52 protein-coding genes, 1 rRNA gene and 2 pseudogenes (1 of these 55 cut by a window edge) are annotated in these 56,224 nt (G+C 71.4%); 16 read left to right on the top strand and 39 right to left on the bottom strand.

All coding sequences use genetic code 11. The annotated features are described in order from the left end of the window. Positions 1-1,341 carry the 5' portion of an MFS transporter gene (locus ACFPQ9_RS18385; protein ID WP_380854060.1) on the bottom strand. It extends 261 nt beyond the left edge of the window, so only the first 1,341 of its 1,602 coding nucleotides appear in the window; its start codon is at positions 1,339-1,341; the stop codon falls past the left edge of the window. 434 nt (positions 1,342-1,775) lie between these two features. On the opposite strand from ACFPQ9_RS18385, the gene ACFPQ9_RS18380 reads away from it, so the two are divergent. Continuing rightward, on the top strand, positions 1,776-2,798 hold the full coding sequence (locus tag ACFPQ9_RS18380) for a phosphatase PAP2 family protein (protein ID WP_380854058.1): 1,023 nt from the start codon (positions 1,776-1,778) through the stop codon (positions 2,796-2,798). Between the two features lie 92 nt (positions 2,799-2,890). On the opposite strand, the gene ACFPQ9_RS18375 is transcribed toward ACFPQ9_RS18380, so the two are convergent. Further along, positions 2,891-3,106 (bottom strand): I78 family peptidase inhibitor, encoded by a 216-nt coding sequence (locus ACFPQ9_RS18375; RefSeq protein WP_380854056.1) that lies wholly within the window; start codon positions 3,104-3,106, stop codon positions 2,891-2,893. A 321-nt stretch (positions 3,107-3,427) separates the two neighbouring features. Here ACFPQ9_RS18375 and ctaD point away from each other — a divergent pair. Further along, positions 3,428-5,140: pseudogene (gene ctaD, locus ACFPQ9_RS18370) on the top strand (aa3-type cytochrome oxidase subunit I); the annotation flags it as partial. Here ctaD and ACFPQ9_RS18365 read toward each other — a convergent pair. The 4 genes from ACFPQ9_RS18365 to ACFPQ9_RS18350 all read right to left on the bottom strand — a co-directional run bounded on the left by ACFPQ9_RS18365 (position 5,139) and on the right by ACFPQ9_RS18350 (position 8,511). Further along, complete coding sequence (locus ACFPQ9_RS18365; RefSeq protein ID WP_380854054.1) at positions 5,139-6,179, bottom strand: helix-turn-helix transcriptional regulator; 1,041 nt, start codon at positions 6,177-6,179, stop codon at positions 5,139-5,141. The pseudogene ctaD and the gene ACFPQ9_RS18365 overlap by 2 nt on opposite strands. A gap of 42 nt (positions 6,180-6,221) precedes the next feature. After that, positions 6,222-6,620: a hypothetical protein gene (locus ACFPQ9_RS18360; protein WP_380854052.1), complete on the bottom strand. Its 399-nt coding sequence runs from the start codon at positions 6,618-6,620 to the stop codon at positions 6,222-6,224. Positions 6,621-6,689: 69 nt separating this feature from the next. Next, complete coding sequence (locus ACFPQ9_RS18355; RefSeq protein ID WP_380854050.1) at positions 6,690-7,985, bottom strand: ABC transporter substrate-binding protein; 1,296 nt, start codon at positions 7,983-7,985, stop codon at positions 6,690-6,692. After that, positions 7,960-8,511, bottom strand: a complete 552-nt coding sequence (locus tag ACFPQ9_RS18350; RefSeq protein ID WP_380854048.1) for an MTB12 C-terminal domain-containing protein — start codon at positions 8,509-8,511, stop codon at positions 7,960-7,962. The genes ACFPQ9_RS18355 and ACFPQ9_RS18350 overlap by 26 nt, the downstream gene beginning before the upstream one ends. A gap of 156 nt (positions 8,512-8,667) precedes the next feature. Between ACFPQ9_RS18350 and ACFPQ9_RS18345 the strand changes: the two genes are divergently transcribed. Genes ACFPQ9_RS18345 through ACFPQ9_RS18335 form a run of 3 tightly spaced genes read left to right on the top strand, consistent with a single transcriptional unit; the run spans position 8,668 to position 12,707 of the window. Continuing rightward, positions 8,668-9,144, top strand: coding sequence for a hypothetical protein (locus ACFPQ9_RS18345; protein WP_380854046.1), 477 nt, complete (start codon positions 8,668-8,670; stop codon positions 9,142-9,144). A 12-nt stretch (positions 9,145-9,156) separates the two neighbouring features. Further along, a complete protein-coding gene (locus ACFPQ9_RS18340) occupies positions 9,157-12,051 on the top strand; it encodes an ABC transporter permease subunit (RefSeq protein ID WP_380854044.1) in 2,895 nt (964 codons plus the stop codon). A gap of 5 nt (positions 12,052-12,056) precedes the next feature. Then, positions 12,057-12,707, top strand: a complete 651-nt coding sequence (locus ACFPQ9_RS18335; RefSeq protein WP_380854477.1) for an ATP-binding cassette domain-containing protein — start codon at positions 12,057-12,059, stop codon at positions 12,705-12,707. Here the strand turns inward: ACFPQ9_RS18335 and ACFPQ9_RS18330 are convergent. After that, positions 12,667-13,200, bottom strand: coding sequence for a transglycosylase family protein (locus tag ACFPQ9_RS18330; protein WP_380854042.1), 534 nt, complete (start codon positions 13,198-13,200; stop codon positions 12,667-12,669). The two genes, ACFPQ9_RS18335 and ACFPQ9_RS18330, sit on opposite strands and share 41 nt — an antisense overlap. A gap of 104 nt (positions 13,201-13,304) precedes the next feature. Further along, entirely contained in the window at positions 13,305-13,991 is a 687-nt protein-coding gene (locus ACFPQ9_RS18325; RefSeq protein WP_380854040.1) for a LysM peptidoglycan-binding domain-containing protein, read from the bottom strand. A gap of 539 nt (positions 13,992-14,530) precedes the next feature. Between ACFPQ9_RS18325 and ACFPQ9_RS18320 the strand changes: the two genes are divergently transcribed. Continuing rightward, positions 14,531-15,313, top strand: coding sequence for a hypothetical protein (locus ACFPQ9_RS18320; RefSeq protein WP_380854038.1), 783 nt, complete (start codon positions 14,531-14,533; stop codon positions 15,311-15,313). A gap of 134 nt (positions 15,314-15,447) precedes the next feature. After that, entirely contained in the window at positions 15,448-15,798 is a 351-nt protein-coding gene (locus ACFPQ9_RS18315; protein WP_380854036.1) for a hypothetical protein, read from the top strand. Between the two features lie 66 nt (positions 15,799-15,864). Here the strand turns inward: ACFPQ9_RS18315 and der are convergent, their stop codons facing one another. From der to aroH, 5 genes are all read right to left on the bottom strand, one after another. Next, entirely contained in the window at positions 15,865-17,343 is a 1,479-nt protein-coding gene (der, locus tag ACFPQ9_RS18310) for a ribosome biogenesis GTPase Der (RefSeq protein ID WP_380854034.1), read from the bottom strand. A gap of 80 nt (positions 17,344-17,423) precedes the next feature. Then, the gene (locus tag ACFPQ9_RS18305) at positions 17,424-18,011 is read right to left on the bottom strand and encodes a lysophospholipid acyltransferase family protein (protein ID WP_380854475.1); all 588 of its coding nucleotides are present in this window, start codon (positions 18,009-18,011) and stop codon (positions 17,424-17,426) included. A 53-nt stretch (positions 18,012-18,064) separates the two neighbouring features. After that, positions 18,065-18,751, bottom strand: a complete 687-nt coding sequence (gene cmk, locus ACFPQ9_RS18300) for a (d)CMP kinase (RefSeq protein ID WP_380854032.1) — start codon at positions 18,749-18,751, stop codon at positions 18,065-18,067. A gap of 109 nt (positions 18,752-18,860) precedes the next feature. Then, positions 18,861-19,946, bottom strand: coding sequence for a prephenate dehydrogenase (locus tag ACFPQ9_RS18295; RefSeq protein ID WP_380854030.1), 1,086 nt, complete (start codon positions 19,944-19,946; stop codon positions 18,861-18,863). Next, on the bottom strand, positions 19,943-20,311 hold the full coding sequence (gene aroH, locus ACFPQ9_RS18290) for a chorismate mutase (RefSeq protein ID WP_380854028.1): 369 nt from the start codon (positions 20,309-20,311) through the stop codon (positions 19,943-19,945). The genes ACFPQ9_RS18295 and aroH overlap by 4 nt, the downstream gene beginning before the upstream one ends. A 103-nt stretch (positions 20,312-20,414) precedes the next feature. Here aroH and ACFPQ9_RS18285 point away from each other — a divergent pair. From ACFPQ9_RS18285 to ACFPQ9_RS18275, 3 genes and pseudogenes are all read left to right on the top strand, one after another. Continuing rightward, positions 20,415-20,629, top strand: a pseudogene (locus ACFPQ9_RS18285) (DUF6529 family protein); the annotation flags it as partial. Then, positions 20,626-21,060 carry a Rieske (2Fe-2S) protein gene (locus ACFPQ9_RS18280; protein ID WP_380854026.1) on the top strand — a complete coding sequence of 145 codons (435 nt, stop codon included), beginning with the start codon at positions 20,626-20,628 and terminating at the stop codon, positions 21,058-21,060. The pseudogene ACFPQ9_RS18285 and the gene ACFPQ9_RS18280, both read left to right, overlap by 4 nt. Before the next feature lie 22 nt (positions 21,061-21,082). Further along, positions 21,083-21,826: a nucleotidyltransferase domain-containing protein gene (locus ACFPQ9_RS18275; protein ID WP_380854024.1), complete on the top strand. Its 744-nt coding sequence runs from the start codon at positions 21,083-21,085 to the stop codon at positions 21,824-21,826. On the opposite strand, the gene ACFPQ9_RS18270 is transcribed toward ACFPQ9_RS18275, so the two are convergent. From ACFPQ9_RS18270 to ACFPQ9_RS18205, 14 genes are all read right to left on the bottom strand, one after another. Continuing rightward, on the bottom strand, positions 21,752-22,501 hold the full coding sequence (locus tag ACFPQ9_RS18270) for a nucleotidyltransferase domain-containing protein (RefSeq protein WP_380854022.1): 750 nt from the start codon (positions 22,499-22,501) through the stop codon (positions 21,752-21,754). The two genes, ACFPQ9_RS18275 and ACFPQ9_RS18270, sit on opposite strands and share 75 nt — an antisense overlap. Before the next feature lie 3 nt (positions 22,502-22,504). Next, entirely contained in the window at positions 22,505-23,527 is a 1,023-nt protein-coding gene (locus ACFPQ9_RS18265; RefSeq protein WP_380854020.1) for an ADP-ribosylglycohydrolase family protein, read from the bottom strand. Beyond that, the gene (locus ACFPQ9_RS18260) at positions 23,524-24,243 is read right to left on the bottom strand and encodes an NUDIX hydrolase (RefSeq protein WP_380854018.1); all 720 of its coding nucleotides are present in this window, start codon (positions 24,241-24,243) and stop codon (positions 23,524-23,526) included. The genes ACFPQ9_RS18265 and ACFPQ9_RS18260 overlap by 4 nt, the downstream gene beginning before the upstream one ends. A 73-nt stretch (positions 24,244-24,316) precedes the next feature. Continuing rightward, a complete protein-coding gene (locus ACFPQ9_RS18255; RefSeq protein ID WP_380854016.1) occupies positions 24,317-24,865 on the bottom strand; it encodes a TIGR03086 family metal-binding protein in 549 nt (182 codons plus the stop codon). Next, positions 24,862-25,122 (bottom strand): sigma-70 family RNA polymerase sigma factor family protein, encoded by a 261-nt coding sequence (locus tag ACFPQ9_RS18250; RefSeq protein ID WP_380854014.1) that lies wholly within the window; start codon positions 25,120-25,122, stop codon positions 24,862-24,864. The genes ACFPQ9_RS18255 and ACFPQ9_RS18250 overlap by 4 nt, the downstream gene beginning before the upstream one ends. 120 nt (positions 25,123-25,242) lie before the next feature. Beyond that, positions 25,243-26,322 carry a pseudouridine synthase gene (locus tag ACFPQ9_RS18245; protein ID WP_380854012.1) on the bottom strand — a complete coding sequence of 360 codons (1,080 nt, stop codon included), beginning with the start codon at positions 26,320-26,322 and terminating at the stop codon, positions 25,243-25,245. Beyond that, positions 26,322-27,005: an SMC-Scp complex subunit ScpB gene (scpB, locus tag ACFPQ9_RS18240; RefSeq protein ID WP_380854010.1), complete on the bottom strand. Its 684-nt coding sequence runs from the start codon at positions 27,003-27,005 to the stop codon at positions 26,322-26,324. The genes ACFPQ9_RS18245 and scpB overlap by 1 nt, the downstream gene beginning before the upstream one ends. Beyond that, entirely contained in the window at positions 27,002-28,183 is a 1,182-nt protein-coding gene (locus ACFPQ9_RS18235) for a segregation and condensation protein A (protein WP_380854008.1), read from the bottom strand. Before ACFPQ9_RS18235 ends, scpB begins: the two co-directional genes overlap by 4 nt. A gap of 18 nt (positions 28,184-28,201) precedes the next feature. Next, a complete protein-coding gene (locus ACFPQ9_RS18230; protein WP_380854006.1) occupies positions 28,202-28,816 on the bottom strand; it encodes a hypothetical protein in 615 nt (204 codons plus the stop codon). Next, entirely contained in the window at positions 28,801-29,937 is a 1,137-nt protein-coding gene (locus ACFPQ9_RS18225) for a ParA family protein (protein ID WP_380854004.1), read from the bottom strand. Before ACFPQ9_RS18225 ends, ACFPQ9_RS18230 begins: the two co-directional genes overlap by 16 nt. Positions 29,938-30,336: 399 nt before the next feature. After that, the gene (ald, locus tag ACFPQ9_RS18220; protein ID WP_380854002.1) at positions 30,337-31,461 is read right to left on the bottom strand and encodes an alanine dehydrogenase; all 1,125 of its coding nucleotides are present in this window, start codon (positions 31,459-31,461) and stop codon (positions 30,337-30,339) included. Positions 31,462-31,596: 135 nt separating this feature from the next. Further along, positions 31,597-33,684 carry a tetratricopeptide repeat protein gene (locus tag ACFPQ9_RS18215; RefSeq protein WP_380854000.1) on the bottom strand — a complete coding sequence of 696 codons (2,088 nt, stop codon included), beginning with the start codon at positions 33,682-33,684 and terminating at the stop codon, positions 31,597-31,599. Between the two features lie 260 nt (positions 33,685-33,944). After that, positions 33,945-34,571: an NUDIX domain-containing protein gene (locus tag ACFPQ9_RS18210; RefSeq protein ID WP_380853998.1), complete on the bottom strand. Its 627-nt coding sequence runs from the start codon at positions 34,569-34,571 to the stop codon at positions 33,945-33,947. A gap of 96 nt (positions 34,572-34,667) precedes the next feature. Continuing rightward, a complete protein-coding gene (locus tag ACFPQ9_RS18205) occupies positions 34,668-36,314 on the bottom strand; it encodes a CTP synthase (protein ID WP_380853996.1) in 1,647 nt (548 codons plus the stop codon). 496 nt (positions 36,315-36,810) lie between these two features. Between ACFPQ9_RS18205 and ACFPQ9_RS18200 the strand changes: the two genes are divergently transcribed. The 3 genes from ACFPQ9_RS18200 (at position 36,811) to ACFPQ9_RS18190 (ending at position 41,793) form a co-directional block, all read left to right on the top strand. Next, on the top strand, positions 36,811-38,613 hold the full coding sequence (locus ACFPQ9_RS18200; RefSeq protein WP_380854473.1) for a glycoside hydrolase family 15 protein: 1,803 nt from the start codon (positions 36,811-36,813) through the stop codon (positions 38,611-38,613). A gap of 68 nt (positions 38,614-38,681) precedes the next feature. Further along, positions 38,682-40,061, top strand: coding sequence for an FAD-binding oxidoreductase (locus tag ACFPQ9_RS18195; RefSeq protein WP_380853994.1), 1,380 nt, complete (start codon positions 38,682-38,684; stop codon positions 40,059-40,061). Between the two features lie 88 nt (positions 40,062-40,149). Then, positions 40,150-41,793: a PucR family transcriptional regulator gene (locus tag ACFPQ9_RS18190; RefSeq protein ID WP_380853992.1), complete on the top strand. Its 1,644-nt coding sequence runs from the start codon at positions 40,150-40,152 to the stop codon at positions 41,791-41,793. A 7-nt stretch (positions 41,794-41,800) separates the two neighbouring features. Here the strand turns inward: ACFPQ9_RS18190 and ACFPQ9_RS18185 are convergent, their stop codons facing one another. The 6 genes from ACFPQ9_RS18185 to ACFPQ9_RS18160 all read right to left on the bottom strand — a co-directional run bounded on the left by ACFPQ9_RS18185 (position 41,801) and on the right by ACFPQ9_RS18160 (position 48,106). Next, entirely contained in the window at positions 41,801-42,937 is a 1,137-nt protein-coding gene (locus ACFPQ9_RS18185; RefSeq protein WP_380853990.1) for a glycosyltransferase family 4 protein, read from the bottom strand. 286 nt (positions 42,938-43,223) lie between these two features. Further along, positions 43,224-44,027 carry a hypothetical protein gene (locus tag ACFPQ9_RS18180; protein WP_380853988.1) on the bottom strand — a complete coding sequence of 268 codons (804 nt, stop codon included), beginning with the start codon at positions 44,025-44,027 and terminating at the stop codon, positions 43,224-43,226. A gap of 30 nt (positions 44,028-44,057) precedes the next feature. Continuing rightward, a complete protein-coding gene (gene recN / locus ACFPQ9_RS18175; RefSeq protein WP_380854471.1) occupies positions 44,058-45,776 on the bottom strand; it encodes a DNA repair protein RecN in 1,719 nt (572 codons plus the stop codon). Between the two features lie 212 nt (positions 45,777-45,988). After that, the gene (locus ACFPQ9_RS18170; RefSeq protein WP_380853986.1) at positions 45,989-46,894 is read right to left on the bottom strand and encodes an NAD kinase; all 906 of its coding nucleotides are present in this window, start codon (positions 46,892-46,894) and stop codon (positions 45,989-45,991) included. Next, positions 46,891-47,706, bottom strand: a complete 816-nt coding sequence (locus ACFPQ9_RS18165; protein WP_380853984.1) for a TlyA family RNA methyltransferase — start codon at positions 47,704-47,706, stop codon at positions 46,891-46,893. The genes ACFPQ9_RS18170 and ACFPQ9_RS18165 overlap by 4 nt, the downstream gene beginning before the upstream one ends. A 7-nt stretch (positions 47,707-47,713) precedes the next feature. Continuing rightward, positions 47,714-48,106, bottom strand: coding sequence for a hypothetical protein (locus ACFPQ9_RS18160; RefSeq protein ID WP_380853982.1), 393 nt, complete (start codon positions 48,104-48,106; stop codon positions 47,714-47,716). Between the two features lie 42 nt (positions 48,107-48,148). On the opposite strand from ACFPQ9_RS18160, the gene ACFPQ9_RS18155 reads away from it, so the two are divergent. Next, positions 48,149-48,496: an SCP2 sterol-binding domain-containing protein gene (locus tag ACFPQ9_RS18155; protein WP_380853980.1), complete on the top strand. Its 348-nt coding sequence runs from the start codon at positions 48,149-48,151 to the stop codon at positions 48,494-48,496. Here ACFPQ9_RS18155 and ACFPQ9_RS18150 read toward each other — a convergent pair. The 4 genes from ACFPQ9_RS18150 to ACFPQ9_RS18135 all read right to left on the bottom strand — a co-directional run bounded on the left by ACFPQ9_RS18150 (position 48,480) and on the right by ACFPQ9_RS18135 (position 52,651). Continuing rightward, positions 48,480-49,316, bottom strand: coding sequence for an ABC transporter ATP-binding protein (locus ACFPQ9_RS18150; RefSeq protein ID WP_380853978.1), 837 nt, complete (start codon positions 49,314-49,316; stop codon positions 48,480-48,482). The two genes, ACFPQ9_RS18155 and ACFPQ9_RS18150, sit on opposite strands and share 17 nt — an antisense overlap. A gap of 73 nt (positions 49,317-49,389) precedes the next feature. Continuing rightward, the gene (locus tag ACFPQ9_RS18145) at positions 49,390-50,451 is read right to left on the bottom strand and encodes a FecCD family ABC transporter permease (RefSeq protein WP_380854469.1); all 1,062 of its coding nucleotides are present in this window, start codon (positions 50,449-50,451) and stop codon (positions 49,390-49,392) included. Positions 50,452-50,480: 29 nt separating this feature from the next. Next, positions 50,481-51,524, bottom strand: coding sequence for a FecCD family ABC transporter permease (locus ACFPQ9_RS18140; protein WP_380853976.1), 1,044 nt, complete (start codon positions 51,522-51,524; stop codon positions 50,481-50,483). Between the two features lie 98 nt (positions 51,525-51,622). Beyond that, positions 51,623-52,651 (bottom strand): HAD hydrolase-like protein, encoded by a 1,029-nt coding sequence (locus tag ACFPQ9_RS18135; RefSeq protein WP_380853974.1) that lies wholly within the window; start codon positions 52,649-52,651, stop codon positions 51,623-51,625. 72 nt (positions 52,652-52,723) lie between these two features. On the opposite strand from ACFPQ9_RS18135, the gene ACFPQ9_RS18130 reads away from it, so the two are divergent. Further along, complete coding sequence (locus ACFPQ9_RS18130) at positions 52,724-54,016, top strand: DUF1015 domain-containing protein (protein ID WP_380853972.1); 1,293 nt, start codon at positions 52,724-52,726, stop codon at positions 54,014-54,016. Positions 54,017-54,070: 54 nt separating this feature from the next. On the opposite strand, the gene ACFPQ9_RS18125 is transcribed toward ACFPQ9_RS18130, so the two are convergent. After that, positions 54,071-54,820 (bottom strand): tetratricopeptide repeat protein, encoded by a 750-nt coding sequence (locus tag ACFPQ9_RS18125; protein WP_380854467.1) that lies wholly within the window; start codon positions 54,818-54,820, stop codon positions 54,071-54,073. 282 nt (positions 54,821-55,102) lie between these two features. Between ACFPQ9_RS18125 and ACFPQ9_RS18120 the strand changes: the two genes are divergently transcribed. Further along, on the top strand, positions 55,103-55,879 hold the full coding sequence (locus ACFPQ9_RS18120; RefSeq protein WP_380854495.1) for a hypothetical protein: 777 nt from the start codon (positions 55,103-55,105) through the stop codon (positions 55,877-55,879). An 87-nt stretch (positions 55,880-55,966) separates the two neighbouring features. Here the strand turns inward: ACFPQ9_RS18120 and rrf are convergent. Then, positions 55,967-56,083, bottom strand: a 5S ribosomal RNA gene (rrf, locus tag ACFPQ9_RS18115). Positions 56,084-56,224 lie beyond the last annotated feature (141 nt).

The following is a 56,224-nucleotide window of genomic DNA, read 5'->3' as shown; positions in this document are numbered from 1 at the left end:
CGACGTCGGCACACCCGACACGCCCGACAGCCCGGGGGCGTACGCCGCGTTCATCACGCTGCCCAGCAGCGCGATGCCGATACCGGCGCCGAGCTGGTACGACGTCTCCCCGATCGCCGCCGCCCCGCCGGCCTGCTCCTGCGGAGCCTCGCTCAGCATCGACTCGTACGCCCCGAAGAGCGTCGTCTCCAGGCCGAAGCCCAGCAGCACGAACCCGAACAGCAGCAGCCCGGGGTTGTCCTCGCCGCCCATGGCGGTCAGCACGACCACCGCGAGGGCCGTCAGACAGAACCCGGCACACACCATCCGCCGCGGCCCGAACCGCCGCAGCATGCGCGCACCCGCGAGCCCGGACGCCATCGCCGCGAAGGTCAGCGGCAGCAGCCGCAGGCCGGTCTCCAGCGGTGACAGACCGAGCACGAGCTGCAGATACTGCGCCGCGATCAGCTCGAGGCCGACCAGCGCGAGCATCGCCAGCACGATGCACCCGACGGACGTACTGAACGCGGGGCGCGCGAACATCTTGAGGTCCACCAGGGGGTACGCCCGACGCTTCTGCCGGCGTACGAACAGGACCAGCATCACCGCGCCGGCCACCAGCGGCACCAAGGTGAACAGGCTGGCCACCGGCTCCCCGCCGCCGAGCCGCTTCACGCCGAGGACAACGCCGAACAGACCGGCCGCCGCGAGCAGCGCGCCGACCACGTCCCAGGGGCCCTTGCGGTCGCCCTTCGACTCGGGCAGCAGCAGCCGGCCCACCGGAAGGCTGACCAGCATCAGCGGGATGTTGACGAGGAAGACCGAGCCCCACCAGAAGTGCTCGAGGAGGAAGCCGCCGAGCAGCGGTCCGACGGCCGCGCCGACCGCGGCCACCGCGCTCCAGATGCCGATGGCGAGGGCCCGCTCGCGCCGGTCGGGGAAGACCTGGCGCAGGATCGACAGGGTCGCGGGCATGATCATCGCGCCGCCGACGCCGAGCAGGGCGCGGGCCAGGATCAGCACCTGTGGGTCGTGCGCGAGGGCCGCGAGACCGGAGGCGAGGCCGAAGAGGCCGTACCCGAGGAGCAGGACGCGTCTGCGGCCCACCCGGTCACCGAGCGTGCCGAAGAGGATCAGCAGCGAGGCGCAGACCAGCGGATAGATGTCGACGATCCAGAGCAGTTCTATCGCGCCGGGGCGAAGATCCTCGGTGACGGCCGGCACGGCCACGTGCAGCACGGTCGCGTCGACGGCGACGAGCAGCAGGCTGACGCAGAGGACGACGAGGACGACCCAGCGGTTGGCACCGGCCCCGGCCGCCCGACGGCGCAGCGCAGCGGCAGCCGTGGTCGTCCCGGACATGTACGTACCTCCCAGATGTTCCCTCGCCCTCGGCGGGCACACGGGGTGGGGACTCCCCGCGACTCGGCCGGAGAGGAGCGGTGGTCTCCGGCCCGCGCAACAAGGGCGAGTGACTCGTCAGGGTACGCGAGTCCGGGTCCGCACCGAGTGGTGGACCTCTCAGACTGCACACGATCGCATGTGGCGTACGCCACACCCACCGGCTCCCGACCGGTGAGCCCCGGGAGAATTCCACCCAAGGATTCGGTGAACGAATTCATAAGCGGTGAAAAACGAACCAACAGAATGATCAAAGGAATTGAAGGATGTAGCTCCCGACGATTACGGATTCCTTGGAAATAAACCTCCCCCTGAGAGGAATCCCACATCACATCGTCATCACAAAGCCGTGGAATCGCCCTTGAACTGCGCTCACTCGCTGTAACGTCGATTGGGTGCGTACCGAACGAAAGCTGACCCGTCTGGACCGGGTCTTCGCCAGGCTGGACCGGGAACCGGAACGTCCGGCCCACATCGATGTGCCGCGGATGACCCGGCACAGGATCGTGCTCTTCTCCGCGACCCTGGCCTTCTACGGGGCCATCGTGTGGGCCGTAGTCATCACTTCGTGGCTCGTCCGGCTCGACTGGCAGGTCATGTTCTTCCGCCCCTACCAGCAGTGGGCGGAGATCCACGCGTTCGTCGACTACTACGTGGTGCTCGGCCAGCGCGGCCCGACCGCCGTGATGGTCGCGGCCTGGCTGGGCTGGCGCTCGTGGCGGCAGCACACCCTGCGGCCGCTGCTCGCGCTCGGCGTCTCGCTGCTGTTGCTGAACGTCACCGTCGGCGCCGCCAAGCTCGGCATGGGCCGCCTCGGACCGCACTACGCGACGACCGTCGGCTCCAACGAGATGTGGCTCGGCGGCGATATATTTCCCAGCGGCCACACCGCCAACGCCGTGGTGACCTGGGGAATCCTGGCCTATCTGGCTTCGACCCCGAGAGCACGCCGCTGGCTGTCGGCCCTGTCGGCGGTGACTTCGCTGGGCGTGGGTCTGTCCACCGTCTACCTCGGTACGCACTGGTTGAGCGACGTGCTGCTCGGCTGGGCCGCGGGCCTGCTGATCCTGCTCGCCCTGCCCTGGTTCGAGCCGCTGATCGCCCGCAGCGAGACCTGGCTGTTCGACCTGCGCGACCGCTGGCGCGCCCGCCGGGCCGGCGCCCTTCCCGTGCCCGCCCCGGTCGAGGCTCCGGTACTGCTCAAGCCGCGTCCCACGGCCGTCGACGACGAGGCCGCGGCGCGCGAGGCGTCGCCTCCGGCCCGGTCCCCGCGGGCGCCCGTGTACCTGGCGCCCGGCCCGCACACGGCCCGTGGCGAGCGCACGCCGGTCACCCCGGCCGGCAGCCGCCGCCCGCCGCACACGGACCGTATCGGCAGAGGCGGGGCCCCGACGGCACGTCCCCTCACGGGCGGCTGACCCGCCCCGTACGGCACGGGTTCGGTACGCACGACCGACCCGCACGGCGACGGCCCCGGTTCCCGCTCGGGAACCGGGGCCGTCGCCGTCTGTCAGCCCTTCCAGGCCCGCGCCACCTGGCCGTCCTTCACCTCGAAGTTCAGGCGACCGCTCCGGTATTCCATGGTGATGATGGCCCCCGGCGGCAGCGCGCGCACCGTGGTCCACCCGCGTTCGCGGGCGAGCCGCTCGGCCCCGTCGGCGTCGAGTCCGACATAGGCGTCGGGGTTGTCCTGGGGATCCGCTGGGGGTTTCGGAATGGGTGCCATGCGGTCAACGCTAGGGCCTCGCCGAGGGATCGGGCCAGTGCGGACGGTGAACCTTTGTTGCGGGCATCCGAGGTCACACATCCCTCTGGGGTCACGCTTTTGTCACAGAATCACGACACGCGTTTCGGCCCCTTCGACATCGACGGACCGTCACACGGACGAGCGATTTTCTGGGCCTTCCGCAGGCATTCGATCGTAATTCCAGCGTGTCGCACGGACCGGTCCGACAGCGCGGCGGAAAAGTTCCCGAAGAACTGCCCCGGGACTCCTTTTCCCCTGATTCCGCGCGGGCCACGGGAGCCGGCACCGCACAGAAAGTACATGGTTCCACCACAGGACCTCCGTACGCCCCCTGTCGAAGCGCCGTCGCCGCGAGCATCATGGCGTGAGCTCGCGTCGGCGCGTGCGACGCGGGCTTCGGCGGGCCCGGGACGCGACGAGCGAAGGGGCGAGCGAGCGATGGGGACGCAGACCGTACAGGCGACGGCACGACCCATGCGAAGCAGGCCACCGGGCGGCCGTGTGGTGGTCGACTGGCTGACCACCACCGACCACAAGAAGATCGGCCACCTCTACCTGATCACGTCGTTCGTGTTCTTTCTGGCCGGCGGTGCCATGGCCCTGGTGATGCGGGCCGAACTGGCCCGGCCGGGGATGCAGGTCGTGAGCAACGAGCAGTTCAACCAGCTGTTCACCATGCACGGCACGATCATGCTGCTGCTCTTCGCGACCCCGACCTTCGCGGGCTTCGCCAATGAGCTGATGCCGCTCCAGATCGGCTCGCCGGACGTCGCCTTCCCGCGGCTGAACATGTTCTCGTACTGGCTGTTCCTGTTCGGCGGCCTGATCGTGATGGGCTCGCTGATCGTGCCGGACGGGCCGGCCTCCTACGGCTGGTTCGCCTACGCGCCGCTCAACAGCCTGGAGCGCTCCCCCGGCATCGGCCCCGATCTGTGGATCATGGGCCTGGCGCTGGCGGGCTTCGGCACGATCCTCGGCGCGGTCAACTTCATCACCACCATCATCGGGATGCGCGCCCCCGGCATGACGATGTTCCGGATGCCGATCTTCGTGTGGAACACCCTGTTCACGTCGATCCTGATCCTGATGGCGTTCCCGGTCCTTGCGGCGGCCCTGCTGGTGCTGGAGGCGGACCGCCGGTTCGGCTCGGTGGTGTTCGAGGCGGCCAACGGCGGGGCGCTGCTGTGGCAGCACCTGTTCTGGTTCTTCGGGCATCCCGAGGTGTACATCATCGCGCTGCCGTTCTTCGGCATCATCACGGAGATCATCCCGGTCTTCAGCCGCAAGCCGATCTTCGGCTATCTGACGCTGGTCGGGGCGACGATGGCGATCACCGGTCTGTCGATCGTGGTGTGGGCGCACCACATGTTCGTCACCGGCGCGGTATTGCTGCCGTTCTTCTCCTTCATGAGCTTCCTGATCGCCGTGCCGACGGGTGTGAAGTTCTTCAACTGGTCCGGGACCATGATCAAGGGCTCACTGTCCTTCGAGACACCGATGCTGTGGGCGACGGGCTTCCTGGTGACGTTCCTCTTCGGCGGTCTGACCGGGGTGATCCTCGCGTCCCCGCCGATGGACTTCCACGTCTCCGACTCGTACTTCGTGGTCGCCCACTTCCACTACGTCGTCTTCGGCACGGTCGTCTTCGCGATCTTCGCCGGGTTCCACTTCTGGTGGCCCAAGTTCACCGGGAAGATGCTCGACGAACGGCTCGGCAAGATGCACTTCTGGACGCTGTTCGTCGGCTTCCACACCACGTTCCTGGTGCAGCACTGGCTGGGCGCGGAGGGCATGCCGCGCCGGTACGCCGACTATCTCGCGGCCGACGGCTTCACCACGCTGAACACGATCTCCACGATCGGCGCGTTCCTGCTCGGCCTGTCGACGCTGCCGTTCCTCTACAACGTCTGGAGGACCGCCAAGTACGGCAAGAAGGTCGAGGTCGACGACCCCTGGGGCTACGGCCGCTCCCTGGAGTGGGCGACTTCCTGCCCGCCCCCGCGGCACAACTTCACGACGCTGCCGAAGATCCGCTCGGAGTCCCCGGCGTTCGATCTGCACCACCCGGAGCACGCGCTGGAGGCTCCGCAGCCCGAGCCAGAGAGCGAGCAAGCCGGCCCTGAGCGGTCCTGATCGTCTCGACCAGCTCGGCCGGCTCCACGACCTCGAACTCGAAGCCCATCAGCATCACATGGATCACCATGACGTCGAGGCTCCCGGCGCCGGTGCGCAGCAGGCAGCTGCCGGGTCCCTCCGCCTCCAGCTGCCCTGCCGTGGGCGAGATGGTCTCGGCCGCCTCCTCCAGGGGCACCAGCAGCCGGACGACGGCCTGTGAGGCGTACGCGCGCGTGGAGACGCCCCGGGAGACGTACGCGGCGAGGTCCTCGGCGGGCGGGGTGCGCGGGGCGAAGCGCGGGCCGTGCGGCGGCTTCGGGGTGACGCGGTCGACGCGGAACGTACGCCAGTCCTCGCGGTCGGTGTCCCAGGCGACGAGGTACCAGCGGCGGTCGCTGCACACCAGGCGGTGCGGTTCGACGGTGCGGCGGGTGGCGGCGCCCTCGTGGTCGCGGTACTCGAACCGGAGCCGCTCCGAGTCCCGGCAGAGGTTGGCCAGTTCGGTGAGCACTGCCGGGTCGACGGCGGATGGCTGGGGGCCGCGCAGCATCGGCACGGTGAAGGCGTTCAGGGCGCTCACACGGCGGCGCAGCCGGTTCGGCAGGACCTGTTCCAGCTTGGCGAGGGCGCGTACGGACGTCTCGCCGATGCCCTCGATGCCCTGTCCTGCGGCGGTGCGCAGGCCGACAGCGACGGCGACCGCCTCGTCGTCGTCCAGCAGCAGGGGCGGCAGCTCGGCGCCGGCGCCGAGCTGGTAGCCGCCGCCGGTGCCGGGGGTGGCGTTGACGGGGTAGCCCAGCTCGCGCAGGCGGTCGACGTCGCGGCGGACGGTGCGCGCGGTGACGCCGAGGCGGTCGGCCAGGTCGGCGCCGGACCACTCGCGGTGGGCCTGGAGGAGGGAGAGCAGCCGCAGCAACCGGGCGGATGTGTCCAACATGATCCGAGTCTGCCAGTCGCCTGGAGGGCAGCCCCTGGTCGCCTAGAGGGCAGCCCCTAAGGGCGTCGGCCTGAAGGGTGCTTCCTCGTGACGGCATTCGACGCTGAGGTTGCCGCCGCGGGTCTCGTACGGGACCCGGGACGCGGACGGATGCACCTCCATCGCGCCCGGCACGAGCCGGTCGGGGTGCTCGTCGCGGACGCTGGCGTAGGCGTCCCAGTGGCCTTCCGGCAGCGGGACGCTGCTGGGGAGGGCGGCGCGCAGGCGGCCGGTCGTGGCCGGGGACAGGGGCAGGGTGATCTCCTCGTCGCCCTCGCGGTGGCGCAGCACGAGATGGGCCTCCATGGCCGGCCCGACGGCCGTGACGTCGAACGTCAGTCCGCCGGCCGAGTCCGCGATGCAGTCGGCGCGCAGTGGTGCGGCCTGCGGCAGGGGCGTCATGCGCTGCGGTTCCTCCCTCGGCTCCGGGCTCTGTCGGTTGGACCGGCGATATGGCCTTTTGGTTGCCCGTCAGGGCCGGTAGGGCAGCTGCGGGACGTCGAAGCACGTGTCGTTCATGTCTCCCTGGGACACCCATCCCCTGCCGTCCGCCCAGCGGGCCACCGACAGACAGGTCCGGCGGCTCTTCGGCGGCTCGGGCAGCCGCTCGAACCGGACCGGGATCAGCAGGCCGTCGGCGGTGTACCCCTGGCTGTGGTTCATGCGGTCGTCGACGCACGCGCGTGTGACGCCCTGCGGGGCGCACGCCTTCGCCGCGTCCGTGAACCACTTCGCCGCCGCCCAGCCCTCCAGCTGCCACTGGGAGTGGCTGTCCAGGCCCTTGGTGGCGTCGCGGAACTCGCGTACGGCGTCCTGGCCCGTGTCCTCGAAGTTGCGGGACGACCCGGTCGCCCACAGGGCGTTGCGGCAGCGCGGTGCGTCCTTGTAGTCCTCGGCGACGGTGGACGTCCAGTTCTGTACGTTCGTCACCTTGGCGGTCACCTCGGCGCCGACGTCGTCCATCGCCTCACACAGCCGGGCGTTGCCGTGGGTGTCGATGGCGTCGAAGACGAGGTCGGCGCCCTGCTCCTTCAGGTCGGCCGCCGCCGCGCGGAAGTTGGGCAGCGCGAAGTCGACCTGTTCGGTGACGACCTTGTAGCCCTCGGCCCTCAGTCCCCGTTCGACGAGCCGGGCGTAGGCGGCCGACGCGGGCTGGTTGTAGGAGACGACGGCGGCGGTACGGGCGCCGTGCTCGCGTTTGAAGTAGCGGTAGACCTCCGTTCCGCCGTACTGCACGCCGTCCCAGCCGGTCGTGCCGGCGCGGGGCGCGAGGCTGCCGTAGATGCCGTACAGGTGCGGCCAGGTGTCGTAGGCGGCCCCGATGGGCTGGCCGCCGATGTCGGGCACGCGTGCGCGTGAGACGCGCGAGGCGCCCGCGTAGTCCAGGGCGGTGGTGGCGACCAGGGCGACGACCTTGTCCTCGTCGATCAGTTCGTGCACGCACTCGTTGTTGCCGACGCCGCTGCCGCCGTCGTCGCACAGGCGCACCTCCACGCGACGGCCGTCGATGCCGCCGCGCGTGTTGAGGCGGTCGAAGAACGCCTTGGCGCCGTCGCGCGGGCCGGTGAAGGCGTTGCCGCCGACGGGACTGGTGGCGCTGGTGATGACGCCCACGCGGATCGGGCCGCGGTCCGGGGCCGGCTCCGAGGGAGTGCCCCGGTCCCGGTGCTCGAAGTCGCTTTCCGGCAGCCGGCTGCCGCACGCCGTACTCAGAGTCAGCAGCAGCACGAAGATCGCCGCCTCAGCACCCCGGGATCGGTGACCCATTGCCGCTCATCTGGACCAGCGCGCACAGGGTCTTGGCGGACACCTTCCAGGTGCCGTCCTGTTCGACCGCGGTTCCGGCGGCGTTCGGCAGGGCGGTGGCGCCCTTCAGGGTCAGGTCGTAGGTCACGTTCGCCTCGGTCGGCGAGGTGAACTCGACCTTGGAGACCTTCGCCTGGACCTGGCCACCGCGCTCGTCACCGCTGAACGCCTGGAGGACCGGCGCCATCTGCTCGCCGTTCTCCAGGACGGTCTGCTTGTCCTCCGACGAGGTCTTGGGGTCGAAGAACTTCTGCCAGTTCTGCTTGATCTCGGTCTCGGCCGCCGCGGTGTCGGCGGGGGCGGAGGCGGCCGGCGACTGCTCGGTCCGCTCGACGGTCGGTGTCGGCGGGGTCTCGTTGCCGCCGCCCCCGTCGTCGTCGCTGCACGCCGCGAGGGCCGGAGCGAGGAAGAGAAGCAGGGCGGCCGCCAGTGCCGTACCCCGTCCCTTGTGCGCGTCGCGCCGCCTGAGGTCGCTCCCGAGAACCATCTGGCTCACCACCGGGTGTCGATCCGGGCCGTGTGCGCCCGGTGCTTTCAGGGTCAGCTTGCAGGAGGCATAGTGCAAGCCATTGGCTGACATGGACAGGCACATGCGCGGAAACCCCGTGTGCATGCGCACGAACCCGACGTGTGGGAGCCGGCGATGCGGACAGCGCGACTGCGGACCGTGCACCCCGCCCTGTGGGCCGGCTGGGCCGCGCTCGCGGCCGGCGCGGTGCTGTGCGTCATCGGCTGGTACGGCGTCTCCGGCGAGCGGTTCGCCGAGCGTCAGCTGCCGTATCTCGCGTCCTGCACGGTGCCCGGCGCCGCGCTGATCGTCGCCGGGGCGGTGCTGCTGACCCATGGCCGGGGCGCCCTCGCCGCCGCGCGTGTGGAGGAGCTGTACGGCCTTCTGGTGGCCGCGGAGCCCGCCGACGCCGGGGAGTCCGGGCAGGGCGCCGCGGCGCCTCTGGCGGTCAGCGCAGACCTCCTCATGGTCCCCGGCGGCACGCTCTGGCACCGGGCGGACTGTCCGCTGGTCGCCGGGAAGGTCGAGGCCGTCCCCGTCGATGCGAAGCTGGTGAGGAGCGGCGAACTGGGCCCGTGCCCGATCTGTGAGCCCGCCGAAGCGGACGACTGAGGCGGACGGCTGATGTCCTCCCTGACGTACGACCTCACCCTGGCCGGTCTGTCGGTCGGCAGCGCCGCGGCGCTCACCGGGATCGGCCTGGTCGTGACGTATCGCTCGACCGGTGTGCTGAACTTCGCGCACGGGGCGATCGCGATGGTGTGCGCGTATGTGCTGCGTCAGTGCGTGGTGGAGTGGGGCTGGCCGCTGTGGGCGGGCGCGACGGTGACGCTGCTGGTCCTGGCGCCCGGTATCGGGATGCTGCTGGAACGGTTCGTCTTCCGGCCGCTGTCCGTCCTGGGCGGTGACCCGGCGCAGACACTGGTGGCGTCCATCGGGGTGTTCGTGCTGCTGGTGGGCGGGGCGGCGCTGCTGTGGGGTCAGGGCGCGCGGGAGGACACGCCGGAGCTGGTGTCGGCGGACCCCTGGGGGCAGCTCGCGGTGGCGCTGCTGCTGGCGGCCGGGGTCGGCGCGGTGATCCGCTGGACCCGTTTCGGGCGGGAGCTGCGCGCGGTGGTCGACGACCGGCAGCTGGCCGTCCTCGGGGGCATCGACGCCGACCGGGTCGCGGCGGCGGGCTGGGCGTTCGGCTCGTTCACGGCGGGCCTGACGGGCGTCCTGCTGGCCCCGTATGTGCGCCTCGACCCGTACGGCCTGCCGCTGCTGGTCATGGAGGTCGTGGCGGTTGCGGTGGTCGCGAGGATGCGCAGCCTTCCGGTGGCCGTCGTGACGGTACTGGCCATCGGCGTGGCCCAGAGCCAGCTGACGCGCCTGCATCCGTCGGGCTGGGGTGCTCCCCTGCTCCAGGCGGTCAGCACGAACCTCTTCGTGGTGGCCCTGCTGATCGCGGCCCTGGCCCTGCCGAGCGTGGGCACGCGCGACGCGCTCCCACGCACGGCCACCGCGCGCGTGCCGACGCCTACGGGCGCCTGGATCGTGGCGGTCGTCCTCTTCCTGCTCCCGCTCGGCTTCGCGGGTTCGGACCTGCACACGTCGGTACAGGTGCCGGCCCTGGCGGTAGTACTGCTCTCTCTGGTGGTCGTCACGGGCCGCGGCGGCCAGATCTCGCTCGGTCAGGCGGCCTACGCGGGCCTGGGCGCCCTGTTCACGGCCCTGCTGGCGGCCGGCCGCTTCCCGGGCCTGCCCCGGCTGCCGGAGCTCGCCGCGCTGGCCCTGGCGGTCGTCCTGGTGGCCCCGCTGGGTCTGCTGACGGGCTGGCCGGCGATCAGCCGCCGCGGCCTCGCGCTGGCCCTGGCCACGTTCGCGGTCGGCGTCGGGGTGAGCCGCTTCGTCTTCGCCCAGCCGTACGCGATCGCGGGCCTGTCGCTCGGCCGCCCGGCGGGCTTCGACGGCGACCGCGCGTACTACGTCCTGGAACTCGTCCTCCTCGCGGCGGCCCTGCTGGCGACCTGGCTGCTGCGCCGGGGCCGCACGGGCCGGGCCCTGGCGGCGATGCGGGACCACGAGTCCGGGGCGTCGGCGGCGGGCGTCCAGGTGCCCTCCCTCAAGCTCCTGGCCTTCGTCTCGGGCGCCGCCCTGGCCGCCCTCGGCGGCGGCATGCTCGGCATGGGCCTGCGCGCGTTCGACCCCGCCGCCTACGACCCGGTCCGCGGCCTGCTCTGGTTCGCCGCGGTGGTGGTCCTCGGCGCCGACAGCACCCTGGGTGCCCTGGTTGCCGCGGCCCTCCTGGTCGGCCTGGACGCGGGCGCCCGCGGCGGGGTGGCGGCGGCCCTGATCGGCGTACTGGCGGTGCTGGTGGGCCGCTTCCCCGGGGGCCCGCACGAGGCACTCCGCACGGCCACGACCCGCCTGCGCCGCCACCGGGAACCACGTCTGACATCACGGGGGACACGGGTACGGCACCGACTGCACCCACCACCTCCCGAACCCACTCCAAGCCCAACCCTGACGGGCCTGACAGCGTCGGGCACCGGAGCGCGGGGGCTGGAGGAGCGGACGGCGGCCGGGGAATCACGAGGGCCGGCGAGTGGTGGGCAGGGGCAGACGGCAGCCGGGGAACCGCGCCGGGCGGCGGCAGACGAGCGTACGTGGCGGTCGAGGGGCCGTGCTCGCCCCGCTGAGGACGCCGACGGCGATCACGCCCCGCTGGGGCCACCCGCACCCGGCGACGAGAGCGGCACGGGTGATGCGGGTGGGAACACGATGGCGGCCGAAGGCCGCCTGTCGACACGCCCACGCGCACACCCACCGGCCCCCGCCCTCACCACCCACAACCTCCAGGCCCGCTACGGCACCTTCACCGCCCTCGAGGACATCACCCTCACCGTCCCACCCACCCACATCACCGCCGTCGTCGGCCCCAACGGCGCCGGAAAGACGACCCTGTTCCACTGCCTGGCCGGCACCCACCGCCCCGCCCACGGCCAAGTCCGCCTCGGTGCCAGGAACATCACCCACCTGCCCGCCCACGCCCGCACCCGCCTCGGCATCGCCCGCACCTTCCAGCAACTGTCCGTCTTCCCCTCGCTGACCGTCGCCGAGAACGTCCGCGTGGGCGCCGAACAGGGCCGGCTCCAGGACCCGTCCGCGGTGGAGAGATCCCTCCGGCTCCTCGGCCTGGACGGCCCCGTACGCTCCCTGCCCGCCGCCGGCCTCCCCACCGGCGCCCTCCGGCGGGTCGAGTTGGCCCGAGCCCTCGCGGGCGGCCCACGCATCCTGCTGCTCGACGAACCCGCCGCCGGCCTGGACACGGCGGAAGTCACCGCGCTCGCCCGCATCCTGAAGGCCCTCGCCGCGGACGGCATGGCCCTGCTCGTCGTCGAACACGACCTCGACCTGGTCGCCGACCTCGCCGACACCGTGCACGTCATGACGGCGGGCCGCATCGTCGCCTCCGGCCCACCCGACCGCGTACTCGACGTGCTCGACGCGGCGGACACCCGGGAGGCCCCCGCATGACCACCATGACCACCGTCTCGCTGCGCCACGCACGCGTGCGCTACGGCCCCTTGGAGGCCCTGCACGGCGTCACGCTCGCCGCCGCAGGCCCCGGCCTCACCGTCCTGCTGGGCCGCAACGGATCCGGGCGTACGACGGCCCTGCGCGCGCTGGCCGGAACGGTGCGGCTGTCCGGCGGCGCGGTGGTGTGGGACGGCGTCGACGTGACCCGGACGCCGGCCCACGAGCGGGCCCGCCGCGGACTGTGCCTGGTCCCCGAGCGGCAGGCGGTCTTCGGCTCCCTGACCGTGCGCGAGAACCTCGAACTGGCGTCCCCGTCGTACGACATCGCCCTGGACGCCTACCCGCCGCTGGAACCCCTGCTCGCGCGCCGCGCCGGCACGCTGTCCGGCGGCGAGCAGCGCATGCTGGCGCTCTCCCGCGCCCTGCTGGCACGCGCGCGTGTCGTCCTCGTGGACGAGCCGGCGCAGGGCATGTCACCCATGGTCGCCGCCCGTACGTACGAGTTGCTGAGCGACCTCGACGCGTGCGTGGTCGTCGCCGAGCAACGACTGCCGCCCGTCCTGCGGGGCCGGGCGGCACTCGTTCACGAACTGCGGCGGGGCGCTGTCGTGTTCAGTGGAGAGGCGGGCGAGTATGAGCGCCGGGCAGGGTAGCGCCCAGCCTCGCGCCCCTCGGCATGAGCAGCAGGACGGAGCTGAGCCGGTGCTTGACGACGTCGGCGCGGGGCTTCTCCAGTTTCATACGGCCCTTGAGCCCGTACCGCCGGGAGCAGTGCGGCCACGCCCCCCAGCCCTGTACCGCCACGACCTTGCGGGCGATGTCGATCTGCTCCTTGCGGCTGGCGAGGTCCGCGCGCGGGGCGTACTTCAGCCCGCCGAAGCCCTTCCAGGTCGACTGCGAGAACTGAAGCCCGCCGTAGTGGCCGTTGCCGGTGTTGATGTGCCAATCGCCGCCGCTCTCGCACTTGGCGACACAGCCCCAGGGCCAATGACTCTTGGCACAGGCCAGGGACGCGGGTTTGGGAGGGGGGCCGGAAGCCGGTAGTGGAGACGCCACCTGCGGGGCGTACGTGGCGTGCGACGTGCCCGGGGCGACGGCGGTCAACAGTGCGGTGGCCAGGGCGATCGTGAGCGGTGCGTATTTCATATCAGCACGCTAGGCAGCTTATTGCCGACCATCCGTGCGGCGCGTCCGACGGCCGCGGGTGCCCCACCCGGTCGGCGGACCGGGCGGGGCCCCGAGGGCGGCGCTCAGAGTTCGAGTCGCTGCCCGGGCATGATCAGGTGGGGATCACCGCCGATGACGGACTTGTTGGCGGCGTAGAGCTCCCGCCAGGTGGTCCCGTGCCGGGCGGCGATGCCGCTCAGCGTGTCGCCCTCGCGGACGGTGTAGTCGCCGCGGGACGCGTCGCGGGTCTGGTGCCCCGAAGAGCGCTCCGGCGCCCGTGACGGAGCGGCCGGGGCCGACTTGGCCGTCGACGGGGCCGTCTTGCCGGCGGAGGACGACGCTCCGCCCGCGGAAGCCGCGGGTGCGCTCCCGGAGGCTCCGGCCCGGGCCGAGCAGGTCGGCCAGGCACCCCATCCCTGTGCACGCTGGACCTTGGTCGCCACAGCGATCTGCTGGGCCTTGGTGGCCTGGTCCGCCGTCGGCGCATAGGCCGTACCGCCGTACGCGCGCCAGGTGGAGGCGGAGAACTGAAGTCCGCCGTAGTAGCCGTTGCCGGTGTTGATGTGCCAGTTGCCGCCGCTCTCGCACTGTGCGATGCGGTCCCACACTCCACTGTCCGCCGCTGCGGCGTTGCCTGTCGCGGCCAGCAGTCCGAGCGGGGCGAGCAGTGCCGCCCCGGCGAGGACCGCCGTCGTACGCGCCCGGCTCCCGTTCGAAGCCTTCGGCGCCTTCCGAGCGTTGTCGTGAGTGTTATCGGCACATTCGGACATGTAGGTCCCTCTCGAAGGACCCGGGCTCCCCCGGAGCTGACCACCACTCGCCACGCCATGGGGCGGGTGAGTCGCGTTCGCCCCGTCCGCCTGAAGGTCGTTCTGTGAAGCCTGCTGGTGCGTTCGGCGGACGTACCCGAGCGGTGCTCGCTGCACACGGCGGAGGAATGTAGGGACATCGACCGGCCGGGATCAACCAACTCCTTGTCGGTCCAGGCCAGTTCGCCGTTACCTCGGGTATCAGCGATTTTCAGCCACCCACTTCATTCCCTGATTTCCGGATTTGTCGACCCCCGGCCCCGACGATCTGTGACACACCCCACGCAACCAACTTGCTTGCATTTCCCAGGACTTGACGGAGAGTGGGCAATTCCGCACCCAAGGTGACCCTGTGCGTCGGATGGTTCGATTCCGTTCGCTGTCGTGCGTGACTCCCGCCACAGATCGCCCGTTGTCTTCTTCATGAGCCCGGGACCCGCCCGGTTCACGGGCCGGGAGCCACCCGGCCCCGCCACGCACCACATCCCGAGGAGCCACCCGTGCCGCGCATGCTCGATGTCAGCGACGAGGTACGTGCCGAGATCGGCGACGAGGAAGCCGACCGGCTGCTCGCCGGGGACAACGCCCCCGGCAGTTACGACTGCACGTCCTGCCGCACCCCGGGCGACTCCGAACAGGAGCGCACCAGCACCGTCCTGTTCATCGGGGACGAGACCGCCGTCCTCGCCTTCGCCCACGCCACCTGTCTGCCGTCGCAGGTCGTGCAGGTCACCGAGGAGCAGTTGCGGGGCGCCGTGAAGTCCATCACCGGTGACCGGGTCGACCTGGAGCCGGAGACGATCGTGCCCGAGCAGGCCGTACTCGGCGTGACCAGCGGACTCGTGCTGATCGCCGGGGAGTTGCACCCGGCGCTGGTCGTCGAGCCGACCGGGCCCATCGTCCGCCCCGGGGCGGTCGGCGCGGGTGACGACTTCCTGCCGCTGCTCATCGAACAGGGGTTCATGCCGGCGACCGAGCTGGCCGATGTGCCACCGGTGCTGCACGGGTGGTCGGTGCTGCTGGCCATGGGACAGCTGCACGCGGTGCTCCAGCCGGGCACGAACGGCGGGCAGCCGGTCGCGTGGTGGCAGGCGCACCAGCCGCTGCTGGTGACGGACGGCTGGCGGGCCGCCGCGAACAAGCACCAGCAGGTGCTGATGTTCGCCGCGCCGGTGGGGTCCATCGGGCGTCAGCCCCGCGAGGACCTGCTCCGGGACGCGCTGGACAAGGCGGCGGCGAACGGGAAGTTGGTCGCGGCGGCGCTGCCGCTGGCCGGCACCTGAGAACCGCCTGTTCAGCGGGGGCTACGCGACGTTCGGCGGCTGCGGGCCTCGGATGGCCGGTCGCGCAGTTCCCCGCGCCCCTTTAGGGCGCTGCCCAGCCGCATCCCTTCCGGTGCCGGGTCGTTTGGACATACGTGCATGCATACGACGTTCCCCGCCATCAGGGCGGCCCCTCGCCCACGCCTATCTACGACGCGCTCTACGCCGAGTACGTCAAGTCCTTCCGTTCGCTGCCGGGTGACCGCAGTGGCGAGGAGGATCTGGGGTTCATCGCCTTCGGGAACATCCAGCGCGGTACGGGGCCGTACGGCGGCCACCGCCCGGGGTCGTTCAGCAGCTCGTACAGCGCCTACAGCGCGGGGGCGCACAGCGCCCGCCACGGCAGCGGCCAGCAGCCGCAGTGGCAGCGCGTCGGGCACATCGGCCCGCAGGGTACGGGGATGCAGCACGTCCCGGCAGCGCTGCCGCCGGCCCGCCGAGGCTGAGCACGCCTGAAGGGCGGCCCCCGGCGGGGGCCGCCCTTCAGCCGTGTCCGTTACTTCTTCTGGCCGCTACTTCTTCTTGCCGCGCTTCTCGCGCACCCGCACCGAGATATGGATCGGTGTCCCCTCGAAGCCGAACTCCTCGCGCAGCCGGCGCTCGATGAAGCGGCGGTAGCCCGCCTCGATGAAGCCGGAGGCGAAGAGCACGAACCGCGGGGGCTTGGTGCCCGCCTGGGTGCCGAACAGGATGCGAGGCTGCTTGCCGCCGCGGATCGGGTGGGGGTGGGCGGCGACCAGCTCACCGAGGAAGGCGTTCAGCCTGCCGGTCGGGACCCGGGTCTCCCAGCCCGCGAGGGCCGTCTCGATCGCCGGGACCAGCTTCTCCATGTGCCGCCCGGTGCGCGCCGAGACATTCACCCGGGGCGCCCACGCGACCTGGCCGAACTCGGTCTCGATCTCCCGCTCCAGGTAGTAGCGGCGCTCCTCGTCGAGGGTGTCCCACTTGTTGTAGGCGATCACCATCGCCCGGCCCGCCTCCACGGCCATGGTGACGATGCGCTGGTCCTGCACCGAGATGGAGTCGGAGGCGTCGATGAGGACGACGGCGACCTCGGCCTTCTCGACGGCGGCGGCGGTGCGCAGCGAGGCGTAGTAGTCGGCGCCCTGCTGGAGGTGGACGCGCTTGCGGATGCCCGCCGTGTCGACGAACTTCCAGGTCACGCCGCCCAGTTCGATGAGCTCGTCGACCGGGTCACGGGTGGTGCCGGCCAGCTCGTTGACGACGACGCGCTCCTCGTTCGCCACCTTGTTCAGCAGGGAGGACTTGCCGACGTTCGGGCGGCCGATGAGCGCGATCCGGCGGGGGCCGCCGATCCCGGCGCCACCGAAGGTCTGCTGGGGTGCCTCCGGCAGCGCTTCCAGGACGGCGTCCAGCATGTCGCCGGTGCCACGGCCGTGCAGGGCCGAGACCGGGTGCGGCTCGCCGAGGCCGAGGGACCACAGGTAGGCGGCGTCCGCCTCGCCGCTGGGGCCGTCGACCTTGTTGGCGCACAGCACCACGGGCTTGCCGGCCTTGCGCAGCAGTCGTACGACCGCCTCGTCGGTGTCGGTGGCGCCCACCTTGGCGTCGACGACGAACACGACGGCGTCGGCGGCCTCGATCGCGAACTCGGCCTGCGCGGCGACGGAGGCGTCGATGCCGAAGACGTCCTGCTCCCAGCCGCCGGTGTCGACGACCTTGAAGCGGCGGCCCGCCCACTCGGCCTCGTAGGTCACCCGGTCGCGGGTGACGCCGGGCTTGTCCTCGACGACGGCCTCGCGGCGCCCGATGATGCGGTTGACCAGGGTCGACTTGCCGACGTTCGGGCGTCCGACGACGGCGAGGACGGGCAGCGGGCCGTGCCCTGCCGCCTCGATGGCGCCCTCGACGTCCTCGAGGTCGAAGCCCTCTTCCGCGGCGAGCTCCATGAACTCCGCGTACTCGGCGTCGCCAAGCTCTCCGTGGTCGTGCTCCCCGCCCGAGCCCTCGGAGTGGATGTGGTCGTTCATGAAAGTCCGTACCTCGTCGTTCATCGTGGTGATCGGTGGAACGCCCGGTTTCGCCCGGCTGATCCACTACTCAGTGTCGCCTAGCGGCCGGTCAGCCGCCTGGCGTTTTCCAGGTGCTCGGTGAGCTGCTTCTGGATGCGCTCGGTCGCCTCGTCCAGCGCCCTGCGGGTGCGCCGCCCGCTGCCGTCCCCCGCCTCGAAGGGCTCGCCGAAGACGACGTCGACCCGGTGCCGCAGCGGAGGCAGCCCCTTGACCAACCGTCCGCGCTTCTCGGAACTTCCCATGACCGCGACCGGGACGATCGGGGCGTCGCCGCGCACGGCGAAGTAGGCGAGTCCGGCGCGCAGCGAGGCGAAGTCGCCCTCGCCCCGGGTGCCCTCGGGAAATATGCCGAGGACGCCGCCGTTCTTCAGGACGTCGAGGGCCTGGGTGATGGCCGTGCGGTCGGCGGCGTGCCGGTCCACCTTCAGCTGGCCGATGCCGGTCAGGAAGGGGTCGAGCGGGCCGACGAACGCTTCCTTCTTGATCAGGAAGTGCACGGGCCGGGGCGCCACGCCCATCACCATCGGCCCGTCGATGTTGTGGCTGTGGTTGACCGCGAGGATCACCGGCCCGGTCGCGGGCACCTTCCAGGCACCCAGGACCCGCGGCCACCACAGCCCGTACATCAGGCCGACGCCGATGCGCCGACCGACGTCGGCACCCCGCTCTGACGGAAGGCTCACTTCGCGGCTCGCTTCTCCTCGACGAGCGTGACGACGCACTCGATGACCTGCGGCAGCGTGAGCGCGGTGGTGTCCACCTCGACCGCGTCGCCTGCCTTGGCGAGCGGCGAGGTCTTGCGGCTGGAGTCGGCCGCGTCACGCTTGATCAGGGCCTCACGGGTGGCGTTGACGTCGGCGCCCTTGAGCTCACCGCTGCGGCGGGCGGCACGGGCCTCCGGGGAGGCGGTGAGGAAGATCTTCAGGTCGGCGTCGGGCAGCACGGTCGTACCGATGTCGCGGCCCTCGACGACGATGCCGTACTCGGCGGAGGTCGCCAGGGTGCGCTGGAGCTCGGTGATCCGGGCCCGGACCTCGGGCACCGCGCTGACCGCGCTGACCTTGGAGGTGACCTCCTGCGTGCGGATCGGACCGGCCACGTCGGTGCCGTCGACGCTGATCGTGGGGTTGGCCGGGTCGGTGCCGGAGATGATCTCGGGCTTCGCGGCGACGGCCGCGATCGCGGTCGGGTCCTCGATGTCGATGCCGTTGCTCACCATCCACCAGGTGATCGCCCGGTACTGGGCGCCGGTGTCGAGGTAGCTCAGCCCGAGCTGCGCGGCGACGGCCTTCGAGGTGCTCGACTTGCCCGTGCCGGAGGGGCCGTCGATGGCGACAATCACGGGCTTGGCGGCACCGTTTTCCACGGGGGGACACCTTCCTGGTGCGGTGTGGCGGGAGTGTGGGGGCGCGAGGGCGCCCCGCACAAGGTTACCGGGCTCCCGTCACTCGTCCGGCCGCGCGCTGCTCAGGGCCCTACTGGCGGATCGCCCAGCCCCGCTCCCGCAGCGAGGCGCTCAGCACCGGTGCCGCCTTGGGCTCCACCATCAGCTGGACCAGACCGGCCTGCTGCCCCGTGGCGTGCTCGATCCGCACGTCCTCGATGTTGACCCCGGCCAGGCCGGCGTCCGCGAAGATCCGCGCCAGCTGTCCCGGCTGGTCGTCGATGAGCACGGCGACGACCTCGTAGACCCGCGGCGCCGCCCCGTGCTTGCCGGGCACCCGCACCTGCCCCGCGTTCCCGCGGCGCAGCACGTCCTTGATCCCTGCCGTGCCCTCGGTGCGCTTGGACTCGTCGGACGACTGCAGCGCGCGCAGCGCCCGCACCGTCTCCTCCAGGTCGGCGGCGACGTCAGTGAGGAGATCGGCGACCGGTCCCGGGTTCGCGGAGAGGATGTCGATCCACATCCGGGGGTCGGAGCCGGCGATCCGGGTCACATCGCGAATGCCCTGGCCGCAGAGGCGTACGGCCGCCTCCTCGGCGCTCTCCAGACGCGCGGCGACCATGCTGGACACCAGGTGGGGCATGTGGGACACCAGGGCGACCGCGCGGTCGTGGGCGTCGGCGTCCATGACCACCGGTACGGCACGGCAGTGCGAGACCAGTTCCAGGGCGAGGTTCAGCACCTCGGTGTCGGTGTCGCGGGTGGGCGTCAGCACCCAGGGCCGGCCCTCGAAGAGGTCGCCGCTCGCGGCCAGCGGGCCGGACTTCTCGCGGCCGGACATGGGATGTGTGCCGATGTACGACGTCAGGTCGAGGCCGAGTGCCTCCAGTTCGCGGCGTGGTCCGCCCTTGACGCTGGCCACGTCGAGGTAGCCGCGGGCCGCGCCTCGGCGCATGGCGTCTGCGAGCACCCGTGCCACATGCGCGGGCGGGGCGGCGATGATCGCGAGGTCGACGGGCCCCTCGGGCGCCTCGTCGGTGCCGGCGCCGAGCGCCGCCGCCGTGCGGGCCTGCTCGGGGTCGTGGTCGGCGAGATGGACGACGACTCCCCGCTGGGACAGGGCGAGCGCGGCGGACGTACCGATGAGGCCGGTGCCGATGACGAGTGCGGTTCTCACTGGGCGATGTCCTTGCGCAGGGCGGCCGCGGCACCGAGGTAGACGTGCGCGATGTCGGCTCGGGGCCGGTCGGACTCGATGTGCGCGAGGACGCGTACGACCCGGGGCATGGCGCCCTCGATGTCCAGTTCCTGGGCGCAGATCAGCGGTATGTCGGCGAAGCCGGCGCCGAGCTTGCGGGCCGCGGCGGCCGGGAAGTCGCTGTGCAGATCGGGCGTGGCCGTGAACCAGACGCTGATCAGGTCGTCCGCGGCGAGGTCGTTCCGCTCCAGGATCGCGGTGAGCAGGGCCCCGACCTGCTCGTCCATGTGGCCGGCGTCGTCCCGTTCCAGTTGGACGGCCCCCCGGACCGCTCGTACCGCCACGGCGATGCTCCTTGCTCGGTTACGGATCGGCTCTTCGGGAGTCCAGCCTAGTCAGCCCGCGCACGGCTCACGGCTTTCGCCCGCCCGCTGAGACGCCCGGCGGCTGGGCTACCAGACGTACGATTCGCCCGTTTCCCCACACTCTGTCCTGGGTTGCTTTTTCTTCGACGCTTTCAGTGCAAAGATGCTGCTGCTCCGCTCGGAGCGACTTCCGGGCCGGCTGCCGCCGATCGCGGGCGGGCCGGTCCTGGCCGCTCTGACGGTCGTCCGGCTGACTTCCGCCCTCTGGTTCTTCCGCACTTCGGAGTGACGACATGACCAACCGTCCGGCGCGGCGCACGATTCTCATCGCCACGGGTGCGACGGGCGCGGCGGCGCTCGTCGCCGCCTGCGGTGACTCCGGCGACTCCGGCGACTCGACCCCGACCTCGACCACCGCTCCCGGCCAGGACGAGCAGGAGGGTGAGCAACTGGCCACCACCTCCGAGATCCCGGTGGGCGGCGGCAAGATCTTCAAGGACCAGCATGTGGTGGTGACCCAGCCGGAGGGCGGCCGGTTCAAGGCCTTCAGCAGTACCTGTACGCACCAGCAGTGCACGGTCTCCACCGTCTCCGACGGAACGATCAACTGTCCCTGCCACGGGAGCAAGTTCAACATCACGGACGGCTCGGTGGCGCACCCTCCGGCGACGCAGCCGCTGCCGGAGAAGAAGATCACCGTGGACGGAAATTCGATCCGCCTGGCGTGAACCGCCGCGTACGCTCCCGGCCATGCACCCCGAGACCCTGGTACGCGACCACACGATCTACGCCTGTGTGATGGGTTCGCGCGCCTTCGGTCTGGCGACGGACGGCAGCGACACCGACCGCCGGGGCGTGTTCCTCGCCCCCACGCCGCTCTTCTGGCGCTTCGAGAAACCGCCCACGCATGTCGAAGGACCGCTGAAGGAGCAGTTCAGCTGGGAGCTGGAGCGATTCTGCGAGCTGGCCCTGCGCGCCAACCCGAACATCCTGGAGTGCCTCCACTCCCCGCTCGTGGAGTACGCCGACGGCACGGGCCGCGAGCTGCTGGCCCTGCGTGAGGCGTTCCTGTCCCGCCAGGCGTACGAGACGTTCACGCGCTACGCGCTCGGTCAGCGCAAGAAGCTGGAGGCCGACATCCGCGGGCACGGCGCCCCGCGCTGGAAGCACGCGATGCACCTCCTGCGCCTCCTCGCGAGCGCCCGCGACCTGCTGCGCACCGGGCATCTGACGATCGACGTCGGTGACCGGCGCGAGCAACTGCTGGAGGTCAAGCGCGGCGAGTTGCCCTGGCCGGAGGTGGAGTCCCGGATGACCCGCCTGGCGGGCGAGGCGGAGGAGGCCGTGCACGCGAGCCCGCTGCCGGCCGAGCCGGACCGCCGTCGGGTGGAGGACTTCCTGGTCCGGGTCCGGCTCGCCTCAGCCCTCCAGCCGGGTCCGTACGACGAAGGCGTGCAGGGCGTCGTGGACACCGGGGGCGTCGGGCAGGGCTGAGGCCGCCTGCGCCTCGTCCAGCACACCGTGCAGCCGCTCCACGTCGGCCGCCACCCGCGCGTGGTCGACGTCGGCGGCCGCGTGCTCCCGCGCCGCCTTGGCCGCGATCAGCTCCGGCAGATAGCCGGGCGCCTCGACCTCGCCGATCAGCGTGGGCAGATGTGCCTGCACCTCACCGCTGCGCATCAGATGCACGCCGGTGAGCAGCGCCCGGAAGGTGTAGAGCAGCGGCTTGAGCTCGCCGGTCTTCTCGAACAGCCGCCACTGCGTACCGGCGAACCCCCGGTAGTGATGCGCGTGGTGGCTGGTGAGCACGCCGGGTGCGAGGGCGGCCAGCTCCCGGTGGGCGTCGCTGGTGTGCACGACGAGCGGCGAGAGCAGCTGCTCCAGGACATAGCCGTTGCGGCGCAGCATCAGCCGTACGAACTTGCGCAGGTCGTGGGTGACCAGGTCCATCTCGACGCCGTCCCGCAGCCACATCCGCGACCGTGTCTCCTCCGGCGCCCGCAGCCCGACGAGGGCGGCGGTCGGCAGCAGATGCACTCCGCGCAGGTCGACGTCCGAGTCGCGCGACGGGAAGCCGTACAGATGCGCGCCGGAGACGGTCGCGAACAGCACCGGGTCGGGCTGTTCGGCGACGACGGGCGCGAGGTCGATGTCCAGGTCGTCGATCATCGTTCAAGCGTCCCAGAGCGCCCCGAGGGTCAGCAGATCACCCCGGTACTCGATCCGGTCCGCCCACTCGGCCGGCCAGACGTCCGCGCCGAGCCAGGCGCCCGCGAACGCCCCGGTCAGGCAGGCGATCGAGTCAGAGTCCCCGGATGTGCAGGCGGCCCGGCGCAGGGCCGTCAGAGGCTCGTCGACGAACCACAGGAAGCACAGCAGCCCGCTCGCCATGGCCTCCTCCGCGATCCAGCCCTCGCCGGTCGCCAGGCACGGGTCGGTCTCGGGCGAGACGGTGCGCACGGCCTGCTGGAGGCGGTCCAGGACGCCGAGGCACTCGTCCCAGCCCCGCGCGATGAAGTGCTCGGGATCGGGGTCCTGGCTGCGCGTCCACAGATCGCCGAGCCAGCGCTCGTGGTATCGGGTGCGGTTCTCGTAGGCGTACGACCGCAGCAGCCCGACCAGCCCGGTCGGCTCGGCACCCTGTGCGAGGAGCCGTACGGCGTGGGCGGTCAGGTCGGACGCGGCGAGTGCCGTCGGATGGCCGTGGGTGAGCGCCGACTGCAACTGGGCGGCGCCGGCGCGCTGTTCGTCGCTGAGGCCGGGGACGAGCCCGATCGGTGCGACGCGCATGTTGGCGCCGCAGCCCTTGGAGCCGATCTGGGAGGCGTCCTGCCAGGGCCGGTTCTCGTTCTTCAGCAGATTGCAGGCGACCAGACAGGTCCGGCCCGGCGCGCGGTTGTTCTCCGGCGACTGGTACCAGTCCACGAACTCCTCGCGCACCGGCCGCTCCAGCCGCTTCGGCCCGAGCACACCCCGGTCCATCGCCGTCCGCAGCCCCTTCCCGAGCGCCAGCGTCATCTGGGTGTCGTCGGTGACGATGGCCGGCGTCGGCAGCTCCATCTCGCGCCACGGGCCGCACTTGGCGAGGATCGACGGCACGTCGTTGAACTCGGTCGGGAAGCCGAGCGCGTCCCCGAGGGCGAGGCCGAGCAGGGAGCCGGTGGCGGCGCGCTTGCGGACGGTGGTCGTGGTCATGCGGGGCGTCCTTCCGAAGTGGGCCGCAGCAGGGGCGGATGGAGGGTGGTGGCGGTGCCGGCGCGGTACAGCGCGGCCGGTTTGCCGCGGCCGCCGGTGAGCCGGGCGGCGCCGGGAACGGGGTCGACGAAGCCCGGCGTGGCGAGCACCTTGCGGCGGAAGTTCGGCCGGTCGAGGGCGGTGCCCCACACCACCTCGTAGACGTGCTGCAGCTCGCCGAGCGTGAACTCGGGCGGGCAGAAGGCGGTGGCCAGACTGGAGTACTCCAGCTTCGCGCCGACGCGTTCATGGGCGTCGGCCAGGATCCGGTCGTGGTCGAAGGCGAGTGGCCCCGCCTTGTCGTACGGCACCCAGCGGGCCTGCGCGGCGTCGCTGCCGCCGTGCGGTTCGGGAGGGTGGGGCAGCAGCGCGGTGAAGGCGACGGTCACGACCCGCATCCGGGGGTCGCGGTCGGGTTCGCTGTAGGTCCGCAGCTGCTCCAGGTGCAGCCCGGAGACGTCCGACAGGCCGGTCTCCTCGGCGAGTTCACGCCGGGCTGCCGTCTCCGCGGACTCGTCCGGCTGCACGAAGCCGCCGGGCAGCGCCCAGCGCCCCTGGTACGGCTGCTGCCCGCGCTCGACTAGCAGGACGTGCAGGACGCCGTCGAGGATCGTGAGCACGGCGAGGTCGGCGGTGACGGCGAAGGGCTCATGGGCGTACTTGTCGTAGCCGTCCATGCGAACCCACCCCCTTAATAGTCAGTACGACTATAAAGAGGCCGGGTCGGTCACGGCAACCCCCTGCCCACGCTCACCCGGGAAAGGAATCGCGTCGGCCCAGGAAGGCCAGCAGCCGCACATCGGCACGCGCGCGTGGCGCCACCTCGACCGGCGCGCCGAAACGCACGCCCCGGTCCTCCTCCGCGACCACACAGCGGGCGACGCTCAGCAGTTCGGCCGCCAGGGAGGGCGGGATGGGTCTGGACCGGCCGCACGCCTGGGCGACGTCCCAACCGTGCACGGCGATCTCGACGGCACCCACGGCACCCATCACCCGTACGTCCAGCGGCCGTTCACCGACCTGCACACGCCGTTCGGCGGGCCCGGCGGCCCAGGCGCCGAGCACCGCGCACGCGCGCGTACGCAGGCCGCAGACCCGGTCGGTACGCGGGAACAGCCCGATCCGCCCGCCCGTCAGCCCCTCGTATAGCGCGTCCAGCGAGTCGTCGATGTGGGCCAGCAGTTCCCCGAGGTCCCACTCGGCGCAGGGTGTCCCCCGCCCCGGACTCACGGACCCGACCTCGGCGACGCTGCCCAGCGTGTAGGCGAGCGAACGCTCCAGCAGCTCCCCGGAGTTCACGACAGCCTCCGCGGCCGGAGCCACCGGGCGTCCGCCACAGACGCCGTCAGCGGCCCCTCAGGCGCCTCTGCGGGCCCCAGGGGCAGCGGACGTCGCGTGCGGCTCTCCGAGGCCGTCAGAAACGTGCTGGTGGCGATCCGGCGCCGCCAGGCTCGCAGATACGTCTCCCGGAGATATGTCTCCTGCAGGTACGTCTCCCGCCGGTACGGGTAGGTCGGCCGGACGTTCTCGTCACGGTCCGCAGTGGTCGCACTCATCCCCGCTCCCTCCGTCACCAGTACAGACCGGCGCGGAGGCGAAAACACATCGGCCGGCCCCGGAGCTGTTCCGGGACCGGCCGACACAGGAGGCTTCTGTCGGGCTGCCTGTCGGGCTTCCTAGAGGTCGACTTCCTTCATCAGCATCCCGACCTCGGTGTTCGAGAGGCGTCGCAGCCAGCCCGACTTCTGGTCGCCGAGGGTGATCGGCCCGAAGGCGGTACGCACCAGCTTCTCCACCGGGAAGCCGGCCTCGGCGAGCATCCGGCGCACGATGTGCTTGCGGCCCTCGTGCAGGGTGACCTCGACCAGGTAGTTCTTGCCGGTCTGCTCGACGACGCGGAAGTGGTCCGCGCGGGCGTAACCGTCCTCCAGCTGGATGCCGTCCTTGAGCTTCTTGCCCAGGTCACGCGGGATCGGGCCGACGATGGCGGCGAGGTAGGTCTTCTTCACGCCGTACTTGGGGTGGGTGAGACGGTGGGCCAGCTCGCCGTGGTTGGTGAGCAGGATGACGCCCTCGGTCTCGGTGTCGAGCCGTCCGACGTGGAAGAGCCGGGTCTCGCGGTTGGTGACGTAGTCGCCGAGGCACTGCCGGCCCTCGGGGTCCTCCATCGTCGAGACGACACCGGCGGGCTTGTTCAGCGAGAAGAACTGGTACGACTGCGTGGCGACCGTCAGGCCGTCCACCTTGATCTCGTCCTTCTCCGGGTCGACGCGCAGGCCCTGCTCGACGACGATCTCGCCGTTGACCTCGACCCGCGCCTCCTCGATCAGCTCCTCGCAGGCGCGCCGGGAGCCGTAGCCGGCGCGCGCGAGCACCTTCTGCAGCCGCTCGCCCTCCTGCTCGGCGCCGGGGAACGTCTTGGGCAGCTTGACGTCCTTCTTGCCGGCGTAGCGCTCGCGGTTGCGCTCCTCGGCCCGCGCGTCGTACTCGCGGGACGTCGCCGGCGCCGAACGGCCCCGGCCGGTGCCGCGCTGCTGGCCCTGCTTGGGCCCGCCCTTGGCGCCGCCGCGCGCGGAGGCACCGCGCCCGGACTTCGGGCCGTCCTGCGTCGCCCCGGGGCCCACGTCGTAGCGGCGCTCCTCGGGACGGGGCTTGCGGGGGCGGCCCTGGCCCTGCCCCTGCTTCTGGTCCCTGCTGTTGCCGGCACCGCGGTAGTTACCGCGCCCGCCGCTCTTGCCGCTGCCGCTGCTTCGCATCAAAGTTCCGTCTGGTCGTCTACGTCGTCGGTGCCCCGTGGTGCCGGGGCGCCCGGACCGTCATCGGGAGCGTCCGGGTCGAACGACGGCACACCTTCCTGGGTCTCGGCCTCGATCGCCTCCGCCTCCGGGAGGAAGGGCGCGAGCTCCGGGAGCTCGTCCAGACCGCGCAGGCCCATCCGCTCCAGAAAGTAGTTCGTCGTCCTGTACAGGATCGCACCTGTTTCGGGTTCCGCGCCCGCCTCCTCGACCAGCCCGCGCTGGAGGAGGGTGCGCATCACACCGTCGCAGTTGACTCCGCGCACCGCCGAGACCCGGCTGCGGCTGACCGGCTGGCGGTAGGCGACGACGGCGAGGGTCTCCAGTGCGGCCTGGGTCAGCCGGGCGGTCTGCCCGTCCAGGACGAGACGCTCGACGGCCGGGGCGTACTCGGCACGCGTGTAGTAGCGCCAGCCGCCCGCGACGAACCGCAGCTCGAAGCCACGGCCCTGGATGACGTACTCGTCGGCGAGCTCCCTGAGCGCCCCGGCGATCTGCCGCTTGGGCCGCTCCAGGAGCTTCGCGAGGTGCTCCTCGGTCGCGGGCTCGTCCACGACCATGAGCATCGCCTCCAGGGCGGGCTTGAGGTCGAGGTCCGCGACGGTGCGCAGCCCGGCCGGCAGCTCGGTGGTCTCCTCACTCACGCCTTCTTCTCCTCCTGCTTGGGCGGCTCGGGCGGCCGGTCGAACTCGTCGGTCACCATCGGCGCCTCGTCGCCGTCCCCGCCGGTCCAGCGCACGAGGAGCTCGCCGAGCGCGGTCTCCTGGTCGAGGGCGACGGCCTTCTCCCGGTACAGCTCCAGCAGGGCCAGGAAGCGCGCCACGACCGTGAGCGTGTCGTCGGTGTCCTCGATGAGGGACCGGAAGCTGACCTCGCCGAGTTCCTTCAGCCGCGCGACGACGATCCCGGCCTGCTCCTGCACGCTGACCAGCGGCGCGTGGATGTGATCGACGTAGACCTGCGGTTTGGGCTTGGGCTGCATCGCCTTGACCGCGAGTTTGGCGAATCCTTCCGCCCCGATACTGATGACGACCTCGGGCAGCAGCTCGGCATGGTGCGGTTCGAGGCCGACGGTACGCGGATAGCGCCGCGCCTCCTCGTCGAGGCGACGGTTGAAGATGTCGGCGATCTGCTTGTACGCCCGGTACTGGAGCAGCCGCGCGAACAGCAGGTCCCGGGCCTCGAGGAGAGCGAGGTCGGCCTCGTCCTCCACCTCGGCGGAGGGCAGCAGCCGGGCCGCCTTGAGGTCGAGCAGGGTCGCGGCGACCACGAGGAACTCGGTCGTCTCGTCGAGGTCCCAGTCCGGTCCCATGGCCCGGATGTGCGCCATGAACTCGTCGGTCACCTTGGACAGCGCTACCTCGGTGACGTCCATCTTGTGCTTGGAGATCAGCTGGAGAAGCAGGTCGAAGGGGCCCTCGAAGTTGGCGAGCCGGACCTTGAAGACACCGCCGTCGCCTTCCTGTGCGTCGGAAGGGGCCTCCGCGGGCTGCGCGGCCGGCGGCTCCTCCTGATCGCCGCCGCCGTCGTGGGCAGGCGTTCCGCTGGGGGTCCTCCCAGGCTCTTCAGACGCTGGGGTAGGAACGGGCGGGTGCCACGGCCCACCGTCGGATGCCGATGTCTCCACGGCATTCGACGTCTCTACCGCATCCGACGACTCCACCGCATCCGACGTCACCACCGCATCCGACGACTCGCGCTCCGCCTCCGCGTGAGGCGACAGGACCGGCTCGAGCCGCGGAGCGCCCGGCCCCCGCCCCAGCGCACGCCGACGGCCGCCGGAGGCACCGGCACCGCGGGCGGGAACGTCGTTCGAGGTCATGGCCCCCGCAGGCTACCGCTACCGCCCGCGAAGCCGTCGTACGAGGATGCTTGCGTCTCCGCGGCTCTCCAGGTCGGCGAGGACCACGGCCACCGCCTCGCGGACGATCCGCCCGCGGTCGACGGCCAGCCCGTGCTCACCGCGGAGCACCAGCCGGGCGTGCTCCAGATCCATGAGCTCCTCGGCGGAGACGTACACGGTGATCTTCTCGTCGTGCCGCTCACGGCCACTGGGCCGGCGCGAGGCGGAGCGACCACGCTTGCGCGGCGCGGCGGCGGGGGCACCAGGGGCGGCGGAGCCACCGGCGGCGCTCACGGGCGCCCCGGCAGAACCTTCCTGCGCCTGCTGACGACGCGAGGAACGTTCCGCGGCGGCGGAGCGGCTGCGCGACTCGCCGGCGTCGGCCGACTCGGCGTCGGCCGCCACATGTTCCGCGCCGTCGCCGTCACCGCCCTGTGCGGGCACCGACTGCGGCGCGTCCTCCACGGCCGCGGCCGAGTCGCTCTCCCCCGCGGGAGCCGGCACCCGGGCCTCGCCGTTGGCGGGACGCCGGGGAGTGGACGGCTGGAGCGCCATACCCCCTGTCGTACGGAACAGTTCGTCGGCCCCCGGCAGACTCACTCGGCGTGACACCGGGCGAGCACCTCCCTGGCGAGCTGGCGATAGGCGGCGGCACCGACGGAGTTGGAGGCGTAGGTGGTGATCGGCTCACCGGCGACCGTGGTCTCCGGGAAGCGGACCGTGCGCCCGATGACCGTGTGGTAGACGTGGTCGTCGAACGCCTCGACCACGCGCGCGAGCACCTCACGGCTGTGCACCGTGCGCGAGTCGTACATCGTGGCGAGGATTCCGTCGAGCTCCAGCTCCGGGTTGAGCCGCTCCTGGACCTTCTCGATGGTCTCGGTCAGCAGCGCCACACCACGCAGCGCGAAGAACTCGCACTCCAGGGGCACGATCACCTTGTGAGCGGCCGTCAGCGCGTTGACCGTGAGCAGGCCGAGCGAGGGCTGACAGTCGATCACGATGAAGTCGTAGTCGGGCAGCAGCGGCTTAAGGGCGCGCTGGAGCGTCGACTCGCGCGCGACCTCGCTGACCAGTTGGACCTCTGCGGCCGAGAGGTCGATGTTGCTCGGCAGCAGGTCCATGTTGGGGACCGCCGTCTTCAGGAGCACCTCGTCGGCCGACATGCCCCGCTCCATGAGCAGGTTGTAGACGGTGAGGTCGAGCTCCATCGGGTTGACGCCGAGGCCGACCGAGAGCGCGCCCTGTGGGTCGAAGTCGACGAGCAGGACCCGGCGTCCGTATTCCGCGAGCGCGGCACCCAGGTTGATGGTCGACGTCGTCTTGCCGACGCCGCCCTTCTGGTTGCACATCGCGATGATCTTCGCGGGGCCGTGGTCGGTCAGCGGACCCGGGATCGGGAAGTACGGCAGCGGGCGCCCGGTCGGGCCGACGCGCTCACGGCGCTGGCGGGCAGCGTCGGGCGCGAGCGTGGCCGCGTACTCGGGGTCGGGCTCGTACTCCGCGTCGGGGTCGTAGAAGTGCCCCTCGGGCAGTTCGTCGTAGTCGGCGAAGTGGTTGTGGGGCGCGCCACTTCCGTCGCCGGCCATGGCGTTCACGTGATGGCCATCCATGCTCGGGTGTGCTGGCTGAGTCACCACTGACTTCGGGTGACCCTGGTGGGCTGCGAAGGTGCGCACAGCTACGGAGCCGACAGCCTCGAATCCCGCGGGACCCTGGCCCCGTACCGGCATTCCTGGTTGACCACCCCCGGGAGAAAATGTCGACTCATTCACAAGTCGTCTTACCTCCTTGGTGACCAGGAAACTTCTAGACAGGTCAGCGTGGCACCATGCCGACAGCTGGCGACTCTATGGCGTGTCGGGCGTCCGCAGCAACACAATCCGCCGGACCGGGCAGATGTGTCGACAATGAAACATCCCGCTGTCAAGGGCGTACGGCCGTCGCACGGCAGGTTTCACCGGTGTGCGAATCGGTCGAAGGGTTGCGTTCGAGGCGAGTTGACCGAGAGCCGCAAAGTGACCATACACACATCCGGCCGGACCTTTTCGGGCAAGGTCCGGCCGGGTGCGTACGGTTGACGAACGAAGTTGACGTATCGCCTTTATCAGAAAGTGACTTAGGCGATCGCCTCAGCCGAGCAGTGTTTCGAGCTCCACGTGCTCCAGGCCGTGCGCCTCCGCGACCTCGCGGTAAACCACCTTGCCGTCATGCGTGTTGAGGCCCTTGGCCAGTGCGGCGTCACGGCGCAGCGCCTCGACCCAGCCGCGGTTGGCCAGTTCGACGATGTACGGCAGCGTCGCGTTGGTGAGCGCGTAGGTGGAGGTGTTGGGCACCGCGCCCGGCATGTTGGCGACGCAGTAGAAGACCGACTCGTGGACCGGGAAGGTCGGCTCGGCGTGCGTGGTGGGACGCGAGTCCTCGAAGCAACCGCCCTGGTCGATCGCGATGTCGACAAGAACACTTCCCGGCTTCATGCGCGACACGAGCTCGTTGGTGACCAGCTTCGGGGCCTTGGCGCCCGGGATGAGAACGGCGCCGATGACGAGGTCGGCCTCCAGGCAGGCCTTCTCCAGCTCCAGGGTGTTGGAGACGACGGTCTGGATCTTCGTACCGAAGATCTTGTCCGCCTCCTTGAGCTTGTTGATGTCCTTGTCGAGCAGGGTCACGTGGAAGCCCATGCCGATGGCGATCTGCGCGGCGTTCCAGCCGGAGACACCGCCGCCGATGACGACGGCGCGACCGGCGAGCACGCCGGGGACGCCGCCGGGCAGCACACCGCGGCCGCCGTTGGCGCGCATCAGGTGGTAGGCGCCGACCTGCGGGGCCAGCCGGCCCGCGACCTCGGACATCGGGGCGAGCAGCGGCAGGGCCCGGGAGGGCAGCTCGACCGTCTCGTAGGCGATGGCCGTGGTACCGGACTCGATCAGGGCGTCCGTGCACTCCTTGGACGCGGCCAGGTGCAGGTAGGTGAAGAGCGTCTGGTCCTTGCGGAGGCGGTGGTACTCCTCGGCGATGGGCTCCTTGACCTTCAGCAGCAGGTCGGCGGTGGCCCACACCTCGTCCGCGGTGGGCAGGATCTGGGCGCCTGCGGCGACGTACTCGCTGTCCGGGATCGACGAGCCGACACCGGCGCCCTGCTCGATGACGACCTGGTGGCCATGGCGCACCAGCTCCAGCACGCCGGCGGGGGTGATGGCCACCCGGAACTCGTTGTTCTTGACCTCGCGGGGGATGCCGACCTTCACGTCGATCACGGTCCTTGGCTCAGAGGGTGTGGGGGCACTTCTATACATACCCAGGCATGCAGGGCACACCGGGAGACACCGCAGGAGAAGGTGCGGCAGAGCCAGTCTAATGAAGGTGTTCCCGCTGTCTAGCCTTTCATTGCATCAATCTTCTTCGGATGCACTACGGATTTCGCAGGCGTTAGGGTCTGGTTCCGGCTCGATTGCCTCTTCCCGGGGCCCGGACTCGGCCGCATCGCGGTCCTCCGGCTCCTCTCCCAGCATCCGCTCGGCGGCGCCCCGGTGCAGCTGCGCGGCCGCGGGATCGCCCAGGCGGTCCAGGGTGTCGGCCAGCCGCAGATACAGCGCGCCCTGGAGCCGCGGGTCCTCGGCACGCCGCGCCCAGTCCACCGCCTCCTGGCAGGTACGCAACGACTCCGCCGGCCGCCCGGCGTACTCCTGGACCCGGGCCAGCTCGCTCAACGCCCGGGCGTGGGCCCCGACATCGCCGTTCTTGCGGTGCCCGGCGACCGCGGCCCGCCAATTGCGCTGCGCCTCGCCGTACCGGCCCGCGTAGGTGTGCGCCTCGGCGATACGGCCGTACAGCCGGGCGGCGTCCGTCCGCTCGGCCCGGGCCTGCCGCTGGGCCAGGGCGCGGCCGAACCAGTCGGCGGCCCGGTCGTAGTCCCCGAGCTCCAGATGCGCGCCGCCTACGGATTCCATCGCGCGACCGGTGGCGTACGGGTCATTTCCTTCCCGTCCGGCGTCCAGCGCGGCCCGGAAGCGCACCAGTGCCTCGCGGGTCCGCCCCGTCCGCACGTCGAGGTCGCCGAGATTCAGCAGCGCCGCGGCCTGCTCGCGGGCCAGATTGCGGCGCTGGGCCACATCGAGGACCAGACCGTGCACCTCGTACAGGTCGGGGGCGGCGGCCTGGGTGCCGAAGTGCGCGACCATGGCTCTGACCAGCTGGGACATCAGCCGTCTTGCGAGGGTGTCCAGCTCCCCGTCGGCGACCGCGGCACGGGCCGAGGCCATCAGGGCGGGCCTGCGGATGCCGAGCCAGTCCGCGGCGGCCCTGGGATTGGGGAAGCGCAGGGCACGGGGCATCCCGAGGAGCTTCTGTCTGGTCTCGGGGCTGTCGGTCTCGGTGATCGCCCGGCAGGACTGCAGCAGCCGTACGGTCCGCTCCAGCATCCGGGCGCGGGCGAGCTGGAGCTCGGCGGGGCGGTCCTGGGTCTCGGTGAGAGCCGTGAGCAGGGGGTGCAGACAGGCCGGGACCTCGTACTGGGGCAGCGGCGAGTCGACCGGGTGCAGCAGGCCGAGGGCGACGAAGTCGTCCAGAGTGGTGTGGGCGCCGTCCACCGAGGAGCCGGCCAGCGCGGAGGCGGTGTGCGGGTCGATCATGCCGCCGGGGGCGAGGGAGAGCAGCCGCAGTATGCGGGCGGCCGGAGCCGGCAGGCCGGCGTGGACGAGGCGGAAGACCCGGCTGAGCGGGGCGCCGTCCTCGCCCTCGGCCCGCAGCTGCTTGGCGAGGTCGGCGACGGCCGACTTGGGCCGGGCGGCCAGCCAGCCGCCGGCCAGCCGGAGCGCGGCGGGCTGGCCCTGGCACACCTCGACCAGGCCCTCGGCGGCCCGCGGGTCGACGGTGATGCGCACCGACCCGGCGTGCCGGGACAGCATCTCGACGGCCGACTTGGTGTCCATACCGCCGAGCGTGCAGGGCCGGACGTCCGAGATCCCGGTCAGCGGGCCGCCGGAGACGGCGACGGCCAGGCAGTCCGGGGTGTCCGGCAGCAGGGCGTCCACCTGGCCGGCCTCGGCGGCGTCGTCGAGCAGCAGCAGGACCCGGCGGTCGGCCAGGGCCTCGCGCAGTGCCGCCGTGAGGTCGTCCCCGGCGGCACCGGGCGGGGTGGGCCGGTCCAGGTCGGTGAGCAGCCGACGGGCGGTGCGCTCGACGGGGACGGGGGCGCCGTCGGGGTCGGTGAGCCGGGCCCGCAGGACACCGTCCGGATAGCGGTCCGCGACCTGCCGGACGAGTTCCTCGGCGAGGGCGGTGCGGCCCGAGCCGGGGCGGCCCGCGATGAGCAGCACGCGCGCGCGTGGCGCCTTGCGCCCGGAGAGGGTGTCCAGGCCCGCACGCTCGATGTCGGCGCGCAGCTCCTTCAACTCGCGGGTGCGGCCCAGGAATTGGTTTGCGTCGGAGGTCCGTGCCGACACCTGCACGCCGCCTGTGTCCACCACCTGATCCGTCACGGGCCACACTCCCGTCCCACACACGCGCAAGCCCGCCGGGACTCCGGCCAGGGCATTTCCAGAGCCTAGTTCACGCTCTGCAACGATCCAGGCGCAGCACGGCGGACACATCCCCCGACCGGATCAGCAGATGGTACGACCGGCACCATTGAGCAGGCGCGCGGGCAGCCCCCTTCAAGGGGCGCGGGGAACTGCGCGACAAGCCACAGCGAACCCGCAGCCCGCAGACCACCGCACCACTGCGGCGCATCCGCACAGCGCTACACGTCGAACGGCCTCGCAGGCCAGGGCGCCTCAGCCGGACGCAATCCGTCCAAACCGCCGGAGGCACGCGCAGCAACCAGCGACAGCACACCCACGACAAGGCAGTTGTTGTGCAGCTCGCCGGCGAGCACGCCCCGCACCAGCTCATCCACCGGCACGCGCGCGTGCTCCAGGTCCGCCTCCTCGTCCTCCACATCGAAGCGCTCCCCCTCCGCCTCGGACAGATTCCGGGCGAGGAAGATCCGTACGGCCTCGTCACAGCCGCCGGCGGTGGTGTAGACGTCCGTCAGCACCCGCCAGTCCTCGGCCTTGACGTGGGCCTCCTCGTACAGCTCGCGCTGGGCGGCGTGCAGCGGATTCTCACCGGGGATGTCGAGCAGCCCCGCCGGGATCTCCCACAGCTTCTGGCGCACCGGGTGGCGGTACTGCTTGATGAGCAGGACACGGTCCTGATCGTCCAGGGCGAGGACGCCCACCGAGCCGGGGTGGACCTGGTAGTCACGCCGTACGACCGAACCGTCGGGCATGACCACGTCGTCCGTGCGGACGGAGGTCTTGTTGCCCACGAAGGGGGTGTCCGTCGCCCGGATCTCCCACTCCTCGGGGGTGTCCTTGATCGTCATGCCCTGCCCTTCCACACGCTTTCAAAAGAACCGCCACAGAAAACCGGGGCGCCAACCTTTGAAGGTTTGCGCCCCGGCCACCGTACAACTCTCGTGTTACTTCGAATTCTTGCGCTCGACCGAGGCCTTCACCAGACCGGCGAAGAGCGGGTGCGGGCGCGTCGGGCGGGAGCGCAGCTCGGGGTGGGCCTGCGTGGCCACCAGGTAGGGGTGGACCTCGCGCGGGTACTCCACGTACTCGACGAGTTTGCCGTCCGGCGACGTGCCGGAGAACAGGATGCCCGCCTCCTTCTCCAGCTCCGCCCGGTAGGCGTTGTTGACCTCGTAGCGGTGACGGTGCCGCTCCTCGACGTACTCCTTGCCGTCGTACACCTCGCGCACGATGGAGCCCTCGGCCAGCTTGGCCGGGTACATGCCGAGCCGCATGGTGCCGCCCATGTCACCCTCGCCGGCGACGATGTCGAGCTGCTCGGCCATGGTGGAGATGACCGGGTGGGAGGTCGCCGGGTCGAACTCGGTGGAGTTGGCGTCGGAGATGTCGGCGAGGTTGCGGGCCGCCTCGATCACGATGCACTGCAGGCCCAGGCACAGGCCGAGCAGCGGGATCTTGTTCTCGCGGGCGAACTTGATCGCGCCGACCTTGCCGAGGACACCGCGGTCGCCGAAGCCGCCCGGGATGCAGATGCCGTCCACGTCGGCGAGCTGCTGCTTGGCGCCGGCCGGGGTCTTGCAGTCGTCGGAGGTGACCCACTTGATCTTCACGCGGGCCTTGTTGGCGAAGCCGCCGGCGCGCAGCGCCTCGGTGACCGAGAGGTAGGCGTCGGGCAGGTCGATGTACTTGCCGACCAGCGCGAGGGTGATCTCGTGGTCGGGGTTGTGGACGCGGTCGAGCAGGTCGTCCCAGGTCGTCCAGTCCACGTCGCGGAACGGCAGGTCCAGCTTGCGGACGACATAGGCGTCCAGTCCCTCGCCGTGCACGGTCTTGGGGATGTCGTAGATGGAGCGGGCGTCGGGGCAGGCGACCACGGCCGCCTCGTCGACGTCGCACATCAGGGAGATCTTCCGCTTGATCGCGGTCGGCACCTCGCGGTCACAGCGCAGCACGATCGCGTCTGGCTGGATACCGATGTTGCGCAGAGCCGCAACCGAGTGCTGGGTCGGCTTCGTCTTCAGCTCTCCCGAGGGGCCGATGTACGGCAGGAGCGAGATGTGGACGACGAAGACGTTGTCACGACCGACCTCGTGACGGACCTGGCGGACGGTCTCCAGGAACGGCAGCGACTCGATGTCGCCGACCGTGCCGCCGACCTCCGTGATCACGACGTCGACCTCGTCCGTCGCCATGCGGCGGATGCGGTGCTTGATCTCGTTGGTGATGTGCGGGATGACCTGCACGGTGTCGCCGAGGTACTCGCCGCGCCGCTCCTTGGCGATCACGGTCGAGTACACCTGGCCGGTGGTGACGTTCGCGGAACCGTCCAGGTCACGGTCGAGGAACCGCTCGTAGTGGCCGATGTCCAGGTCGGTCTCGGCGCCGTCGTTGGTGACGAACACCTCGCCGTGCTGGAAGGGGTTCATCGTGCCAGGGTCGACATTGAGGTACGGGTCGAGCTTCTGCATCACCACGCGCAGACCCCGCGCCTTGAGCAGCATGCCGAGGCTGGAGGCCGTCAGGCCCTTGCCGAGCGAGGAGGCGACACCCCCGGTGACGAAGATGTGCTTGGTCGTCGTGGATTTTGGCATGGCCAAGAGGGGGCTCCCGTGGTCGCGATCTTGAAGTGCGGTTCGGGGGTCATCACGCCCACCGGTCCACGGGCTACCAGGGTATCAGCGACTAGGACCGATGGCTTCCGGCCACGCTCCGCACACGAGTCGGCACGGATCCGCACACCCCACCTCTTTCCCACCCATCACTCACCCATTGCTCACCCGTTCGGCGGACCCGGGTTGCCCGGAGCGGCACGCAGATCATCTACGTGCGTCGTATCCTGCTCGGACATTCGCTGCCGAGCCCGGCCGGTAACACGGCACCACCCCTCGCCCGTAGCCTCCGGAACAACGAGAGCTCGTCAGTTCGTTGAGCAGAGATTGTCGAGAAGCGACAGTCGTTTTGCCTCACGGCCGAAGCGGCTGCTTTGCTTCACCGCTCAACGACGATTTACAACACCCCTTGACCGCACTAGCGAGAGCCCCCTTGTTGCCAAGAGGGGGTGACGTGGCCGTTCGACTGGAGTTGCACGTGGCCGGGCGCATCGAAGACTACGCACTCATCGGAGACATGCAGACCGCTGCACTGGTCTGCCGGGACGGCACAGTGGACTGGCTGTGCCTGCCCCGCTTCGACTCGCATGCCATCTTCGCCGGCCTGCTGGGCACCGAGGAGCACGGCTTCTGGCGGCTCGGCCCCGCGCACGCCTCCGACTCCCCGCCGCCCACCGCGGCCCGGCGCAGCTACCGCGGCGACTCCCTGATCCTGGAGTCGGAGTGGGACACGCCGCGCGGCACGGTCCGGGTGATCGACTTCATGCCGCCGCGTGACGGAGCGCCCCAGCTGATCCGCATCGTGGAGGGCGTCTCGGGCCGGGTCCCGATGCGCTCGACGCTGCGGATGCGGTTCTCGTACGGCCGGGTGGTGCCCTGGGTGCACAAGCACGAGGGCCGTACGGTCGCCGTCGCGGGCCCGGACTCGGTGTGGTTCGACACGGAGGCCGAGACCTACGGCAAGTCGCTGACGACGTACTCGGACTTCACGGTCGCCCCGGGTGAGCGGATCGCGTTCACGATCTCCTGGGAGCCCTCGCACAAGGAGCCCCCGGCGCTGCCCGAGCCGGAGCAGTCGCTGACGGCGACGGAGGACTTCTGGCGCGAGTGGGTCGAGCACTGTACGTACCACGGCCCCTACCGCGAGGCGGTCATCCGCTCGCTGATCACGCTGAAGGCGCTGACGTACGCCCCCACCGGCGGCATCGTCGCAGCTCCCACGACCTCCCTGCCGGAGGACATCGGCGGCGTCCGCAACTGGGACTACCGCTACACCTGGCTGCGCGACGCGGCGATCACCCTGTCCTCCCTGCTGCGCACCGGCTACCGCGAGGAGGCCCGTGCCTGGCGCGAATGGCTGCTCAGGGCGGTCGCGGGCGACCCGGAGAACCTGCAGATCATGTACGGCATCGCCGGTGAGCGCGAGCTCGGCGAGGCCGAGCTGGACTGGCTGCCCGGCTACGAGAACTCCGCGCCGGTCCGGGTCGGCAACGGCGCCGCGCACCAGCTCCAGCTGGATGTGTACGGCGAGGTCACCGAGGCCCTGCACCTGGCCCATATGACGGGCCTGGCCCGCAACGACTACGCCTCGCTGCTCCAGCTGAAGCTGATCCGCTACCTGGAGGACCACTGGCAGGAGCCGGACGAGGGCATCTGGGAGGTGCGCGGCCCGCGCCGCCACTTCGTGCACTCCAAGGTGATGGCCTGGGTCGCCGTCGACCGCACCATCAAGCTCATCGAGTCCGGTGACGCGGACGGCCCGCTGGAGCGCTGGAAGGAACTGCGCGACGAGATCCACCGGGACGTGTGCGAGAAGGGCTACGACAAGGAGCGCAACACCTTCACGCAGTCGTACGGCTCGAAGGAGCTGGACGCCTCCCTGCTGCTGATCCCGCAGATGGGCTTCCTGCCGCCGGACGACAAGCGCGTGATCGGCACCATCGAGGCGATCCAGCGCGAGCTGTCCACGTCGGACGGCTTCATCCTGCGCTATCCGACGCAGGGCGAGCACGAGGGCGTCGACGGCCTGTCCGGTGACGAAGGGGCCTTCCTCGCCTGCTCGTTCTGGATGGCGGACGACCTGGCGATGATCGGCCGGGTGGACGAGGCCCGCAAGCTGTTCGAGAGGCTGCTGTCGCTGCGCAACGACCTCGGTCTGCTGGCCGAGGAGTGGGACCCGGTGCGCCAGCGCCAGGTCGGCAACTTCCCGCAGGCCTTCAGCCATGTTCCGCTGATCGACACCGCGCTGCGGCTGACGGCCTCGGGGGCCTACGGCGGCTGAACAGGACCGCCGGCCGAAGCCTGCCTACGCTGGGATCCATCAGCCCCTGCACGAAAGGGGGCGCCCCCATGGCCTCCCCATCGAAGGCGGGCGCGGCCCTCGCCGCGCTGCGCGAGGATCTGGTCGGCGACGTGTTCGCCCCGTCGGACGTGGGCTATGACGAGGCCCGGACCGTCTTCAACGCGATGATCGACCGCCGGCCCGCGGTCATCGCCCAGTGCGTGGACCAGGAAGACGTCGTACGGGCCGTGCGGTTCGGAAGGGACCTCGATCTCAACATCGCGGTGCGCGGCGGGGGTCACAGCGTGGCGGGCACGGCGGTGAACGACGGCGGACTGGTCGTCGACCTGCGCCATATGCGCGCGGTGAGCGTCGATCCCGCGGCCGAGGCGGTACGGGTCGCGGGCGGCGCCACGATGAGCGACCTGGACCGCGCCTGCCAGCCGCACGCCCTCGCCACGACCGGCGGCCGGGCCTCCACGACCGGGGTCGGCGGTTTCGTCCTCGGCGGCGGCACCGGCTGGCTGGACCGCTGGTGCGGGCTGGCCGTCGACAACCTGGTCGGCGTCGAACTCGTCACCGCGGACGGCGAGCGGGTGCACGCGAGCGCCGACGAGAACCCGGAGCTGTTCTGGGGGCTGCACGGCGGCGGCGGCAATTTCGGTGTCGCGACCGCGCTCACGCTGAAGCTGCACGAGCTGCCGGAGTTCTCCATCGCGCTGGTGCTGTACCTGCCGGAGTTCGGGCCCGAGGTGGCCCGCACCTACCGCGATCTGATCACTGCGGCCCCGGACGAGGCGAGCGGTGGCGTGCTGTATCTCACCGGCCCGCCCGAGGAGTTCGTGCCGCCGCACCTGGTCGGCTCGCTCCTGTGCGGTGCGCTGCTGACGTACGCCGGGCCCGAGCCGGACCTGCGCAAGCTGGCCGAACCCCTGCTGGCCCTGCCGCACGAGTCGGAGATCGTCGGGGCGATGCCGTACGCCGACGTCCAGTGCATGCTCGACGATCCGCCGGGGATGCGTAACTACTGGTCGGCGGAGTATCTGACGGGCGCGCCCGACGCCTACCTGGACGCGTTCTGCGCCGGCGGCGAGGCTCTGCCGCCTACCGGCACCCTCCATGTGATCTTCCCGCAGGGCGGGGCGATCGCGGCCGGCCCGCACGAGTACCCCGTGCCCTACCGGGACGCGCCCTGGGCGGTGCACCCCTTCGCGATCTGGGAGAACCCCGAGGACGACGAGCGCTGTGTGCAGTGGGTCCGCGACGTCCGCGCCGCCGCACAGCCCTGGAGCACGGGCGCGGTCTACCTCAACTTCATCGGCGACGAGGGCGCCGAGCGGGTCGTGGCCGGCCTGGGCCCCGAGAACACCCGCCGCCTCGCCGACCTCAAGCGCCGCTACGACCCGGACAACGTGTTCCGCTTCAACCACAACATCAGGCCGGCCTGATCGCCCGGCGGCTCCGGCTCCCCATGGCCTCTCCCCGCGCACGACCTCGGAGATGTCAGGAGGCCATCCGCACAGGTAGCGTCCGCCTATGGACAGCGGGACGAACAGCGGATTCGACACCCAGGGCGCCGGGATCACCGTCCGGCGGGCGCTGGAGCTGCCCGGTCTGCGCAGCGGGCTGCCCGAGATCCTCGCGGGCGCCGACCGGCTGGGGCGGACCGTGCGCTGGGTGCATGCCGGCGAGGTGCCCAACATCGCCTCCCTGCTCAAGGGCGGGGAACTGCTGCTGACCACGGGCTATGGCCTCGGCACCCGCCCGGCCGACCAGCGTGCGTTCGTGCGCACCCTGGCGGAGCGCGGCATCGCGGCGCTGGTCATCGAGCTCGGCGCCCGCTTCACCCGGCTGCCCGCCGCCCTGGTCGACACGGCGCGCTCGGCCGGTCTCCCGCTCGTCCAGCTGCATCGCCAGGTGCCCTTCGTGACGGTGACCGAGGAGATCCACACCGAGATCGTCAACGGCCACTACGCGCTGCTGCAACGGGCGGAAGAGGTGCACCGGCGCTGCACCGAGGCCCTGCTCGGCGGCGGTGGCGTGCCCCAAGTGCTCGGCATCCTCGCGGACTTCAGCGGCAACCCGGTCTTCTTGGAGGCGACCGACGGACGGCTGCTGTACGCGGCCGGCGCCGGCCCCGAGGGCGCGGACCCGCTGCAGGTGTGGGAGGGGCTGCGGGGCCAGCACAAGGACGCGCCGCCGCCCGCGGGTACGGTGCTGGTGGATGTGCCGGGCGGCGGCCAGGGCGCCGGGTCGGTCCGCGGCCGTATCGTCCTGCTGCCCGTGCTGGGCCCGCTGGCACCCGTCCACCGGATCGCCGCCGAACGAGCCGCGGGCAGCCTCGCCGTGGTGCTGATGCAGGCCCGCCAGGAGGAGGAACTCGCGGCACGCGGGCGGGGCGACTTCCTGACCGACCTCGCGGAGGGCCGTATCGCCGCCGAGGACGCCCCGGCGCAGGCGCGTGTCCTGGGCTTCAAGCCGGGTGACGGCCCGCTGCTGCCGGTGGTGATGCGGCTCGGGGACGGGCTGTCGCCCGGCGGGGGCTGGGCGGTGCTGGCGCGCGCGGTCGGAGAGGAGCTGGCCTCGGTGGGCGTGCCGGTGCTGCTGGGCGTGCGGCCGGTGGAGGGCCGGGTGCCGCTGCTGGTGGGGCTGCGTACGGAGACGGAGCGGTCTACGGTCGCGGACCGGGTCGCGGTGGCGCTGCGGGCGGGCGTGGAGCGGGCAGGGATCCAGCGGCCCGGGGCGCGGCCGCCGGTCGTGGTGGTCGGCGTCGCGGGCGGCTGGACGGCGGCCTCGGCGGGCCTGCGGCACGCGGCGGAGACGGCGACGGCCGCGCAGGGCCTGGCGGACCGCCCCTGGTACGACGCCCGTCGCCTGGACATCGACCTGCTGCTGTGGCGGCTGCGCGACCACCCCGACCTCGCCGCCTTCGTGGACCGTGCGATCGGCCCGCTGCGCGATCACGACGACCGCTCGAAGCCGCCTCTGCTGCCCACGCTGGAGACGTACTTGGCGCACGCGGGCCGCAAGGCGGAGACGGCCCGCGAACTGCACCTGAACCGGCAGACCCTCTACAACCGCCTCGCCCGCATCGGCGAGTTGCTGGGCTACGACCTCGACGACCCGCAGACGGTACTGGCCTTGAGCCTGGCGCTGCGGGCCCGCAGGCACGTCTCCTAGGAGCCGGTCAGACCATGGGCCGGTGCTGCGTCAACTCGTCGTAGACGCTCAGCACTTGGGCCACCGTCTCGTCCTCGGTCGGCCAGGTCGCCGCCTGCCGCACACCCCGCTCCCGCAGCAGATCCTGCCGCTCGGTGTCACCGAGCAGTCGTACGACGGTGTCGGCGAGGGCGCCCGGGTCGCCGTACGGGACGAGTTCGGCGGCGTCTCCGACGAGTTCGGACATGCCGCCGACGTCGGTGGCGATGAGGGGCACGCGCGCGTGCAGGGCTTCCTGCGCGAGGACGGACCGCGACTCCCAACTGCTGGACAGCAGGGCGATGTCGGCGGCGGCGAGCAGCTCGGAGACGTCGTCGCGCCGTCCGATGAGCCGCACCGGCAGCTCCTCGTCCTCGATACGGCGCTGAAGCCCCGCCCGTAGCTCCCCCTCCCCCGCGATCACCACCAACGGGGTGGGTTCCAGCCGCCGCCACGCGCGCGAGGCGTCCAGCAGCACGTCGTATCCGCGATGCCGTTCCAGTGAACCGACCGCGATGAGCAACGGCCGCCCGGTGGCGCCGAGTTCGGCACGCACCTTGGGCCGCCGCCGGTCGGGGTCGTCCCGCTCGACGACGGCCCGGCGGCCGGGCAGGGCGACGGCGGCGAGGCGGGCGTCCCGGGCACCGGTGCGGCGGGCCCGGTCGACCAGCGCCGAGGTCGTGCCGAGGACGACGGAGGCGGCCTTGACGACCCGTCGCTCCAACAGCCGCAGGAGATGGGCGCGGGCGCCCTCGGCATGCGCCCGGTCGTGCCAGGTGACGACGAGCGGAGTGCGCCGTCCGCTGAGCGCCAGCACCGCGCGGAAGGAGGCGTGCAGTCCGTGCGCGTGCACCAGGTCGGCGTCCGCGCACGCCGCCCGCAGCGCGGCCACGGAGGCGGGATCGCTGCTGCGCGGCACATGGACGTGTTCGGCGCCGGCTCCGGTGAAGTCGTAGGCGCGATCGGCCTCGACAGGGGCGCACACAGTGACCCGCACGCCCCGCGCGACCAGCCCCGAGGCCAGCGATCGCACATGCGCGCTACTGCCGGCGTTGCCGCCGCCCAGCACCTGCACGGTGCGCAGCGACGACTGGCCGTGCGGTGAGTGGCTGCTCACGGGGGTCACGTGGCCGGGACTCCTGGTTGTGGGTGGGGCGGTCACGAAGAACGTACAGAAGGATCGGGCGCAGGGGGTGTACCGCGAGGATCCCTTCGCGTACGACGTGTTTACGCCAAGGATGCCAGGACGCACGGGTGTTCCGGGACCGGCGGGAGGACGGGATGCGGGCAACGCGGCGGCCGGAGTCACCTGCACGAGTGAGTCGCGGTGGCGATGGTGCACGAACACGCGCGCGTGGCGCACATTTCAGGGTCGACGGTGCCCCGGGGACTCACCGCCACATGGACGCGCTTCACGATCCGTCACACCTCACGCACGCACTCCGCGCGACCTCGCTCACCTTGTCGCCGTACACCGCCGCGGCGACGACCGCGGCGGCGTGCGCGACCAGCCAGGCACGCCCTCCCGCACTCTCGGCGCCGGTCGAGCGGGAGGACCCCCATCCGGCGACGACGGCGGCGCCGAGTGCCGCACCCAGCGCGTGCGCCCCGGTGTCGCCGATCATCGCCCTTTCGCCGAGGTCGTCGGGCAGTACGGCCGCGGCGGCCCCCATGGCGGTGGCGGCGATCTCGGCCCCGGGCCCTGGGCGGAGCAGCCCCGGCGCACCGAGGGCGAGCACCGTCGCGGCGGCCCTGCCCGGCCGTACGTCGACGAGATTGACGAAGTGCGCGGCCCCGGCGATGACCACGCCGGCGAGCACCTTGTCCAGCGGCCGCTCCTTCAGGAACGCCCCCGCGACCAGACCGGCGGCCGAGATCCCGAACAACTTGACGGCCCCGCTGGTGACTTCGCCGTCCCGCAGGGCGCGCAGATGTGCCCGGAAGCCGCGTCGCGCGTCATCCGCCCCGGCGATGTCGTCGTACGCCCCGCAGATCCCGGCGACGGCCACGGCGACCCCGGCGGCCGGCGACACCCGCCCGGCCCCGACCGCGACGGCCAGGGCCGAGGCGGGCCCGGCGTACAACTCCACGTTCCGCCCGACGTAGTTCTCGCGCTCCCAGCGCTCCCGGCCGGCGGGGGCCTTGGCACGCAGAGCGCTGACGGCGGCACGGGTGAGGGCGGCGGAGAGACCGAGGGAGACGGCTTGCCTGATCATCCGGCCACCCTACGGGCCTCCGGGAGCGGCCTAACCGTCGGCCCGAGCCGTCTCCAGCAGTTCCTCCGCATGCGCCCGGGCGGTCTCCGAGTCCTCCTGCCCGGCGAGCATCCTGGACAGCTCCCGGACCCGCTCCTCGCCCTCCAGGACCTTCACGCCGGAGCGGGTGACCGACCCGTCGTTGGTCTTCTCGACGAGCAACTGCCGGTCGGCGAAGGCGGCGACCTGCGGCAGATGGGTCACGACGACGACCTGCGCGGTCTTGGCCAGCCGGGCGAGCCGTCGCCCGATCTCCACGGCCGCCTTGCCGCCGACTCCGGCGTCGACCTCGTCGAAGAGATACGTCGGCACGGGATCAGTGCCCGCGAACACGACCTCGACGGCCAGCATCACGCGCGAGAGCTCACCTCCGGAGGCACCCTTGGCGATCGGCCGGGGCGGCGCTCCCGGGTGCGGGGCGAGCAGCAGCTCGACCTCGTCGACGCCCGACGGCCCGTAGGCGACCGTGCGTCCGCCGACCTCGACACCCTCCGGGTCCTCGGTCTGCCGGAGGGCGAAGGACACGCGCGCGTGCGGCATGGCGAGCGAGGCCAGCTCCGCCGTCACGGCGGCGGCGAACCGCTCGGCCGCCTCCGTACGCGCATCGGTCAGCGCCTGTGCCAGTCCGCCCAACTCGGTCCGCAGCGCGTCCCGCTCGGCCGTCAGCTCCCCGATCCGGTCGTCGTCGCTGTCCAGCTCGGTCAGCCGCGAGGTGCCTTCTTCGGCCCAGCCGAGCACGGCGGCGATGTTCTCGCCGTACTTCCGAGTGAGCGCATTGAGTGCGGCCCTACGCTCCTCCACCGCCGCCAGCCGCAGCGGATCGGCGTCCAGGTCGTCGGCGTACCCCGCCAGCTCCCCGGCGACATCGCCCAGCAGGATCCCGATCTCCCCGATCCGGTCGGCCAGCGCGGCCAGCGCGGGGTCGTGCGAGCGCACGGCGTCCAGGGCCCGCTGGGCGCCCGCGACGAGCGTGGCCGCGTCGATGCCCTCGGGGTCCTCCGGATTGCCTGCGAGAGCGGCGTGAGCCGCCGTGGCGGCGGACGACAGGGCCTCCGCGTGCCCGAGCCGCTCGGCCTCCTCCGCGAGCTCCACGTCCTCCCCGGCGCGCGGCTCGACACCGGCGATCTCCTCGAGCCCGAAGCGCAGCATGTCGGCTTCCTGGGCGCGCTCACGCGCGCGCGTGACGATCTCCTCCAGCTCGACCGAGACCGCCCGCAACCGCCGGTACGCCTCGGCGTACTTGGCGAGCGGCACGGCGACGGCGTCCCCCGCGTACCGGTCGAGCGCCTGCCGCTGCCGGGTCAGCTTCAGCAGCCCCTGCTGGTCGGTCTGCCCGTGCACGGCCACCAGCTCGTCGGCGAGCTCGGCCAGCATCCCCACGGGCACACTGCGCCCGCCGAGGTGCGCGCGGGAGCGCCCTTCGGCGGAAACGGTACGGCTGATGAGCAACGCACCGTCGTCGAGCTCGGCCCCCGCCTCCTCGACCCGTACGACGACCGGCGCGCCCTCGGGCACGGCGATGCGCCCCTCCACGACGGCCTTCTCGGCCCCGATCCGCACGAGCGCCGGGTCCGCCCGCCCACCGAGCAACAGCCCCAGGCTGGTGACCACCATGGTCTTGCCCGCACCCGTCTCGCCCGTGACGGCGGTGAACCCCGGCGACAGCTCGACGACCGCGTCGTCGATGACTCCGAGCGACCGTATCCGCATCTCCTCCAACACGGACACGACCTTACGAGGTCGAGGGCCGAGAGTGCGACGGCCCCCGGGTCGGTGATGTGAAGGTGCAGGTGACGAATGGGTATCGCGGGCGCATTGTCACCCAGGCGAGTGCAACGCCTTGAGGGGCGCGGGGAACTGCGCGAGCAACCAACGAACCACCCGCAGCCGCCGGCAGTCCCCCCACGACCCCTTACGAACCGCTAATGAGGCGCCCCCCGCCACCCCGCGACCGGCAACGCAAACTTCGCCACAAGCCGATCAGTGAACGACGCATGATGCAGTCGGGCAAGCCGCACCGGCACAGCCCCCCGCCGCACCTCGACCCGCGCCCCCGGCGGCAACTCAACGGTCCGCCGCCCGTCACACCACAAAACCCCCGGAGGGATGTGCGGCAGAACCTCCACCGCGAGCACAGAATCCGGCGAGGTGACCAACGGCTTCGCGAACAACGCATGCGCGCTGATCGGCACCATCAACAGCGCCTCGACCTCGGGCCACACCACAGGCCCACCCGCGGAGAACGCATAAGCGGTCGACCCGGTAGGCGTGGACAGCACAATGCCGTCACACCCGAACCCGGTGACCGGCCGCCCATCGATCTCCAGCACGACCTCGAGCAGCTTCTCGGCCCCGGCCTTCTGCACGGCGGCCTCATTGAGCGCCCAGTCGGTGTGCACGATGTCGCCGTTCTGATGCACGACCACGTCGACGGTCATCCGCTCCTCGACCTCGTACGCCTTGGTGACGACCCGGTCGACAACCTTGTCGAGATCGTCCCGCTCGGCCTCCGCGAGGAACCCCACGCGCCCGAGGTTGACGCCCAGCATCGGCACCCCGGACGCCCGCGCGAACTCGGCGCCGCGCAGCAGCGTCCCGTCGCCGCCGAGCACGATGAGCAGCTCGCACCCGTCAAGGCACTGCGGGGTCGCCTCCTTGACGAGTTCCACCTCGTCCGGCAGCGGCAGATCCTGTGCCTCCGCCGACAGCACCCGCACGCCGATCCCCGACCGCAGCAGTCCCTTGACCACCAGCTCGGCGCTGCGAATGGCCGCCGGCCGCCCCGTGTGGGCGAGGAGAAAAACAGTACGAGCTGAGTTCTGCATCAACGCGGCCCCTCCGCCACTGCTCGGTCAACGTCGGCCGGGTCCAGGGCGGGCGCCCCGGCACGCAGCCACAGAAAGTACTCGACATTCCCGGACGGGCCGGGCAACGGGCTCGCCGTGACCCCGTTCACCCCGAGCCCGAGATCCCACGCCTTCTCGGCGACACCGCGCACGGCCTCCGCCCGCAGTTGCGGACTCCGTACGACTCCCCCGCTGCCCAGCCGTTCCTTCCCCACCTCGAACTGCGGCTTCACCATCATCACCAGATCGGCGTCCGGCTTCACGCACCGCACCAGGGCGGGCAGCACCAGGCCGAGCGGGATGAAGGACAGATCCCCCACGACAAGATCCACTGGTTCCCCATCGATCGCTTCGAGCGTCAACTCGCGTACGTTCGTACGGTCCTTGACGGTGACGCGTTCATCGCTTTGGAGAGTCCACGCGAGTTGTCCGTATCCGACGTCCACGGCGACGACCTGCGCGGCTCCGGCCCGCAGCAGCACATCGGTGAAGCCTCCGGTGGAGGCGCCGGCGTCCAGTGCCCGGCGACCGCGTACGGCGAGTCCTCGGGGCACGAAGACCTCCAGCGCGCCCGCCAGCTTGTGCCCGCCGCGTGAGACGTACTCGGGATCGCCGGCATCGGCCTGGACGACGATCGCCGCCGCGGTCTCCACCTGCGTGGCGGGCTTGGTCGCGACGGTCTTGCCGACGGTCACCCGTCCGGCGGCGATCAGCTGGCTGGCGTGCTCACGCGAACGCGCGAGCTTCCGGCGGACCAGCTCCGCGTCAAGACGGCGGCGTGCGACTCCTGCCACGTTCGGTTCAGCTCCTCATCCCAGGCATCGACGGGGGCGCCGGAGGTCCCGGGCGGGCGTCGAGCGCGGTCAGCGCGTCACGCAGCCCCCGGTGTACATCCTCGTACACCTCCAGGTGCCCGTCGGTGGCGAGGTGGTCGGCGTCACCGAGGCGCTCCAGCTGGGCGTCCACGTCGGCGTTGCCGGTGGGGACGCGGGGGACGTTCAGCGGGGCGGGGGCGGCCGGGTCGTACTCGGGTTCGACCGCGAACCCGGCCGTGTCCTCGGGTTCGACCGCGAGCCCGGCCACGTCCTCGGCCGCTTCCTCGGCCGCGGTCTCCGCCTCGGCCGCTTCCTCGGCCGCGGTCTCCGCCTCGGCCTCCGCCACCGGGTTCTCCGTCTCCGGAACCGTGTCGCTCATGCCCAGACGCTACCCCGAACCGCTGGGGTACCGTCGATCGCGATGGCCACGATTGAGGAGTGCCGCGCCGCACTCGAAAAGCTCTCGGACAACATGCAGCGCGCCGAAGGGGACGCCCGCTCGGCCGCGGCCCTGGACCGCTCGGTGAGCTGCCACATCACCGACCTGGACGTCACCTTCGCCGGCCGCATGGCGGGCGGCCGGATCCACGTCCACGACACACTCCAGGGACCACCTCGCGAGAAGGCCCAGATCAGGCTGAGCATGACCGGCGACGACCTGGTCGCCCTGGTGGCCGGCGAGCTGAACTTCGCCAAGGCATGGGGCGCGGGCCGGGTGAAACTGCACGCCGGGATGCGCGATCTGCTGCTCCTCAGGAAGCTTCTGTAGCGGCCACCTTCTCGGCCTCGCCCCTGTTCCCGACACGCGCCTTGCGCGCCGCCGGCACCACCAGCGGTGTCCCGGTCTCCGGGTCGTCGATGACCTGACACCGCAGTCCGAAGACGTCCTCGACCAGCTCGGCGGTGACGATGTCGTTGGGCGCGCCCTGGGCGATGACCGCTCCGCCGCGCAGCGCGATGAGGTGCGTGGCGTAGCGGGCGGCGTGATTGAGGTCGTGCAGTACGGCTACCAGCGTGCGCCCCTGCTCCTCGTGCAACTGCGCGCACAGGTCGAGGACGTCGATCTGGTGCTGGATGTCCAGGTAGGTCGTCGGCTCGTCGAGCAGCAGCAGCGGCGTCTGCTGGGCGAGCGCCATCGCGATCCACACGCGCTGACGCTGACCGCCGGACAGTTCGTCGACATAGCGATCGGCGAGCCCGGCGACGCCGGTCTGCTCCATCGATTCCTGCACGACCCGCTCGTCCTCGGTCGACCACTGGCGCAGGATCCCCTGGTGCGGGTAGCGGCCGCGGCCCACCAGGTCGGCGACGGTGATCCCGTCGGGCGCGATCGAGGACTGCGGCAGCAGCCCGAGGGTGCGCGCGACCTTCTTCGCCGGCAGCGACTGGATGACCTGACCGTCAAGGAGCACCCGGCCCTGACTGGGCTTGAGCATCCGCGCCAGCGCCCGCAGGAGTGTGGACTTGCCGCACGCGTTCGGACCGACGATCACGGTGAAGGAGTTGTCGGGTATCTCCACCGACAACTGCTCGGCGATGACCCGCTGGTCGTAGGCGAGGGTGACGTTGTCGGCGGACAGGCGGTTCACAGTGCTCCTTCGATGGTTCGGCCGCTGCTGTTCTTGTCGGTGTGGCCGACGCCCGTGTCGTTGCCGCCGGCGGTCATATCCGGCCCGCCTTGCGCTCGGTGACCAGCAGCCACAGCAGATACACGCCGCCGAGCACGCCCGTGACCACGCCCACGGGCAGCTGGTCGGCGCCGAAGACCCGCTGGGAGATCCAGTCGGCGGTGACGAGAAGAGCGGCGCCCATGCACAGGGAGGGCAGCAGGTTCGGGCCGGGCGAGCGGGTCAGGCGCCGGGCGAGCTGCGGGGCGGTGAGCGCCACGAAGCTGACGGGACCGGCGGCGGCCGTTGCGGCCGCGGTGAGCAGCACGGCGGACAGCATCAGCAGCAGCCGTACCCTTTCGACGCGCACCCCGAGGGCGTACGACACGTCGTCGCCCATCTCCATCATCCTGAGCCCGCGCGCGTTGGCGAGGACGAGCGGCACGACGGCGGCGCACAGCGCGAGCAGCGGCCAGACCTGGGCCCAGTCACGGCCGCTGAGGGAGCCGGTCATCCACACGACCGCGCGGGCCGCGTCGACCAGGTCGGCCTTGGTCAGCAGATAACCGTTGACCGCCGTCATGATCGCGGACATGCCGATACCGACCAGGACCAGTCGATAGCCGTGCACGCCCCGCTTCCAGGCGAGCAGATAGATGGCGAGACCGGTCGCCAGTCCGCCCACGAGCGCACCGATGGCGACCTGGCCCGCGCTCCCGGAGAACAGCACGATCATCACGAGGGCGCCGGCCGTGGCCCCCTGTCCGAGGCCGAGGATGTCCGGACTGCCCAGCGGGTTGCGGGACAGCGCCTGGAACAGCGCTCCGCCGAGGCCGAGCGAGGCCCCGACCAGAAGCCCGACAAGCACCCGCGGCAGCCGCAGCTCGTTGACGATGAACTCCTGCCCGGCGTTGCCCTCGCCGAACAGCGTCCTGAGGACGTCGCCGGCCCCGATCGGGAAGTCGCCGGTGCCGATGAGCAGCACGCTCGCGGCGAGTCCGGCGAGCAGCAACAGCAGGACGACGGTCAGCGCCCGCACGTCCAGACGGACGGAGAGCCCGCCCGGGGTCCGTACGGCGCGGTTGGCGCGGGCGGACTTCACCGCGTCGGACGCCACAGTCCTCGGTTCGCTCTTTTCTGCGGTCCTCACAGCTGGGCCGTCCTCCGCCGTCGTACGAGAAAGATGAAGACCGGTCCGCCGAGGATCGCGGTGACGATGCCCACCTGGAGCTCGGAGGGCCTGGCGACGATCCGGCCGATGACGTCGGCGCCGAGCAGCAGCACCGGCGACAGGACGGCCGCGTACGGCAGGATCCAGCGCAGGTCGGGCCCGGTGAACGAGCGCACGACGTGCGGCACCATCAGGCCGACGAACACGATCGGGCCGCACGCGGCGGTCGCGGCACCGCACAGCACGGTGGCCGCGAGCATCGACAGCACCCGGGTGCGGTTCAGGTTGGCGCCGAGCGCCTTGGCGGTGTCGTCGCCCATCTCCATGGCGTTGAGCGGCCGGGCGAGCGCGAGCGCGAGGACCATGCCGGCCACGAGGAACGGCAGCACCTGCTTGATGGTCGCGTCCGTCGCCGAGGTCAGCGAACCGACCGTCCAGAAGCGCATCCTGTTCAGCGCCGCGTCGTCCATGATCATCACGGCCTGGAGATAGCCGTAGAGCGCGGCACTGATCGCCGTGCCGGCCAGCGCGAGCCGGACCGGTGTGGCGCCCCGGCTGCCGCCGAGGAACCAGACCAGCGCCCCGACCGCGGCAGCGCCGAGGAAGGCGAACCAGACGTAGACATGCAGGCTGGTGATGCCGAAGAAGGTGATGGCGGTGACGACCGCCGCGGACGCTCCCGCGTTGATGCCGAGCAGGCCGGGGTCGGCTAGCGGGTTGCGGGTGAGCGCCTGGAGCACGGCTCCGGCGAGACCGAGTGCGGCGCCCGCGAGCAGTCCGAGGACGGTGCGCGAGATCCGGTCGTCGACCACGACGTCGCCATAGGTGCCCGAACTCTCGAACAGCCCGTGCCAGACCTCCCCCAGGGACAGCTGTTTCGCCCCGATCGCGATGCTGGCCACCACGACGGCCAGCAGGATCAGGACAGAGACGAGCAACCCAACGGCACGTATCGCCCGTCGGGTTGGCGGCGCGGACACGGACTCCGCGCGCTGTTCGGGAGGACTGTCGACCAACACGCAGTTAGGTTAGCCTACCCTCCGATTCGGCCACGATCCCGCCGCATGCGCTCCTCACACCACGGCAGCGCGCCGACTCACCACGGCAGGGCGCCGACTCACCACCCCAGTCGCGCCAACGCCTTCCCCGAGTCCAGGGCGCACGAGCCGTCCCCGGCCGCCGTCCAGGCCGCCGCGCACAGCGCCCGCAGGCCGTCCAAGGCCGCGCCGTCACCGTCGAGTTCCAGCCGGTCTGCCCGCGCGGTCGCCGTCCAGCCACCGCAGCAGAAGCCCTCTCCCCGCTCGGTGACCGCCGGCTGCCCGGTGAGCATCCCGCGCAGATCGGCGTCGACATACGTCGGCCGGTGCTGCGGCGGCGCGGCCAGCAGTTGGGCGCCGTCGGTCACCCCGGTCAGGACGAGCAGCGAGTCGACCTCTCCGTTGAACGCGCCCTCGATGTCCGTGTCCAGCCGGTCCCCGACCACCAGCGGCCGCTCGGCGCCGGTACGCAGGATCGTCTCGCGGTGCATGGGAGGCAACGGCTTGCCCGCCACCTGCGGCTCGGCCCCGGTGGCGATCCGTACGACCTCCACCGCCGCCCCGTTGCCCGGCCCGATCCCGCGCGCGCCGGGGATCGTCAGATCGGTGTTGGACGCGAACCAGGGCACCCCGCGCGCGATGGCGTAGCACGCCTCGGCGAACCGCCCCCACACCAGCTCCGGCCCGCCGTACCCCTGCACCACGGCCGCCGGATCGTCGTCCGCCGACTCGACCGGCTCGAGCCCGCGCTCGCGCAGCGCCACCCGCAGCCCCTCCCCGCCGATCACCAGCACCCGGGCGCCCTCCGGCACCTGCTCGCTGATCAGCCGCGCGGCCGCCTGCGCCGACGTGATCACGTCGTCCGCGCCCGTGGGTATCCCCAGCGCCGTCAGGTGCGCGGCCACCACGTCGGGCGTCCGCAGCGCGTTGTTCGTGACGTACGCGAGATGCATGCCGCCCGCACGCGCCACGGCCAGCGACTCGACGGCGTGCACGATCGCGTTCCCGCCCGCGTACACCACACCGTCGAGGTCGAGCAGCGCCGTGTCGTACGCCTCGCTCAGGGCCCGGTCACTGCCCGAGGGGCTCGTCCTGACGCTCTGGCTCATTTGACATCGCTCCTCGTTCGACGGCTTTCCCCCGATCATCCCCCATGCCACTGACACCCGTACGATGCCGGGATGAACACAGCAGGTCACCCGGAAGCAACGGCGCGCCGAGGCCTCGAACTCACCCCGTTCCGAGGCCTTCGCTACGACCCCGACCGGGTCGGCAGCCTGGCCGCCGTGACATCCCCTCCGTACGACGTCGTCGTCCGCCCCGACGGCCTGCACCACCTCCAGGACTCGGACCCGCACAACATCGTCCGCCTGATCCTGCCCCAGGCCGAGACGCCGGCCGCCCGCAACGAACAGGCGGCACGAACCCTGCACCGCTGGCTGTCCGAGGGCGTGCTGACCACCGACTCCGACCCCGGTCTCTATGTCTACGAGCAGCGCGACGGCGAGGGCATGCTGCAACGCGGCGTCATCGGCGCCCTGCGCGTGTCGGACCCCTCGGAGGGCCTGGTCCTGCCGCACGAGGACGTCATGCCGCATGTGGTCGCCGACCGGGCGGACCTGATGCGCGCCACGTCCGCGAACCTCGAACCCCTGCTCCTCACCTACCGCGGCAACGGCACGGCGGCCGACACGACCTCCGTCATCGAGCGCACCATCGAAGGCCCACCGCTGCTGGCGACCACCACCGAGGACGGCTTCAGCCACCGCCTGTGGTCCATCACCGACGCCGCCGACCTGGACCGCATCCAGTCGGACCTGACCCGCCGCCAGGCCCTGATCGCCGACGGCCACCACCGCTGGGCGACATATCGACGTCTACGCGCGGAGCACACCTCGCCCAGCCCCTGGGACTTCGGCCTGGTCCTCCTGGTCGACACGGCCCGCTACCCCCTGCGCGTCCGCGCCATCCACCGCCTGCTGCACGACGTGTCGGTACCGGACGCCCTGGCCGCCCTCGACGGCCTCTTCCGCGTCCGCCGCCTCGAAGCCCCGCTCACCGAAGCGCTGGCGACCCTGGCCGACGCGGCCTGCATGGGCAACGCCTACCTCCTCGCCGGCGACGGCGCCTTCCACCTCGTCGACCAGCCGGACCCGGACCTCCTCGCCCGCACGATCCCCACCGACCGCCCCACCGCCTGGCGCACCCTGGACGCGACGGTGCTGCACGCCACGCTCCTCGCCCACGTCTGGCACATCCCCGAGGACGACCCCACCCGCATCGCCTACATCCACGACACCGCCGCCACCGTAGAGAAGGCGGAACGCGACGGCGGTACGGCCGTCCTGATGCACCCCGTCCGCGAGGACGTCGTACGCGATCTGGCCCGCCAAGGCGTCACCATGCCCCGCAAGTCGACGTCGTTCGGCCCGAAGCCGGCGTCGGGCCTGGTACTGCGCGCACTGGACCTCTAGAACGACGAAGGGGCGGGATCCGCTGCCGGATCCCGCCCCTCACGTCACTCGCCGCTACTCGTCGCGGTCCTCGTCGGCCTCGCCGCGAGCCTCCGGCTCGTCGCCCTCGCCCTCGTCCTCGTCGCCGTCGAAGGCATCGACGAACTCCACACCGTCCAGCTCCGCGAGCCGGTCGGAGGCATCCGTGCTGCCGTCCTTGTCGGCCTCGACGGCCTTCGCGAACCACTCCCGTGCCTCACCCTGCCGCCCGGCGGCGAGCAGCGCGTCCGCGTACGCGTACCTGAGCCGCGCCGTCCACGGCTGTACGGCGTTGGAGGCGAGCTCGGAGCTCTGGAGCGTCACGATGGCCGCGTCCAGCTGCCCCATGTCACGCCGGGCGCCGGCCGCGACGAGCCGCATCTCCACCTGCCCGGCCTTGTCGAGCTTCTGCACCTCGGGGGCCCCGGCCATGTCCAGCGCCTTCTCCGGCCGCCCGAGCCCACGCTCGCAGTCGGCCATCAACGGCCACAGCTCCACGCCACCCGTCATCCGCCGGGCCGCCCGGAACTCGGCGAGCGCCTCCGCGTACTTCTGGTTGGCGTACGCCGCGAACCCGGCCGCCTCTCGTACGGCCGCGACACGCGACGCGAGCCGCAGGGCCACCCTGGAGTAGCCGTAGGCGCCCTCGGGGTCCTCGTCGATGAGCCGCGCGACCATCACCAGGTTCTTGGCGACATCCTCCGCGAGCGTCTTCGGCAGGCTCTGCAGCTCCTGCCGTACGTCCTTGTCGATCTCGTCGCCCGTGACGTCCTCGGGGATCGGCAGCCGCTTGATCGGCTCGCGGTCCCGGTCACGATCCCGCTCATCCCGGAACCGCCCACCGCCCCGCCGATCATCCCGCCGGTCGTCACGCCGGTCGTCACGCCCACGGAACCCTCCGGGACGCCCACCACGGTCGTCCCGACGCGGCCCACGCCCACCGCGGTCGTCCCGTCCCCGGAACCCACCGCGCTCGCCCCGGTTGTCGTCCCGCCGGAACCCACCACGGTCACCGCGGTCATCGCGGCGGTCATCACGGCGGAACCCACCACGGTCACCGCGGTCATCGTGGCGGTCGTCACGGCGGAACCCACCGCGGTCGTCCCGGCGGTCACCGCGCTCGCCCCGGTCACTGTCTCGACGATCGTCGCGACGGAACCCACGGTCCCGGTCACCGCGGTCATCCCGTCGGAAGCCACGGTCACGGTCATCACGCCGGAAGCCACCGCGGTCGTCCCGGCGGTCATCACGACGATCGTCCCGCCGGTCATCGCGCCGGTCATCGCGCCGGTCGTCACGGCGGTCGTCCCGCCGGAATCCACGGTCCCGGTCATCGCCCCGGCGGTCGTCGCGGCGACCGTAGCCACCACGGTTGTCGTCACGTCGGCCGTACCCGCCGCGGTCGTCGTCCCGACGCGGGCCACTCGGCCGGTCGTCACGACGGAAGGACGGACGGTCGCCGTCCCGCCGGAACCCACGGTCGCGATCCCGGTCATCCCGACGCGGCCCACCCGGCCGGTCGTCACGACGGAAGGAGGGACGGGGACCACGGTCACCGTCACGCCGGTCATCCCGACGATCGTCCCGCCGGTCATCCCGACGATCGTCACGGCGGTCATCACGCCGGCCGAATCCACCACGGCTGTCATCACGACGGAATCGACCCCGGTCACCACCACGGTCGTTGTCGCGACGGTCGTTGTCACGCCGGTCGTTGTCGCGACGGAAGCCACCACGGTCACCACGGTCCCCCCGGTAACCGCCTCGGTCACTACGGTCACCACCGTCCCGTCGCCGCTGATCGCGCTCCGGTCGGTCGTCGGGAGAGTTGGTGGACATCGGTGACTCCTGTCTTCGGTACCGCAAGCATTGTAAAAACAAAAGGACCCCTGGTCCCAGCTGAACGCTGGGACCAGGGGTCCTCCAAAGATTGTTCGGCGGCGTCCTACTCTCCCACAGGGTCCCCCCTGCAGTACCATCGGCGCTGTAAGGCTTAGCTTCCGGGTTCGAAATGTAACCGGGCGTTTCCCTCACGCTATAACCACCGAAACCCTAATGGTTTCGAGCGAACAAGCACACTTTTCTTTTGTCTGTTCTGCTCTAAGCCGACAACGGTCGTTGTCTCAGAACTAACACAGTGGACGCGAGCAACTGAGGACAAGCCCTCGGCCTATTAGTACCGGTCACCTC

The sequence above is a fragment of the Streptomyces coerulescens genome, from assembly GCF_042657965.1.
Classification (GTDB): domain Bacteria; phylum Actinomycetota; class Actinomycetes; order Streptomycetales; family Streptomycetaceae; genus Streptomyces; species Streptomyces coerulescens.
Note: the sequence above shows the minus strand (reverse complement) of the source record. Positions and strands in the feature narration are given on the sequence as shown.

Coding starts and splice junctions, on each gene's coding strand:
- ACFPQ9_RS18250 (WP_380854014.1), bottom strand. CDS start 25,122: ATGAGTGCGACCACTGCGGACCGTGACGAGAACGTCCGGCCGACCTAC.
- ACFPQ9_RS18330 (WP_380854042.1), bottom strand. CDS start 13,200: ATGAAATACGCACCGCTCACGATCGCCCTGGCCACCGCACTGTTGACC.
- ACFPQ9_RS18335 (WP_380854477.1), top strand. CDS start 12,057: ATGACCACCGTCTCGCTGCGCCACGCACGCGTGCGCTACGGCCCCTTG.
- ACFPQ9_RS18365 (WP_380854054.1), bottom strand. CDS start 6,179: ATGTTGGACACATCCGCCCGGTTGCTGCGGCTGCTCTCCCTCCTCCAG.
- ACFPQ9_RS18350 (WP_380854048.1), bottom strand. CDS start 8,511: ATGGTTCTCGGGAGCGACCTCAGGCGGCGCGACGCGCACAAGGGACGG.
- ACFPQ9_RS18345 (WP_380854046.1), top strand. CDS start 8,668: ATGCGGACAGCGCGACTGCGGACCGTGCACCCCGCCCTGTGGGCCGGC.
- ACFPQ9_RS18225 (WP_380854004.1), bottom strand. CDS start 29,937: ATGCCGGTACGGGGCCAGGGTCCCGCGGGATTCGAGGCTGTCGGCTCC.
- ACFPQ9_RS18180 (WP_380853988.1), bottom strand. CDS start 44,027: ATGATCAGGCAAGCCGTCTCCCTCGGTCTCTCCGCCGCCCTCACCCGT.
- ACFPQ9_RS18160 (WP_380853982.1), bottom strand. CDS start 48,106: ATGAGCGACACGGTTCCGGAGACGGAGAACCCGGTGGCGGAGGCCGAG.
- ACFPQ9_RS18245 (WP_380854012.1), bottom strand. CDS start 26,322: ATGCGAAGCAGCGGCAGCGGCAAGAGCGGCGGGCGCGGTAACTACCGC.
- ACFPQ9_RS18135 (WP_380853974.1), bottom strand. CDS start 52,651: ATGAGCCAGAGCGTCAGGACGAGCCCCTCGGGCAGTGACCGGGCCCTG.
- ACFPQ9_RS18210 (WP_380853998.1), bottom strand. CDS start 34,571: ATGACGATCAAGGACACCCCCGAGGAGTGGGAGATCCGGGCGACGGAC.
- ACFPQ9_RS18360 (WP_380854052.1), bottom strand. CDS start 6,620: ATGACGCCCCTGCCGCAGGCCGCACCACTGCGCGCCGACTGCATCGCG.
- ACFPQ9_RS18375 (WP_380854056.1), bottom strand. CDS start 3,106: ATGGCACCCATTCCGAAACCCCCAGCGGATCCCCAGGACAACCCCGAC.
- ACFPQ9_RS18190 (WP_380853992.1), top strand. CDS start 40,150: ATGGACAGCGGGACGAACAGCGGATTCGACACCCAGGGCGCCGGGATC.
- ACFPQ9_RS18235 (WP_380854008.1), bottom strand. CDS start 28,183: ATGACCTCGAACGACGTTCCCGCCCGCGGTGCCGGTGCCTCCGGCGGC.
- recN (WP_380854471.1), bottom strand. CDS start 45,776: ATGCGGATACGGTCGCTCGGAGTCATCGACGACGCGGTCGTCGAGCTG.
- ACFPQ9_RS18155 (WP_380853980.1), top strand. CDS start 48,149: ATGGCCACGATTGAGGAGTGCCGCGCCGCACTCGAAAAGCTCTCGGAC.
- ACFPQ9_RS18325 (WP_380854040.1), bottom strand. CDS start 13,991: ATGTCCGAATGTGCCGATAACACTCACGACAACGCTCGGAAGGCGCCG.
- ACFPQ9_RS18265 (WP_380854020.1), bottom strand. CDS start 23,527: ATGACCACGACCACCGTCCGCAAGCGCGCCGCCACCGGCTCCCTGCTC.
- ACFPQ9_RS18305 (WP_380854475.1), bottom strand. CDS start 18,011: ATGTACGGGCTGTGGTGGCCGCGGGTCCTGGGTGCCTGGAAGGTGCCC.
- ACFPQ9_RS18270 (WP_380854022.1), bottom strand. CDS start 22,501: ATGATCGACGACCTGGACATCGACCTCGCGCCCGTCGTCGCCGAACAG.
- ACFPQ9_RS18260 (WP_380854018.1), bottom strand. CDS start 24,243: ATGGACGGCTACGACAAGTACGCCCATGAGCCCTTCGCCGTCACCGCC.
- ACFPQ9_RS18195 (WP_380853994.1), top strand. CDS start 38,682: ATGGCCTCCCCATCGAAGGCGGGCGCGGCCCTCGCCGCGCTGCGCGAG.
- ACFPQ9_RS18340 (WP_380854044.1), top strand. CDS start 9,157: ATGTCCTCCCTGACGTACGACCTCACCCTGGCCGGTCTGTCGGTCGGC.
- ACFPQ9_RS18355 (WP_380854050.1), bottom strand. CDS start 7,985: ATGGGTCACCGATCCCGGGGTGCTGAGGCGGCGATCTTCGTGCTGCTG.
- der (WP_380854034.1), bottom strand. CDS start 17,343: ATGAACGACCACATCCACTCCGAGGGCTCGGGCGGGGAGCACGACCAC.
- ACFPQ9_RS18280 (WP_380854026.1), top strand. CDS start 20,626: ATGACCAACCGTCCGGCGCGGCGCACGATTCTCATCGCCACGGGTGCG.
- ACFPQ9_RS18205 (WP_380853996.1), bottom strand. CDS start 36,314: ATGCCAAAATCCACGACGACCAAGCACATCTTCGTCACCGGGGGTGTC.
- ACFPQ9_RS18130 (WP_380853972.1), top strand. CDS start 52,724: ATGAACACAGCAGGTCACCCGGAAGCAACGGCGCGCCGAGGCCTCGAA.
- ACFPQ9_RS18275 (WP_380854024.1), top strand. CDS start 21,083: ATGCACCCCGAGACCCTGGTACGCGACCACACGATCTACGCCTGTGTG.